Source organism: Lentzea flava (genome assembly GCF_014648475.1).
Classification (GTDB): Bacteria; Actinomycetota; Actinomycetes; order Mycobacteriales; family Pseudonocardiaceae; genus Lentzea; species Lentzea flava.
Genome location: NZ_BMRE01000006.1, coordinates 1 through 54592 on the forward strand (window position 1 = coordinate 1; position 54592 = coordinate 54592).

The 54592-nt window shown below is 66.7% G+C and carries 64 protein-coding genes and 1 tRNA gene (1 of these 65 cut by a window edge); 37 read left to right on the plus strand and 28 right to left on the minus strand.

The window, feature by feature from the left end:
• Positions 1 to 211: 211 nt before the first annotated feature.
• The 7 genes from IEZ09_RS10470 to IEZ09_RS10495 all read right to left on the minus strand — a co-directional run bounded on the left by IEZ09_RS10470 (position 212) and on the right by IEZ09_RS10495 (position 3986).
• Positions 212 to 511 carry a DUF1416 domain-containing protein gene (locus IEZ09_RS10470; RefSeq protein WP_189253445.1) on the minus strand — a complete coding sequence of 100 codons (300 nt, stop codon included), beginning with the start codon at positions 509 to 511 and terminating at the stop codon, positions 212 to 214.
• Between the two features lie 5 nt (positions 512 to 516).
• On the minus strand, positions 517 to 1362 hold the full coding sequence (locus tag IEZ09_RS10475; protein WP_189253446.1) for a sulfurtransferase: 846 nt from the start codon (positions 1360 to 1362) through the stop codon (positions 517 to 519).
• A gap of 29 nt (positions 1363 to 1391) precedes the next feature.
• Complete coding sequence (locus IEZ09_RS10480; RefSeq protein WP_189253447.1) at positions 1392 to 1829, minus strand: DUF4395 domain-containing protein; 438 nt, start codon at positions 1827 to 1829, stop codon at positions 1392 to 1394.
• A 73-nt stretch (positions 1830 to 1902) separates the two neighbouring features.
• Positions 1903 to 1980 (minus strand): putative leader peptide, encoded by a 78-nt coding sequence (locus IEZ09_RS47825; RefSeq protein WP_352235731.1) that lies wholly within the window; start codon positions 1978 to 1980, stop codon positions 1903 to 1905.
• Between the two features lie 79 nt (positions 1981 to 2059).
• Positions 2060 to 2464, minus strand: coding sequence for a thioredoxin family protein (locus tag IEZ09_RS10485; protein ID WP_189253448.1), 405 nt, complete (start codon positions 2462 to 2464; stop codon positions 2060 to 2062).
• Complete coding sequence (locus IEZ09_RS10490; protein ID WP_189253449.1) at positions 2461 to 3282, minus strand: LmeA family phospholipid-binding protein; 822 nt, start codon at positions 3280 to 3282, stop codon at positions 2461 to 2463. Before IEZ09_RS10490 ends, IEZ09_RS10485 begins: the two co-directional genes overlap by 4 nt.
• A complete protein-coding gene (locus tag IEZ09_RS10495) occupies positions 3279 to 3986 on the minus strand; it encodes an alpha/beta hydrolase (RefSeq protein WP_229812431.1) in 708 nt (235 codons plus the stop codon). Before IEZ09_RS10495 ends, IEZ09_RS10490 begins: the two co-directional genes overlap by 4 nt.
• A 189-nt stretch (positions 3987 to 4175) precedes the next feature.
• Here IEZ09_RS10495 and IEZ09_RS10500 point away from each other — a divergent pair, with 189 nt between their 5' ends.
• The 7 genes from IEZ09_RS10500 to IEZ09_RS10530 all read left to right on the plus strand — a co-directional run bounded on the left by IEZ09_RS10500 (position 4176) and on the right by IEZ09_RS10530 (position 11080).
• Positions 4176 to 4928, plus strand: coding sequence for a response regulator transcription factor (locus tag IEZ09_RS10500; RefSeq protein WP_189253451.1), 753 nt, complete (start codon positions 4176 to 4178; stop codon positions 4926 to 4928).
• Between the two features lie 10 nt (positions 4929 to 4938).
• Entirely contained in the window at positions 4939 to 5814 is an 876-nt protein-coding gene (gene mshD / locus IEZ09_RS10505) for a mycothiol synthase (RefSeq protein ID WP_189253452.1), read from the plus strand.
• A 198-nt stretch (positions 5815 to 6012) separates the two neighbouring features.
• Positions 6013 to 7116: a phosphate ABC transporter substrate-binding protein PstS gene (gene pstS, locus IEZ09_RS10510; RefSeq protein ID WP_189253453.1), complete on the plus strand. Its 1104-nt coding sequence runs from the start codon at positions 6013 to 6015 to the stop codon at positions 7114 to 7116.
• A 33-nt stretch (positions 7117 to 7149) separates the two neighbouring features.
• Positions 7150 to 8214 (plus strand): phosphate ABC transporter permease subunit PstC, encoded by a 1065-nt coding sequence (pstC, locus tag IEZ09_RS10515; protein WP_189253454.1) that lies wholly within the window; start codon positions 7150 to 7152, stop codon positions 8212 to 8214.
• Positions 8211 to 9125 (plus strand): phosphate ABC transporter permease PstA, encoded by a 915-nt coding sequence (gene pstA / locus IEZ09_RS10520; protein ID WP_189253455.1) that lies wholly within the window; start codon positions 8211 to 8213, stop codon positions 9123 to 9125. The genes pstC and pstA overlap by 4 nt, the downstream gene beginning before the upstream one ends.
• A gap of 10 nt (positions 9126 to 9135) precedes the next feature.
• The gene (gene pstB / locus IEZ09_RS10525; protein ID WP_189253456.1) at positions 9136 to 9912 is read left to right on the plus strand and encodes a phosphate ABC transporter ATP-binding protein PstB; all 777 of its coding nucleotides are present in this window, start codon (positions 9136 to 9138) and stop codon (positions 9910 to 9912) included.
• Positions 9913 to 9922: 10 nt separating this feature from the next.
• Complete coding sequence (locus IEZ09_RS10530; protein ID WP_189253457.1) at positions 9923 to 11080, plus strand: hypothetical protein; 1158 nt, start codon at positions 9923 to 9925, stop codon at positions 11078 to 11080.
• A 4-nt stretch (positions 11081 to 11084) separates the two neighbouring features.
• Here the strand turns inward: IEZ09_RS10530 and phoU are convergent, their stop codons facing one another.
• From phoU to IEZ09_RS46310, 6 genes are all read right to left on the minus strand, one after another.
• Positions 11085 to 11750: a phosphate signaling complex protein PhoU gene (phoU, locus tag IEZ09_RS10535; RefSeq protein ID WP_189253458.1), complete on the minus strand. Its 666-nt coding sequence runs from the start codon at positions 11748 to 11750 to the stop codon at positions 11085 to 11087.
• Positions 11751 to 11822: 72 nt separating this feature from the next.
• Positions 11823 to 14939 carry an LCP family protein gene (locus IEZ09_RS10540; RefSeq protein ID WP_189253459.1) on the minus strand — a complete coding sequence of 1039 codons (3117 nt, stop codon included), beginning with the start codon at positions 14937 to 14939 and terminating at the stop codon, positions 11823 to 11825.
• Positions 14940 to 15242: 303 nt separating this feature from the next.
• Positions 15243 to 16097, minus strand: a complete 855-nt coding sequence (locus IEZ09_RS10545; RefSeq protein WP_189253460.1) for a GGDEF domain-containing protein — start codon at positions 16095 to 16097, stop codon at positions 15243 to 15245.
• Between the two features lie 141 nt (positions 16098 to 16238).
• Complete coding sequence (locus tag IEZ09_RS10550) at positions 16239 to 16691, minus strand: hypothetical protein (protein ID WP_189253461.1); 453 nt, start codon at positions 16689 to 16691, stop codon at positions 16239 to 16241.
• Entirely contained in the window at positions 16684 to 17808 is a 1125-nt protein-coding gene (dusB, locus tag IEZ09_RS10555; protein WP_229812432.1) for a tRNA dihydrouridine synthase DusB, read from the minus strand. Before dusB ends, IEZ09_RS10550 begins: the two co-directional genes overlap by 8 nt.
• A gap of 10 nt (positions 17809 to 17818) precedes the next feature.
• Positions 17819 to 18373, minus strand: a complete 555-nt coding sequence (locus IEZ09_RS46310; RefSeq protein ID WP_229812433.1) for a macro domain-containing protein — start codon at positions 18371 to 18373, stop codon at positions 17819 to 17821.
• A 113-nt stretch (positions 18374 to 18486) separates the two neighbouring features.
• Here IEZ09_RS46310 and IEZ09_RS10560 point away from each other — a divergent pair, with 113 nt between their 5' ends.
• On the plus strand, positions 18487 to 19158 hold the full coding sequence (locus IEZ09_RS10560; RefSeq protein ID WP_189253463.1) for a DUF4241 domain-containing protein: 672 nt from the start codon (positions 18487 to 18489) through the stop codon (positions 19156 to 19158).
• Here IEZ09_RS10560 and IEZ09_RS10565 read toward each other — a convergent pair.
• Positions 19155 to 19703 carry a superoxide dismutase gene (locus IEZ09_RS10565; protein ID WP_229812434.1) on the minus strand — a complete coding sequence of 183 codons (549 nt, stop codon included), beginning with the start codon at positions 19701 to 19703 and terminating at the stop codon, positions 19155 to 19157. The two genes, IEZ09_RS10560 and IEZ09_RS10565, sit on opposite strands and share 4 nt — an antisense overlap.
• A gap of 91 nt (positions 19704 to 19794) precedes the next feature.
• On the opposite strand from IEZ09_RS10565, the gene IEZ09_RS10570 reads away from it, so the two are divergent.
• Positions 19795 to 20268 carry a DUF6328 family protein gene (locus tag IEZ09_RS10570; RefSeq protein ID WP_229812435.1) on the plus strand — a complete coding sequence of 158 codons (474 nt, stop codon included), beginning with the start codon at positions 19795 to 19797 and terminating at the stop codon, positions 20266 to 20268.
• Here IEZ09_RS10570 and IEZ09_RS10575 read toward each other — a convergent pair.
• On the minus strand, positions 20233 to 20928 hold the full coding sequence (locus tag IEZ09_RS10575) for a hypothetical protein (protein WP_189253466.1): 696 nt from the start codon (positions 20926 to 20928) through the stop codon (positions 20233 to 20235). The two genes, IEZ09_RS10570 and IEZ09_RS10575, sit on opposite strands and share 36 nt — an antisense overlap.
• A 300-nt stretch (positions 20929 to 21228) precedes the next feature.
• On the opposite strand from IEZ09_RS10575, the gene IEZ09_RS10580 reads away from it, so the two are divergent.
• On the plus strand, positions 21229 to 22671 hold the full coding sequence (locus IEZ09_RS10580; protein WP_189253467.1) for an MDR family MFS transporter: 1443 nt from the start codon (positions 21229 to 21231) through the stop codon (positions 22669 to 22671).
• A gap of 75 nt (positions 22672 to 22746) precedes the next feature.
• Here the strand turns inward: IEZ09_RS10580 and IEZ09_RS10585 are convergent, their stop codons facing one another.
• The 3 genes from IEZ09_RS10585 to IEZ09_RS10595 are packed head-to-tail and all read right to left on the minus strand — an operon-like array spanning position 22747 to position 25475.
• A complete protein-coding gene (locus IEZ09_RS10585; protein WP_189253468.1) occupies positions 22747 to 23070 on the minus strand; it encodes a hypothetical protein in 324 nt (107 codons plus the stop codon).
• Entirely contained in the window at positions 23067 to 24755 is a 1689-nt protein-coding gene (locus IEZ09_RS10590) for an AbeC-like domain-containing protein (RefSeq protein ID WP_189253469.1), read from the minus strand. Before IEZ09_RS10590 ends, IEZ09_RS10585 begins: the two co-directional genes overlap by 4 nt.
• A 60-nt stretch (positions 24756 to 24815) precedes the next feature.
• A complete protein-coding gene (locus IEZ09_RS10595; RefSeq protein ID WP_189253470.1) occupies positions 24816 to 25475 on the minus strand; it encodes a hypothetical protein in 660 nt (219 codons plus the stop codon).
• Between the two features lie 68 nt (positions 25476 to 25543).
• On the opposite strand from IEZ09_RS10595, the gene IEZ09_RS10600 reads away from it, so the two are divergent.
• Positions 25544 to 26134 (plus strand): hypothetical protein, encoded by a 591-nt coding sequence (locus IEZ09_RS10600; protein ID WP_189253471.1) that lies wholly within the window; start codon positions 25544 to 25546, stop codon positions 26132 to 26134.
• Positions 26131 to 27093 carry a TIR domain-containing protein gene (locus IEZ09_RS10605; RefSeq protein WP_189253472.1) on the plus strand — a complete coding sequence of 321 codons (963 nt, stop codon included), beginning with the start codon at positions 26131 to 26133 and terminating at the stop codon, positions 27091 to 27093. The genes IEZ09_RS10600 and IEZ09_RS10605 overlap by 4 nt, the downstream gene beginning before the upstream one ends.
• Before the next feature lie 391 nt (positions 27094 to 27484).
• Here IEZ09_RS10605 and IEZ09_RS10610 read toward each other — a convergent pair whose 3' ends face one another.
• The 5 genes from IEZ09_RS10610 to IEZ09_RS10630 all read right to left on the minus strand — a co-directional run bounded on the left by IEZ09_RS10610 (position 27485) and on the right by IEZ09_RS10630 (position 30497).
• Positions 27485 to 27826, minus strand: a complete 342-nt coding sequence (locus IEZ09_RS10610; protein ID WP_189253473.1) for a DUF2283 domain-containing protein — start codon at positions 27824 to 27826, stop codon at positions 27485 to 27487.
• Positions 27816 to 28052 (minus strand): DUF4258 domain-containing protein, encoded by a 237-nt coding sequence (locus IEZ09_RS47830; RefSeq protein WP_189253474.1) that lies wholly within the window; start codon positions 28050 to 28052, stop codon positions 27816 to 27818. The genes IEZ09_RS10610 and IEZ09_RS47830 overlap by 11 nt, the downstream gene beginning before the upstream one ends.
• Before the next feature lie 4 nt (positions 28053 to 28056).
• A complete protein-coding gene (locus IEZ09_RS10620; RefSeq protein ID WP_189253475.1) occupies positions 28057 to 28470 on the minus strand; it encodes a DUF6941 family protein in 414 nt (137 codons plus the stop codon).
• 580 nt (positions 28471 to 29050) lie between these two features.
• Positions 29051 to 29716 (minus strand): YdcF family protein, encoded by a 666-nt coding sequence (locus tag IEZ09_RS10625; protein WP_370467701.1) that lies wholly within the window; start codon positions 29714 to 29716, stop codon positions 29051 to 29053.
• 16 nt (positions 29717 to 29732) lie between these two features.
• The gene (locus IEZ09_RS10630; protein WP_189253477.1) at positions 29733 to 30497 is read right to left on the minus strand and encodes a GntR family transcriptional regulator; all 765 of its coding nucleotides are present in this window, start codon (positions 30495 to 30497) and stop codon (positions 29733 to 29735) included.
• Between the two features lie 192 nt (positions 30498 to 30689).
• On the opposite strand from IEZ09_RS10630, the gene IEZ09_RS10635 reads away from it, so the two are divergent.
• From IEZ09_RS10635 to IEZ09_RS10695, 13 genes are all read left to right on the plus strand, one after another.
• Complete coding sequence (locus IEZ09_RS10635; protein WP_189253478.1) at positions 30690 to 30956, plus strand: hypothetical protein; 267 nt, start codon at positions 30690 to 30692, stop codon at positions 30954 to 30956.
• Positions 30956 to 31171, plus strand: coding sequence for a hypothetical protein (locus tag IEZ09_RS10640; protein WP_189253479.1), 216 nt, complete (start codon positions 30956 to 30958; stop codon positions 31169 to 31171). The genes IEZ09_RS10635 and IEZ09_RS10640 overlap by 1 nt, the downstream gene beginning before the upstream one ends.
• Before the next feature lie 187 nt (positions 31172 to 31358).
• On the plus strand, positions 31359 to 32639 hold the full coding sequence (locus IEZ09_RS10645; protein ID WP_308202386.1) for an FtsK/SpoIIIE domain-containing protein: 1281 nt from the start codon (positions 31359 to 31361) through the stop codon (positions 32637 to 32639).
• A 50-nt stretch (positions 32640 to 32689) separates the two neighbouring features.
• Positions 32690 to 33175 carry a hypothetical protein gene (locus tag IEZ09_RS10650; RefSeq protein ID WP_189253481.1) on the plus strand — a complete coding sequence of 162 codons (486 nt, stop codon included), beginning with the start codon at positions 32690 to 32692 and terminating at the stop codon, positions 33173 to 33175.
• On the plus strand, positions 33172 to 33504 hold the full coding sequence (locus IEZ09_RS10655; protein WP_189253482.1) for a WhiB family transcriptional regulator: 333 nt from the start codon (positions 33172 to 33174) through the stop codon (positions 33502 to 33504). Before IEZ09_RS10650 ends, IEZ09_RS10655 begins: the two co-directional genes overlap by 4 nt.
• Before the next feature lie 2 nt (positions 33505 to 33506).
• Positions 33507 to 33692 (plus strand): hypothetical protein, encoded by a 186-nt coding sequence (locus IEZ09_RS10660; protein WP_189253483.1) that lies wholly within the window; start codon positions 33507 to 33509, stop codon positions 33690 to 33692.
• A gap of 38 nt (positions 33693 to 33730) precedes the next feature.
• The gene (locus IEZ09_RS10665) at positions 33731 to 34579 is read left to right on the plus strand and encodes a hypothetical protein (protein ID WP_229812437.1); all 849 of its coding nucleotides are present in this window, start codon (positions 33731 to 33733) and stop codon (positions 34577 to 34579) included.
• 110 nt (positions 34580 to 34689) lie between these two features.
• Entirely contained in the window at positions 34690 to 36054 is a 1365-nt protein-coding gene (locus tag IEZ09_RS10670) for a replication initiator (RefSeq protein ID WP_229812438.1), read from the plus strand.
• Positions 36051 to 36227, plus strand: coding sequence for a helix-turn-helix domain-containing protein (locus tag IEZ09_RS10675; protein ID WP_189253484.1), 177 nt, complete (start codon positions 36051 to 36053; stop codon positions 36225 to 36227). The genes IEZ09_RS10670 and IEZ09_RS10675 overlap by 4 nt, the downstream gene beginning before the upstream one ends.
• Complete coding sequence (locus tag IEZ09_RS10680) at positions 36197 to 37405, plus strand: tyrosine-type recombinase/integrase (protein ID WP_229812439.1); 1209 nt, start codon at positions 36197 to 36199, stop codon at positions 37403 to 37405. The genes IEZ09_RS10675 and IEZ09_RS10680 overlap by 31 nt, the downstream gene beginning before the upstream one ends.
• An 894-nt stretch (positions 37406 to 38299) precedes the next feature.
• Positions 38300 to 38935 carry a Pycsar system effector family protein gene (locus IEZ09_RS10685; protein WP_189253485.1) on the plus strand — a complete coding sequence of 212 codons (636 nt, stop codon included), beginning with the start codon at positions 38300 to 38302 and terminating at the stop codon, positions 38933 to 38935.
• 2 nt (positions 38936 to 38937) lie between these two features.
• Positions 38938 to 39669 carry an adenylate/guanylate cyclase domain-containing protein gene (locus IEZ09_RS10690; protein ID WP_189253486.1) on the plus strand — a complete coding sequence of 244 codons (732 nt, stop codon included), beginning with the start codon at positions 38938 to 38940 and terminating at the stop codon, positions 39667 to 39669.
• A 63-nt stretch (positions 39670 to 39732) separates the two neighbouring features.
• Positions 39733 to 40428, plus strand: a complete 696-nt coding sequence (locus IEZ09_RS10695; protein WP_189253487.1) for an adenylate/guanylate cyclase domain-containing protein — start codon at positions 39733 to 39735, stop codon at positions 40426 to 40428.
• 32 nt (positions 40429 to 40460) lie between these two features.
• On the opposite strand, the gene IEZ09_RS10700 is transcribed toward IEZ09_RS10695, so the two are convergent.
• Genes IEZ09_RS10700 through IEZ09_RS10710 form a run of 3 tightly spaced genes read right to left on the minus strand, consistent with a single transcriptional unit; the run spans position 40461 to position 42536 of the window.
• Positions 40461 to 40934: an NUDIX hydrolase gene (locus IEZ09_RS10700; RefSeq protein WP_189253488.1), complete on the minus strand. Its 474-nt coding sequence runs from the start codon at positions 40932 to 40934 to the stop codon at positions 40461 to 40463.
• Between the two features lie 58 nt (positions 40935 to 40992).
• Positions 40993 to 41697: an HAD family hydrolase gene (locus IEZ09_RS10705; RefSeq protein WP_189253489.1), complete on the minus strand. Its 705-nt coding sequence runs from the start codon at positions 41695 to 41697 to the stop codon at positions 40993 to 40995.
• Positions 41694 to 42536: a GntR family transcriptional regulator gene (locus tag IEZ09_RS10710; protein ID WP_189253490.1), complete on the minus strand. Its 843-nt coding sequence runs from the start codon at positions 42534 to 42536 to the stop codon at positions 41694 to 41696. The genes IEZ09_RS10705 and IEZ09_RS10710 overlap by 4 nt, the downstream gene beginning before the upstream one ends.
• A gap of 219 nt (positions 42537 to 42755) precedes the next feature.
• Between IEZ09_RS10710 and IEZ09_RS10715 the strand changes: the two genes are divergently transcribed.
• The 10 genes from IEZ09_RS10715 to IEZ09_RS10760 all read left to right on the plus strand — a co-directional run bounded on the left by IEZ09_RS10715 (position 42756) and on the right by IEZ09_RS10760 (position 49553).
• Positions 42756 to 43235 carry a hypothetical protein gene (locus IEZ09_RS10715; RefSeq protein WP_189253491.1) on the plus strand — a complete coding sequence of 160 codons (480 nt, stop codon included), beginning with the start codon at positions 42756 to 42758 and terminating at the stop codon, positions 43233 to 43235.
• Positions 43236 to 43237: 2 nt separating this feature from the next.
• Positions 43238 to 43504, plus strand: coding sequence for a hypothetical protein (locus tag IEZ09_RS10720; RefSeq protein WP_189253492.1), 267 nt, complete (start codon positions 43238 to 43240; stop codon positions 43502 to 43504).
• Complete coding sequence (locus tag IEZ09_RS10725) at positions 43504 to 43779, plus strand: hypothetical protein (protein ID WP_189253493.1); 276 nt, start codon at positions 43504 to 43506, stop codon at positions 43777 to 43779. Before IEZ09_RS10720 ends, IEZ09_RS10725 begins: the two co-directional genes overlap by 1 nt.
• Before the next feature lie 2 nt (positions 43780 to 43781).
• The gene (locus tag IEZ09_RS10730) at positions 43782 to 44246 is read left to right on the plus strand and encodes a hypothetical protein (RefSeq protein ID WP_189253494.1); all 465 of its coding nucleotides are present in this window, start codon (positions 43782 to 43784) and stop codon (positions 44244 to 44246) included.
• An 8-nt stretch (positions 44247 to 44254) separates the two neighbouring features.
• The gene (locus IEZ09_RS10735) at positions 44255 to 44443 is read left to right on the plus strand and encodes a hypothetical protein (RefSeq protein WP_189253495.1); all 189 of its coding nucleotides are present in this window, start codon (positions 44255 to 44257) and stop codon (positions 44441 to 44443) included.
• Positions 44444 to 44777: 334 nt separating this feature from the next.
• Complete coding sequence (locus IEZ09_RS10740) at positions 44778 to 45068, plus strand: hypothetical protein (protein ID WP_189253496.1); 291 nt, start codon at positions 44778 to 44780, stop codon at positions 45066 to 45068.
• Positions 45065 to 46528: an FtsK/SpoIIIE domain-containing protein gene (locus IEZ09_RS10745; protein WP_189253497.1), complete on the plus strand. Its 1464-nt coding sequence runs from the start codon at positions 45065 to 45067 to the stop codon at positions 46526 to 46528. The genes IEZ09_RS10740 and IEZ09_RS10745 overlap by 4 nt, the downstream gene beginning before the upstream one ends.
• A complete protein-coding gene (locus IEZ09_RS10750; protein WP_189253498.1) occupies positions 46525 to 48129 on the plus strand; it encodes a replication initiator in 1605 nt (534 codons plus the stop codon). Before IEZ09_RS10745 ends, IEZ09_RS10750 begins: the two co-directional genes overlap by 4 nt.
• A gap of 18 nt (positions 48130 to 48147) precedes the next feature.
• Positions 48148 to 48342, plus strand: coding sequence for a helix-turn-helix domain-containing protein (locus IEZ09_RS10755; RefSeq protein ID WP_189253499.1), 195 nt, complete (start codon positions 48148 to 48150; stop codon positions 48340 to 48342).
• Positions 48342 to 49553 (plus strand): site-specific integrase, encoded by a 1212-nt coding sequence (locus tag IEZ09_RS10760; RefSeq protein ID WP_189253500.1) that lies wholly within the window; start codon positions 48342 to 48344, stop codon positions 49551 to 49553. The genes IEZ09_RS10755 and IEZ09_RS10760 overlap by 1 nt, the downstream gene beginning before the upstream one ends.
• A gap of 79 nt (positions 49554 to 49632) precedes the next feature.
• Here IEZ09_RS10760 and IEZ09_RS10765 read toward each other — a convergent pair.
• Positions 49633 to 49708, minus strand: a tRNA-Lys gene (locus IEZ09_RS10765).
• A gap of 205 nt (positions 49709 to 49913) precedes the next feature.
• On the opposite strand from IEZ09_RS10765, the gene IEZ09_RS10770 reads away from it, so the two are divergent.
• Together IEZ09_RS10770 and IEZ09_RS10775 are read left to right on the plus strand one after the other, a co-directional pair.
• The gene (locus IEZ09_RS10770; protein ID WP_189253501.1) at positions 49914 to 50987 is read left to right on the plus strand and encodes an aldo/keto reductase; all 1074 of its coding nucleotides are present in this window, start codon (positions 49914 to 49916) and stop codon (positions 50985 to 50987) included.
• A 97-nt stretch (positions 50988 to 51084) separates the two neighbouring features.
• Positions 51085 to 52197, plus strand: coding sequence for a serine hydrolase domain-containing protein (locus tag IEZ09_RS10775; protein ID WP_189253502.1), 1113 nt, complete (start codon positions 51085 to 51087; stop codon positions 52195 to 52197).
• Positions 52198 to 52199: 2 nt separating this feature from the next.
• On the opposite strand, the gene IEZ09_RS10780 is transcribed toward IEZ09_RS10775, so the two are convergent.
• Positions 52200 to 54592, minus strand: the 3' portion of a protein-coding gene (locus IEZ09_RS10780; RefSeq protein WP_189253503.1) for a hypothetical protein. Its footprint extends 2080 nt past the window's final position; only the last 2393 of its 4473 coding nucleotides appear in the window; its start codon lies off the right edge, out of view — the gene reads right to left on this strand; its stop codon occupies positions 52200 to 52202.

Consider the following 54592-nt stretch of genomic DNA (forward strand, 5'->3'; position numbering starts at 1 on the left):
CCTGGGCGCGGCGAACGATCAGGCACGACTCGTGACGGGACCCACCCCACCAGCCCGGTGTGCCAAGGACTGCTCGGCTGCGCCATCGCTTGGGCTCGCCTTCGGCTTCGCCTTCGCTGGCCTCGCCTTTGCGAGAGAGCGGAGGCCCCCGGCGGTGTGCACCGCCGGGGGCCTCGTCATACCTGCTGAGCTGCTGAGCTTCTGGGCTGTGTCAGGCGACTGCGATCTCCACCGCGTGGATGCCGGGGCCGTCGGCCGAGACGTCGGCCTGGCCGTTGCCGGTGCGGTGCAGGGCGCGGACGGTCCAGCTGCCCGGTGCCGCGAAGAAGCGGAAGTCGCCCTCGGGGGAGGAGACGACCTCGGCCGTGAATTCTCCCGTCGAGTCCAGCAGGCGGACGTAGGCGCCGCCCACCGGGGTGCCGTCGGCGACGACCTTGCCCTGCAGGACCGTTTCGGTGGTCGAAGCGTCGATGGTGCCGCCCTGGACGGGCGCGCCGCATGAGTCGGACATGGAAATCAGGCCTCCTTGCCGGAACCGAGTTCGATCGGCACGCCGACGAGCGAGCCGTACTCCGTCCAAGAACCGTCGTAGTTCTTCACGTCTTCGTAGCCGAGCAGCTCGCGCAGGGCGAACCAGGTGTGCGAGGAGCGCTCGCCGATGCGGCAGTAGGCGATGGTCTTGCGGGAGCCGTCGAAGCCTGCCTCGGCGTAGATCTCGCGGAGTTCGTCGTTGGACTTGAAGGTGCCGTCCTCGTTCGCGGCCTTGCTCCACGGCACGTTCACGGCCGAGGGGATGTGGCCTGCGCGCTGGGCCTGCTCCTGGGGGAGGTGGGCCGGGGCGAGGAGCTTGCCGGAGAACTCGTCGGGGGAGCGGACGTCGACCAGGTTCTTGTTGCCGATGGCGTCGACGACCTCGTCGCGGAAGGCGCGGATGCTGAGGTCCTGCTCCTGGGCCTTGTAGGAGGTCGTGGGGCGGGTGACCTCCTCCTTGTCCAGGGGGCGGCCGTCGAGTTCCCACTTCTTGCGGCCGCCGTCGAGGAGCTTCACGTTCTGGTGGCCGTAGAGCTTGAAGTACCAGTAGGCGTAGGCCGCGAACCAGTTGTTGTTGCCGCCGTAGAGGATGACGGTGTCGTCGTTGGAGATGCCCTTGGCCGAGAGCAGCTTCTCGAAGCCCTCGCGGTCGACGAAGTCGCGGCGGATCGGGTCCTGGAGTTCGGTCTTCCAGTCGATCTTGACGGCGCCGGGGATGTGTCCGCCGTCGTACGCGGTGGTGTCCTCGTCGACCTCCGCGAACACGACGCCGGGCGTCTGGAGGTTCTCCTCGGACCAGGCGGCCGAGACCAGCACGTTCTCACGGCTCATGGGAAGTTGCTCCTGTAGTAGTGCGTGTTTTATTGCGGACGTGCGAGCGCGGGTGCGTACCGGCGCAGCAGCAGGTAGACCTCGCAGCCGAGGCACAGGCCCAACGCGGCGTTGAGCAGTGCTGCGACCAGTGCGAGGGCGGTGGCCACGACGCCGAGGGTGGTCAGGCCGGTGGCGTAGCCGAGGGTGCCGATCAGTGCGAAGACGAAACCGACGCCCTGGGCGAAGCGCAGCGGTGCTGCCTCTTCGCGTTCGGTGGTCGGGGTCAGGCGGGGCTGGATCGCGTAGCGGTAGACGTGGCCCCACGGGTTGAGCTTCAGCGAGATGAACGCGCACATCGCGAACAGCACCGTCTGGGCGGCGAGCAGGCGCCACCAGCCGGTGAGCAGGACGACGGCCAGGATGATGGTGGTCATCCAGGCGGAGAAGCGCGGACCGCGCGGGTCCACTGGGGCATCTTTCGGCACGACGACCTCCGGACATTCGGACGAGGAGAAATTCAGTCCGTCAGAGGTGGCTGTTGGGCGTCAAGCGGCCCAATCAGCTCGTCGTGCGACACAGGCTGCTGCGCACGCGGCACAGGTCAACCGCGCGTCGCTTCGTGAGCAGCATGGTCATGCCAGCGAGGGTAGTACTCGATCCCTCGGTCCGGGAGACATGTCCATCAGGTGGAACAACGCAGGTTCACTCGACCGGATTACGGCAGATGTGGTTGCAAAGCGGCCAGAAGTGTGTCGCGTTTCGGCACGCCGCCGACTCGCAACACCTCGGTGCCGTCGGCGGTCAGGGCCAGCGTCGTCGGGGTGCGCATCACGCCCAGGGCGGCGGCGACGTCCGGCAGGTTCGTCACGTCGAGCTCGGCGTGCGTGAGGCCCTCGGTGCGGTCGGCCAGGTCGCGCAGGATCACCTTCGCGTGGCGGCACGGGGCGCAGAACGTCGTGGAGAGCTGGACCAGCGTCACCCCCGGCGCGAGCAGGTCGCGCACGGGAGGCGGCAGGTCCACGGATTCCTTGCGGGAGATGCGGCCCTCCCGGACCTTGAGCAGCACGCCGATCGCACCGGCCACGGCCAGCGCGCTCAGCAGCGCCCACACACCAGTCATCGTTGGACCAACGGTACATCCTTGATCACGCCCCGGAGGATGAACGCACCGCTCTCCACCTCGACGGCGGTGGGCGTCGCGCCGAACGGAAGCGTGCCGGGGTCGATCTTGATCGCGAGGGCCTGGCGGAGCTGCGGGATGATCTGCTTGAGCGAGACGTCCTCGAGCTCGATGTCGTCGATGTTGATCTGGATGGCACCGCTGACCAGTGCGATCTGGCCGTACGCGGTGAGCGTGACGACCCTGTCGGCGACCTTGGTCTGGCCGGAGAGCTTGATCGCGGCGGTCGTCTTGGGCGCGTTGACGTCCGTCGGCGTGGGCGTCGCGACGCGGTTGTCCGGCTCGATCGAGAGCTTGTCGAACGGCGTGACCTGGTTCGCCAGCCGGTTGAGGTCCAGCGACTTGATCTTGATGCTGCCGTCGACCTCGTCGATCGTCGCCTTGGAGACGTTGCCCGCGAGCAGGTCGGCCAGCTCGACGCGGGTGTGCCGGAGGTCGGCCACGATGTCGAGGTCGCGCAGGTCGACGCCCTGCTGCTCGTTCTTGATCGGCACGCCGGACGCCTCGATCCGCACGTGCTTGTAGTCGCCGCGGACCGCCTGCAGCATGAACGGGAACCCGTTGATGCGCACCGACGGGTCCTCGTTGAGCTGCAGCTTCTCCCGCATGCGCTGGGCGATCTGGTACTCACCGGCCGCGGCGAGCGCGAAGTCGGCCGCCACGAGCAGGACGGCGAGCACGATCACCGTGACGATGAGGATCTTGCCGCGCCGCGACTTCTTCTTCGGCCTCGGGTGGGTCGGAGTGTGCGCAGTCATTCCTCGTCCTCGACGTTGCCGGCGATCCATGCCGCCATCCGGTCTACCAGTTCTTCTGTCGTTGCTGATTCCGCGTGCCGCATGCCGGGCTCGATCCACAACTCGGCATGCCCTGAGGACGCGCGGTGCAGCGACCTGGCGTGTTCCGGGGCGAAATAGTGATCCAGGTCACCGTGCACGATCAACAGAGGGGTCGGCGCGATGCGGGAGACGACCTCCAGCGGGCTCTCGGGCGGTTGTACCCAGCTGTCGCCGAGCCGAACCCCGATCGCGCGGGCCGCGAGCTTGCCGTGCGGCTGCTCCAGCAACCAGTGCACCCGCCGCATCGGCGCGGTCTCCCGCGACCACCACCGGGCGGGAGCGCTCACGGAGACCACGGCGTCAGGCCGGGTCTCGCCCAGTGCGGCGTGCCGGATGACGATCGACGCGCCCATCGAGAACCCGACCGTGGCGATCTTCGAGTAGCCGAGCTCGCGGGCCTTCAGCACCGCCGCCTCGATGTCGTGGATCTCGTCGGCACCGACCGTGGACCGGCCCTCGGAGCGTCCGTGACCGCGGAAGTCGAACGCGACGACACCGGCGTGCGCGGCCAGCCTGGCGAGCACCCGAGCGACGTACGGCTTGGCCACGCTGTTCGTGAACCCGTGTCCCACAACGAAAGCGAGGTCGCTTTCACACTTGTAGTGGACGCCGTGGAGGCGCACGCCGTCATGTGACATGGATGTAACAGGCGTGACGCTTGTGGAAACAAGTGTGAGCACGACTTCTTGACCTGGGAATTTCTGGGGTTGCACCGGTATTGTCTCCGTCATCCGCAGGCAACGGGGCCCGGTCACCGTACGCCGCTGGTCTGGTCGAGGTGACCGACCACGGCCGATTAGGAGGGCGCCGCGATGAGCATCGACGTGCTTCTGCTGACGACAGACCCGGACCCGGAGGCCGTGCTGCCCGCGCTGGCGCTGCTTCCCCACGCCGTGCGCCCGCTGCGCCCGGAGGTCTCCGCGCTGCTCGAGGCAGGGCCGCACGACATCGTGCTGGTCGACGCCCGCACCGACCTGGTCGGCGCTCGCTCGCTGTGCCGCCTGCTCGACTCGTCCGGCGTGGACGTGCCCGTGGTGGCGGTCGTCACCGAGGGCGGTCTGGTCGCCGTCAACTCCGACTGGTCGGTCGACGAGATCCTGCTGCCGACCTCCGGCCCGGCCGAGGTCGACGCCCGCCTGCGCTTGGTGCGCTCGCGCCGCGGTGCCGCCCAGCCCGGTGGCGACGGCGCTCTGCAGCTCGGCGACCTCGTGATCGACGAGGCCACCTACACCGCGCGCCTCAAGGGCCGCCCGCTCGACCTCACCTACAAGGAGTTCGAGCTGCTCAAGTACCTCGCGCAGCACGCGGGCCGGGTCTTCACCCGCGCGCAGCTGCTGCAGGAGGTCTGGGGCTACGACTTCTTCGGCGGCACCCGCACCGTCGACGTCCACGTGCGACGGCTGCGCGCCAAGCTCGGCCCCGAGCACGAGGCGTTGATCGGCACCGTGCGCAACGTGGGCTACAAGTTCGTCCGCCCGCCGCGTCCCGGCTCCTCGCGTCGTCCGGACGTCACCGAGGTCGACGACGTGGTCCGTGTCCTGGATGAGGCTGTGATCGCGCGGTAGGTTCGCCTGTGTGGCGCAACTGAGCTGGTACGACGAGCTGACGACCGACCAGGCTGCCGAAGCCGGGGAGCTGCTGGCGGCCGCGGAGAAGACCGACGGCGTGGCGCCGGTCGGCGAGGCCGTGCGACTGCGGATGCGCCCCGGTGCCACCGGCAGCAAGCACCTCCTCGCGCACCTGAACGGCGAGCTCGCCGGGTACGCGCACGTCGACATGATCGGTGACTCCGGCGGCCACAAGGTCGCCGAACTCGCCGTGCACCCGAAGTACCGCCATCAGGGCGTCGGCGAGGCACTGGTGAAAGCCCTCCCGCAGGACTCCCTGCGGATCTGGGCGCACGGCGGCCACCCGGACGCCGAGAAGCTCGCGGAGAAGCTCGGCTTCCGCAAGGTCCGCGAACTGCTGCGGATGCGGCTGCGGGTGGAGAACGAGCTGCCGGAGCCCGAGCTGCCCGACGGCATCACGATCAGGGCGTTCGTCCCCGGCAAGGACGAGGCCGCCGTCGTCTACGTGAACCACCGCGCGTTCGACTGGCACCCCGAGCAGGGCTCGATGTCGATCGAGGACGTCCGTGCCAAGGAGAACGAGGACTGGTTCGACCCGAAGGGCTTCCTGCTCGCGTTCGACGCAGAGGACCGGCTGGCCGGCTTCCACTGGACCAAGGTGCACACGCCCGAGCTGGGCGAGGTGTACGTGGTGGGCGTCGACCCCGACCGCCAGGGCGGCGGTCTGGGCAAGGCGCTGACTCTCGCCGGCCTGCGGCACCTGCGCGAACAGCAGGTCAAGGAGGTCATGCTGTACGTCGAGTCGGACAACACGGCGGCGGTGCGGGTCTACACCAAGCTCGGCTTCACGCTCTGGGACGCCGACGTCCAGTACGGCCGGTAGTCAACAGACCGTCACAAACCGCATACGCGCTGGTCACGGCATCACTCTTTCGGCCGTGTGGCTGGTCACTTCCCGTTCGGTGTTCACCTGCCGTTCACCCCGACTAGGTGGGCTGTCCACCATGGATACCTACCTTCCGAAGCGAGCGGCGACGTCCGTCGCGAAACCGCTAACGCTTCCGCAAGGTGGAGGACCAAGGTGAAGATCCAGCGGCACGGCGCCGTGCTCGGCCTCGTCGCGGCCAGCGCGCTTCTTCTGGGTGCGTGTGGCTCCGACAACAACACGGGTGCCGGTGGCAACAACACCCCCGCCGCGTCCGACGTTGCGTGCGGTGGCAAGACCAAGCTGAACGCTGAGGGCTCCTCCGCGCAGAAGAACGCCATTGACGCGTTCGTCCAGGCCTACAAGGCGGCGTGCCCGAGTGCGGACCTCGCGTACAACCCCTCCGGCTCCGGTGCCGGCGTCAAGAACTTCAACGCGGGCCAGGTCGACTTCGGTGGCTCGGACTCCGCGCTGAAGGCGGGCGCCGAGGTCGAGGCCGCCACCAAGCGCTGCCAGGGCAACCCGGCGTGGAACCTCCCGCTGGTGTTCGGTCCGGTCGCGATCGGCTACAAGGTGTCCGGCGTGGACAGCCTCGTGCTGGACGCCAAGACCACGGCCGCGATCTTCAGCGGTGCCGTCAAGAAGTGGAACGACCCGGCCATCAAGGCGCTGAACGGCTCCGCGAACCTGCCGGACAAGGACATCGCGGTCATCTACCGCTCGGACGAGTCGGGCACCACCGACAACTTCCAGAAGTACCTCACCACCGCCGGTGGCTGGACCAAGGGTGACGGCAAGCAGTTCAAGGGCGGTGTCGGCGAGGGCAAGGAGAAGTCCGCCGGTGTCGCGCAGGCCGTCGGCTCGATCGACGGCGCCATCACCTACGTCGAGTGGTCGTTCGCGCAGGACAACAAGCTCTCGATCGCCAAGATCGACTCCGGTGCCGGTGCCGTCGAGCTGAACGCCGAGTCGGCCGGCAAGGCCATCGACGGCGCCAAGGTCAAGGGTGAGGGCAACGACCTGGTCCTCGACCTCAACTCGATCTACGGCACCAAGACCGCCGGTGCGTACCCGCTGCTGCTCGCGACCTACGAGATCGTCTGCTCGAAGGGCTACGACGCCGACACCGCCAAGGCCGTGAAGGCGTTCCTCACCGTCGCCGCCACCACGGGTCAGGCGCAGCTCGCCGACGCCGGCTACGTGCCGCTGCCCAAGGCGTTCCAGGAGAAGCTGCTGACCGCTGTGAAGGCGATCGCCTGAGGTTGATGCGAGACTGCGAACGACGCTGACGCGATGAACGATCCCGTCGTGGCCAAGCGCCCCGCCGGCTCCGGTGACCCCGGAGCCGTGCGGGGCGTTGCGGCTGCTCCCACCGCCTCGGAGGCTCCGATTCCCCCGACACCGGCAGCTCCAGAAACCACCAAGGCACCGCACGTCCGGCCCGGTGACCGCATCTTCCGCGGCCTCGCCACGGGATCCGGTGTCTTCATCGTCGTCCTCATCGGCGCGATCGGCCTGTTCCTGATCCTGCAGGCCATCCCGTCCCTCGGGCTGGACCAGATCAACTTCCTGACCAGTCGCGAGTGGAACACCACGGACCCGGCGAACCTGCGGTTCGGCATCCTCGACCTGCTGCTCGTCACGGTGATCGTCTCGATCCTCGCGCTGCTGATCGCGATGCCGATCGCGCTGGGCATCGCGCTCTTCCTCACCCAGTACGCGCCGCGCAACCTCGCCCGGCCGTTCGCGTACGTCGTGGACCTGCTCGCGGCGGTTCCGTCGATCGTCTTCGGTCTCTGGGGCCTGTTCGTGCTCGGCCCGGTGCTCTTCCCGTTCTCCGAGTGGCTGATCGAGAACCTCGGCTGGATCCCGCTGTTCGCCAAGGGCAACGTCAACGTGCAGCTCGGCGGCACCATCTTCACCGCGGGCATCGTCGTCGCGGTGATGATCCTGCCGATCATCACGGCCGTCAGCCGCGAGGTCTTCGACCGCACGCCCCGGATGCACATCGAGGGCGCCATCGCGCTCGGCGCGACCAAGTGGGAGGTCGTGCGCACGACCGTCCTGCCGTTCGGCAAGGCCGGTTACGTCTCCGCCTCGATGCTCGGTCTCGGCCGCGCGCTCGGCGAGACCATCGCCGTCATGATCATCCTGAGCACCACGTCGGCCTCGTTCGGCTGGTCGCTCTTCGACGGCGGTGCCACGTTCGCGTCGAAGATCGCGCTGGCCGCACCGGAGTTCAACGACACGCGGTCGGCCGGTGCCTACATCGCGGCCGGTCTGGTGCTCTTCGTGCTGACCTTCGTCGTGAACGCCATCGCGCGCTCGATCGTCGCCGGCCACAAGGAGTACGAGTGAGCACGAACCTCGCGGACCCCACGCGCCTCGCGACGCCGCCGACGTTCCAGGCGGTCAGCCTCTCCCGCCGGATCAAGAACGGCTTCGCCACCACGCTCGTGTGGGGTGCCTTCCTGATCGCGATCATCCCGCTGGTGTGGGTGCTCTACACCGTGATCCAGCGCGGTTTCCCGGTCATCCTCGACGGTGACTGGTGGCAGAAGTCGTTGTCGGGCCTGCTGGCCCGTCAGCAGGGCGGCGGCGCGTACCACGCGATCTACGGCACCCTGGTGCAGGGCCTGGTGTGCGGCATCATCTCCGTGCCCATCGGCATCATGATCGCGATCTACCTCGTCGAGTACGGCGGCCGCTCGAAGCTCGCGAAGGCCACGACGTTCATGGTCGACATCCTCACCGGTGTCCCCTCGATCGTCGCGGCGCTGTTCGTCTACACGGTGTGGATCACCTACGCGGGCATGGGCCGCAGCGCGTTCGCGGTGTCGATCGCGTTGGTGCTGCTGATGGTTCCGGTCGTGGTGCGCACGACCGAGGAGATGCTCAAGATCGTCCCGGACGAGCTGCGCGAGGCCTCCTACGCGCTGGGCATCCCCAAGTGGAAGACGATCGTCAAGATCGTCATCCCGACGGCCCTCTCCGGCATCCTGACCGGCATCATGCTCGCGCTCGCCCGCGTCATGGGTGAGACCGCGCCGGTGCTGGTGCTCGCGGCCTACGCGCCGTTCATCAACTACAACCTGTTCAGCGGCCCGATGGCGTCGCTGCCGTTGATGATGGTGAACGAGCGCAACAACCCGACGCAGGCCGGTTTCGAGCGCCTGTGGGGCGCGGCGATCACGCTCGTGCTGATCATCACCCTGTTCAACCTGCTGGCCACCGTGATCTCGCGGGTGCTGGCGCCGAAGACGAAGTGAGCGGGCGGACATGGCCAAGCGACTCGACATCAAGGACCTGAACCTCTACTACGGCAAGTTCCACGCCGTCGAGAACGTCTCGCTCGCGGTGCCGCCGAAGAACGTGACCGCGTTCATCGGCCCCTCCGGTTGCGGCAAGTCGACCGTGCTGCGGTCGCTGAACCGCATGCACGAGGTCGCGCCCGGCGCGCGCGTCGAGGGCAAGGTGCTGCTCGACGGCGAGGACATCTACGCGTCCACTGTGGACCCGGTCGAGGTGCGCCGCACCATCGGCATGGTGTTCCAGCGGCCGAACCCGTTCCCCACGATGTCCATTCGCGACAACGTGGTGGCGGGCCTGAAGCTCGCGGGCGTGAAGAACAAGAAGGAGCTCGACGAGGTCGCCGAGCGCTCCCTGCGCGGCGCCAACCTCTGGAACGAGGTCAAGGACCGCCTCGACCGTCCCGGCGGCGGCCTCTCCGGTGGTCAGCAGCAGCGTCTGTGCATCGCGCGTGCCATCGCGGTGCAGCCGGACGTGTTGCTGATGGACGAGCCCTGCTCCGCCCTGGACCCGATCTCCACGCTCGCGATCGAGGACCTGATCACGGAGCTGAAGAAGGACTACACGATCGTCATCGTGACGCACAACATGCAGCAGGCCGCGCGTGTGTCCGACCAGACGGCGTTCTTCAACCTGCTGGGGGTCGGTCAGCCCGGTCAGCTGATCGAGGTCGACGACACCGAGAAGATCTTCTCCAACCCCGGCCAGAAGGCGACCGAGGACTACATCTCCGGTCGGTTCGGCTAAATTTCTGCGGGTGAGCCCGCAGAGCAAGTCCCGCAAGAAGAAGCAAGGCAAGGTCGGCCGCCGGCCCGAGAAGCAGTCCCCGTACGGGGCGTTGCTCGAGTCGGCGGCCGCGCTGCGTTCGGAGTCCTGGTTGCTCGCGGACGCCTGGGCGAGCGAGCTGTACGCCACCCTGTGGCTCGCCGGATCCGGCCACACGCCGATGATCGACGCTCTCGCCGCGATGGACGACCCGGCGGCGCTCACCGCGTTGCGCGCGCTGTCCGGTGTGGGCGATGAGGAGACCCGTGCCGCTGCCGCAGCGGCCGCGGAAACCGTTGCGGCGCGCGGTGTTGCGGAGCCGTCCTGGTACGTCGCGGGGGCCTCTCTGGAGTTCCGCGAGGCTTTCCTCGTCACGAACCTGTTGGGGGACGTGGAAGTCGTCGCGATCACCCAGGAACGCGCCTCGGCACGTGAGACGGTGCTGTTCATGCGCCAGCCGGTGCTCGGGGCCACCGCCATCGAGCTGTTCGCCACGCCGGACGAGGGCACCACGGCGTTGCTGGAGGACATGATCGCCTCCACCCCGGACGCGTTCCGCGACCTGATCACGCCGTTGAGCGCCGCCGAGGCGTTCGACCGGGTGTGGCCCGACATCGAGCAGTTCTGGGAGGACGGTCCCGACGAGGAGGCCGAGGAAGGCCTGATCGGCTCCGAGGACGTGCGGCACCCGATCCAGCTGATCGCCCTCGCCGACGCCCGCGTGAGCGCGTTGGTGCCGGACGACTACGAGATTCCCGTCGTCAGTCCAGAAAGGACGGACGAGGTCGTCGAGGCGTTTCTGGCTTCAGAGCACGGGATCGCCGACGTCGAGGCCGCGCGGTCGTTCACCCGAGTCGTCGCTTCGGCTGCGGTGGAGCAGAACCGCGACCCCGTCGTGTACGGGCCGGCGTCGCTCACCGCCGTGCTGATCCTGAACGTGGCCGCGCGGCTGCACGTGTCGGACGAGGACCTGGCTCTGCTGCCGGACATCGTGCGTGCGTGGGCGTACTTCACCGTCGACGCGCGGGACCTGCCGCGGGACGAGGCGCGGGCGGCGTGGGACGAAGAACTGCCCACCGTGCTCGCCGAGTTCTCCGAGGCCTACGCCGATCCGGAGCTCGCGGCAGAACGCGATGGGCAGTTCCGCTGAGTGACTAGAGGTTCTCGTCGCCACCGTAGCCGGGCATCCGGCCGGTGACGACGAAGACCGTGCGCTTGGCGACCGACACGGCGTGGTCGCCGTAGCGCTCGTAGAAGCGGCCGAGCAGCGTCACGTCCACCGCGGCGGCGACGCCGTGCTGCCACTCCTTGTCCATGATCACCGAGAACAGGTGGCGGTGGATGTCGTCCATCGCGTCGTCCTCTTCCTCGAGGCTGCGCGCGCGGTCGACGTCCTTGTTTCGGATGATCTCTGCCGCCTCGTTCGCGAGCTTGACCGCGATCTGGCCCATCTCGGCGAAGTACGGCCGCACGTCCTCCGGCAGCGCGGACGCCGGGTGGCGGCGCCGGGCGGCCTTCGCGACGTGCAGGGCGAGGTCGCCCATCCGCTCGACGCTCTCGGCGGCGTGGATGACCGCGAGCACGGTGCGCAGGTCGGTCGCGACGGGTGCCTGCAGCGCGAGGAGCGCGTACGACTGCTCCTCGATGCTGGAGCGGACGTCGTCGACCTTCTGGTCACCGCTGATGACCTGCTCCGCGAGGCCGAGATCGGCCTGCAGCAGGGCAGCGGTCGCGTTCTCCATCGCCTCGGCGACCATGCCGGTCATGTCGGCCAGTCGGTCGGCGAGCTGTTCGAGCTGGTCGTGGTAGGCCTCGCGCATGGCGCTCAGCCTACGTCCCGACCACCGCCGCAGCGACATTGCAGAATGAACCGCAGATGAACCCCAGGCGAATCACTTCGCGCAGGGGTCCTCTGCAGCGTTCACGACGTCCAGTTTCCCGGCCGTCTGGTTCTGGTTCTGAGGCTGGTTCTGCTGCGTCCCCGGCTGCGGGTTCACGATCTCCTCGTCGAAGCTCGAGCCGATCGTGAGCACCACCGCGCCGCCCATCTCGGGTGCCTCCACCAAGTCCGCACTGGGCACCGCGGCCTTGAGCGTCGCCGCCCAGTCCTCGCGGCCCTTCGCGAACTTGATGGTGGTCTTCGCGCCCTTCTCCGTGGCTTCGCCCCGGTTCGAGATCTTGAAGCCCTTCTGCTGCAGGGCGTTGGCGGCCAGGTTGGCGGCCCGGTTGCCCGCCGGGTCACCGTTGAGCACCTGGATCGTGACCTGCTTGGGGTCGATCACGGAGCCGGGCTTGGCCGGGGTGTTGGCGTCGCCAGGCGTCTGCTCGGTCGGCTTCTCCTGCGGCAGCGGCGTTCCGTCGATGATCGTCTGGAACAGCTTCTTGACGTCGTCGTCCCGCAGGCGCTCGATGTTGTCGTCGTTGGACTTCGTCTGGCCCTCGTCCGTCCAGTGCGGCATCGTCACGAACGAGACGCGGCCGGCGTCGAGGCTCTGCAACGAGTTCGCGAGCTCCAGCAGCGACGCCACGTCGATGTTGTCGCCGACCGTGGACCTGGTGAGGGCGTTGATGAAGTTGTTGAGCTTGCTGGGGCTCAGCAGCACCTCGTTCGACAACGCCTGGCGCAGCATCGCCGACAGGAACCCCTGCTGCCGCTTGATGCGGTCGAAGTCTCCGCCGACGTCACCCGCGACCTTGCGGGCGCGCACGTACTGCAGCGCCTGGTCGCCCTTGAGCGTGTACTTGCCCGGCTTGTCGAGCACCACGCCGAGCTCGTCGTCCTTGATCGCCTTGGGCGTGCAGATCTGCACGCCGCCGATCGCGGTCGACATCTCGCGGAACCCGACGAAGTCGATGCTCACGAAGTGGTTGATCTTCAGGCCGGACAGCTGGGTCATCATGTTGGCCACGCACTCGGGCCCACCGTCGTTGTAGACGGAGTTCGCCATGACCTCTTTCTCAGGAGCCAGAGGTCCGCCGTACTGGCCGGTGTCCGGGTTCCACTTGCGGCATGCGGGCCGGTCGACCCGCACGTCACGCGGCAGCGACACGACGACCATGCGCTTCCGGTCGGCGGGGATGTGCGCGAGCATGATCACGTCCGAGCGCGCACCAGCCTCGGTGGCCTGCGTGCCGACGTTGTCGCCCGCCTTCGCGCCTGCCCTGGTGTCCGAGCCGACGAGCAGGAAGTTCTCGTCACCGAGCTGCTTCTCCGCCTGATGCACCGCCTGCGAGTTGCCGCCGAGCGCGTCGATCTTCTGGATCTTGGAGTCGGCCCACTTCATCGCGGCCCAGCCAACACCGGTCGACACGAAGACCACGGCCGCGGCGGCGATCGCCCCGATCCTGGCCGTGCGCATCAGCCTGCGTTGCTGCGGCGTGCGGCCGACGACCTTCTGCTCGTCGCCCTCCTCGCCCTCGCCGAGCGTGACCGGATCCGCGAACTGGGTCGCTTCGTCGAGCTCGTCGTCGTCCTTGACCCACGGCATGAGCTTGGCGCGCCGCTCCTTGCGCTGGCGCTCCTGCTCGAGCAGCTCGTCGTGCACCGCGGAGAACCGCGCGAGGGTGTGGTCGACCTCGCGACGCTTCTTCACGTCCTCGCCGATGGCCTCCATCTCGGTGGTGAGGCACATCGGGTCCATGTCTTCGCGCTTCTCGACCTTGGCCACGCCGACCGCCGCGGCGATCTGGGTGGCCTCGGGGCCGGGCGCGTCGGTCTTGGGCTCCTCGGGCTTCGCCGGTGCACCGGCTGCCGCGGGAGCGCCGCCTGCCGCAGGGGCACCGGCTGCCGCAGGGGCACCGGGTACTGCGGGACCGGCGGGTGCGCCGCCGAGCCGGTTGGCGATGGCCGCACCGCCGCCGGGCATCGGACGCGGACCGCTCGACTCTGCCCTCGGGGGCATCGGACGAGGGCCGCTCGACTCCGCGCGGGACGGCATCGGGTGCCGGCCGGTCATGTCCCCGTTCGGGGGCATGGGCCTGCGTTCCGCTCCCTCGCCGGGTGCGGGCGGGCGCGGCATGCCGTTGGCGGTCCCGTCGCCGGGTGCCTTGGGGCGCGCCATGCCGTTGGCAGGCCCGTCGCCGGGCGCCTTGGGACGAGGCATGCCGTTGGCGGGCCCGTCGCCGGGTGGGCGTGCCATGCCGTTGGCGGCCGCGTCGCCAGGTGCGGGCGGACGAGGCATGCCGTTCGCGGTTACCTCGCCAGGTGCCTTCCGGCGTGCCATGCCGTTGGCGGCCGCGTCACCGGGTGCGGGCGGACGAGGCATGCCGTTGGCAGTCCCGTCCACAGGTGCCTTCGGGCGGGGCATGCCGTTCGCCGTCCCGTCACCGGGCACGAGTGCACGCGGAATCCCGTTGGACGAGGGCGCGTCACCGGGCGCGAGCCTGCGCGGCGGCGGTGCGCCGTTGGCGTCGGGTGCCGGGCGGCGCATCGTGCCGCTGGGCATGCCGTTCGCCTCGGGAACCCCGTTCGGCGCGGGACGCCGCGGGATGCCGTTCGCCGAGGGCACGTCACTGGGCGGCATCCGCCGCGGGTCGACGGGCGGGCGCGGCATGCCGTTGGCGGCCGCGTCGCCGGGTGGCTGCGGTCGCTGGATGCCGTTGGAGGACGGGGCGTCGCCGGGCGCGAGCCTGCGCGGGCCGGTGTCACCGGGGCGCCGCTGCTCACCGGGAACCGGGCGGCGCTGCATCCCGGTCGCGTCGGGGCGCGGCCGCGTTCCGGTCTGCTCACCGGGAGGCGGGAAGCCGGGCCTCGGCCTCGTTCCCGTCTGCTCGGCGGGCACGTCCGGACGGTGGCGCCTGCCGGTCTGCTCACCTGGCCGGTGAGCCACCGGCGGCTGCTGCGCCGGCGGGTCGGGCAGCGCACGCCTGCCCGTCGCGGGTGGGTCCGGCAGGGCACGCCTGCCTGTCGTGGGAGCGTCGGGCGAGCCTGGCGGGACGGGTCGGGGGAGGTTCGTCCTGCTGTGCTGCTCGATGAGGTCCGAGACGCTCAGGCCCCCAGAGCCTTCCATCGAGCGACGTCTACGGCCGGTCGGCTGGTCGTGGTGCTGGGGATCCTGATCACCGCGGGAAGAGGGGCCGCCACGTCGGGGGTCGTCGGGCACCCAATCTCCCTTCTGGGTCAGAAGCTAATAGCGGTTCGTCATTACGAGATGACGACGACCGGGATACAACGGTTGCATCACCGGGCGTGTCAGTTGCGCCCGCGATACTACGGATGTAGCCGACTTCTGACGACCACTCCGGGTGATACGGCTGCTATCTATACGCGATTACGCGCAGTCCGTCTGCCCTGAACGGGTGAGCCAGCTCACTCAGTAGTAACCGAGAACACGCGTCTCGGTGATGGCACGCCTACCTGCCGCCGCGCCTGCGAGGCGGACCCGTCCATCCGCACGGTACGCCACCGCGTTGCGGCCTGACTGCTTGGCCGTGTACAGGAGGCTGTCGGCGCGCAGCAGCTGCTGCTCGGCGCTGACCGCCGGGCGTTCCGGCGCCTCGTCCGCGGGCGGTTCGTACGCCAAACCGGCGCTGACGGTCACGCGCAGCCCGTCCGCGATCTCCTGCCACGGGTGACGCTCGACACGTTCCCTGGCCGCCTCGGCGATCTCCACGGCCGTCGCGGCGTCCACCCGCGGCAGCACGAGCACGAACTCCTCGCCGCCGTAGCGGGCGCAGAAGGCGCCCTCGGGCAGACCGTCCTGCAGCAGCTCGACCACCCGCTGCAGCACCCGGTCGCCGAGCAGGTGCCCGAACGAGTCGTTGACCTGCTTGAACCAGTCGAGGTCGATGAGCGCGATGGCGAGCCCGTGCCGGCACGCGCCGTGCTCGGCCAGCAGATCCATCAGCCGCTGGTCGAGGTAGCGGCGGTTGTAGGAGTCGGTGAGGCTGTCGCGCAGGCTCTGCTCGCGCGCCTCTGCGTGCTCCCGGCGCAGCCGGTCGACCTCGCGGCGCAGCTGTTCGGGAACGTGCGGCTCCTCGTCCTGGTCGGCGTGGACGAGGTCGAGAGCGGAACGCAGGTGCTGGTACGCCTGGCGCCACTGGCCGCGGGAGGCGAGCAACGTCGCGATGGACTCGTGCAGCCCGACAAGCCCGGGACCCTGCCGATCGGCGTCGGGAGCGTCGCCGTCGGACTGGGTCTCTGCGATTTCGGGTCGCAGCGCGGTCATCGCGGTCACCTCCTTACTTGCCAGGTGTCGTCTCCCGAGGGGCGGCGCTTGAGCTAGAAGGACGCGTCGGAGTGGGATTTCCCCCGTCCGGTTGACCGTCAGCTGCTCCGATCAAGTGAGCTTGGGTGATCAACAACCCGTTCAGCCACCGAGGCAGGGCGCGAACCCGTACACCTGGTCGTCCAGCAGCACGACGTGCAGCGATCCGATCTGGCTGCCGATCACCGCGTCCTCCTGGCGCAGCGTGACGGTGACCGCCACGACGTACACGTCCCCTCGCGGATGGGCCTTTTCGCCAGGGGGTGCCCAGTCGGCGTCGCTGCGAAGCGTCGACCAGGTCGGCTCGACCTTGATCGTGGCGCCGCGAAGATCGCACGTCTTCTGCCGGAAGTCCGGATGCTGGGTGTCCTTCAACAACTTCTGCTGCTGCGACGCACCCTCGTCGCCCGCCTTGTTGAGGCGCTCGTAGAACTCCTTGAACTTGGCGCGGTTGCCGTCGGTCAGCTGGACAGGTCGTGCCGTGCCCGCGACCGGACCGGCACAGCCCGCGAGAAGCGCGAGCGAGGCGAGGAGAACCGCGACGCGCTCAGCCACCGGAGTGCATCACGTCCGCACCGGCGGGAACCGTCGCGTCCTCGGGGTCGTCCAGCCACCCCTCCGGCAGCACGACCTTGGCCGCGGACCCCTGCCTGCCGCGCGGACCCTCGGCGTGCTCGGGGAACGGCACGGTGGGGTCGAGCTGCCCGATCAGGTCGTCCAGCTGCTGCAGGCTCGACACCATCGCGAACGCCCGCCGCGTGTCGCCGCCGACCGGGAAGCCGTGCCAGTACCAGGCCATGTGCTTGCGCAGGTCGCGCAGGCCCTTGTCCTCGCCGTAGTGGGCGGCGAGCAGCTCGGCGTGCGTGCGCAGGACCTCCGCGACCTCGCCGAGGCTCGGGCCCGCTGGAATCGGCTCGCCCCGGAAGGCGGCCTGCAGATCGCGGAACAACCACGGCCTGCCAAGGCATCCACGCCCGACGACGACACCGTCGCAGCCCGTCCGCGCGACCATGTCGAGCGCGTCCTGAGCGCTGAAGATGTCGCCGTTGCCCAGCACCGGAATGCTCGTCACGGCCTCTTTGAGCCGCGCGATGGCGGTCCAGTCGGCCTTGCCGGAGTAGCGCTGCGACGCCGTGCGCGCGTGCAACGCCACGGCCTGCGCCCCCTCGTCCGCCGCGATGCGTCCCGCGTCGAGGTACGTGAGGTGGTCGTCGTCGATGCCGATGCGGAACTTCACGGTGACCGGCATGTCCCCCGCGTTGCGCACGGCGGCCCGCACGATCTGCCGGAACAGCTCCCGCTTGTACGGCAACGCCGCCCCGCCGCCCTTGCGCGTCACCTTGGGCACCGGGCAGCCGAAGTTCATGTCCATGTGGTCGGCGAGGTTCTCGTCCACGATCATCTTCGTGGCCTCGCCGACGTTCTTCGGGTCGACGCCGTAGAGCTGCATCGACCGCGGGTGCTCGTCCTCGTCGAACGTGATCATGTGCATGGTCATGGCGTCCCGCTCGACCAACGCCCGCGCCGTGATCATCTCGCACACGTACAGCCCGGCCCCGTACCGACGGCACAGCTGCCGGAACGCCACGTTGGTGATGCCGGCCATGGGGGCCAGCACAACGGGCGGATCGACGGCGAACGGGCCGATTTTGAGGGTGGAGGGAACGGACACGCCCTCCAGGTTACGGCACTGACCTGCCGCGATCTTCACCGAACGCGACGTCGAGGACGTCCAGGACCGCGACCTGATGGCGACGTTCGTCACGTTCACCGTTGGTCCACCGGTGCTCGCCGTCCGCCGTGCACTCCCACTGGGCATCCGTGCCGTCGTCCATCACGAAGCAGCCGCCGAGCGCCACCAGCCCGGCGTCCCTCGCCGCCATGTTGCGCGCGTTCCACGGGCCGTAGGCGATCGGGACCGCCCGTGCCCCACACCTCGGGCAGCTCTCCTCGACGGGGGCGGCGAGGTGGGTGCGGAGCGCCAGGCAGGTCTCCTCGTCGAAGGCGACCAGCCGGATCCGGTCGATGATCGCCAGCGAACGGATCGTCATCGCGGCGATCTCCGCCGCCCGTTCAACCGGGAAGCCTGCGGTGACGACCGGGATCGCGACCTCGTCCCGCTCCTGCTCCTCGGCTGTGAGCAGCGCGTTCACGTAGTAGTCCGTCAGTGCCCGTTCGTCGGCGACCTCCACCGCGGACGCTGGTCCGTCGTCCATCTCCACTTCGATCAACCCCATGGCCGAAGAGTCGCATCGGCTGCCGCTGCGGCGCAGGCACTTCGGGTAACCCACCGGTGCCCCGATCGGGTGTCAGGGGCTTCTGCCAACATGCCCCTGGAGGTGTCCTAGGCGTGGGGGCGGTTCAACTGATCAGGTCCGGGTTCGAGCGGTTCTTCGTCGACGGGCCCGTCGGCAAGCCGACCGGTGGTGGCGAACAGCAGGTCGTGGCCGTGCAACAGGTGGGCGAACTGGCACTGCCGACGGGCAGACTCGTGGCGGCGGACCCGTTCGTCGTGTGGCCGGAGGACGCCGAGGCGTTCACCACGACGGTCGAGCCCGGCACGTACCCGGTGTCGGTCTCGCTGGTCTCGTGGGTGGACAGCGACGGCTTCCCCGACCTCCGCCAGGGCTACCGCGTCGCCGCCGCGAAGGTGACGGTGCGGGACGAGCCCGCGTACTCGTGGACGCCCGCCGTGCTGCCGGGCCAGCTCGTACCTATGCAGGAGGAGTTCGGCTACGAGGTGAAGTCGAGCACCGGCGCGTTCTTCGACCTGGCCGCCGCACCCGCCGTCGACCGGCTGGCCGGCGACGACGAGGCGGGCAACTGCGACCTGATCGACGCGCTCGGCAAGGTGGGCGGCGGCCGCGGTCCCGCCAACGTCACCGACCCGCAGTCCGGGCTGAACGTCGTGGCGTTCTCCACCGGCTGGGGCGACGGCGTCTACCCGACCTGGGTCGGCCGCAACACCGCGGGCGACCCGGTCGCGTTCGTCACTGACTTTTTTGTCATCAACCGCGTCTAGAAAGCCACGTTCACGCACGCCAGGCGCGGTCCTGCCGTCCCGGCTTCGCCCGGTCCGGTGTGCGTGTGCTCGTTGTGCAGCACGACGGACTGCGCGTGCCGGTCGGTGAACTGCCAGTCCACAGTGGACTTGGTGAAGGCGAAACCGTGCTTGTCCGTGTGCACGTCGAGCCAGATCTCGTTGCGGGGATTGGCATACGCCGGGTCGACCGACGGCTGCTTCGGGTCCACCACGTTCTGGTAGTGCGGTCCTGAGTCGGCCGGCGCCGCCCCGCACTTCTTGACGTGCGCGTGCGCCCCGTACGCCCGGTCCGGCAGCAATCCCTTGAGCAGCAACACAACGGTCGTGCCGCCGTTGGGCGTCGGTACTCCCAGCACGTGCACCTTGGCGCCGGTGGGCACCTTGGCGGCGTCGTACGTGACCGCCTCGGCCGTCGCGCTGTAGCTCTCGAACTTGGCGGAGGTGTGGGCCACCCTGCTGGGCTCCGCGTGTGCGGTTCCGGTGAACACGAGCCCGGTGGCGACCGCGACTGCGAGTGTCTTCATGACTGTCCTGCTTAGCCCCACCAGCCGCATTCCGCCATTTTTGAGACGGGATCGGCGTTTCAACTGGCCCCTTTCGGGTATGCGTTGTGACGTGAGTGAAGCCGAGGAATCCGACCAACGCAGACTCGCCCGCAACGTCAACGAGCTGCTGCAGGAACTCCGCGTGGCTCAGGCCGGCGTGCAGATCCTGTTCGGATTCCTGCTCTCCATCGCCTTCACCGACAAGTACGCCTCCACCGGCACGTTCGTCCGCACGACGCACATGGTGACGGTGTTCTGCGCGGCACTGGCCGTCGCCTTCCTCACCGCTCCTGCCGCCTGGCACCGCGTGCTGTTCCGCCAGGGCCGTCGCGAGGACGTCGTGGAGTCCGGCAACACGTTCGCCCTCATCGGCCTCGGCTTCCTCGCGCTGGCCATGACCGGCACCGTCCTCCTGCTGGCGGAGGTCATCCTCCCGACCTGGGTCGCGGTCGTCGTGGGCGCCTCGGCGCTGATCGTGTTCGCCGGCCTCTGGTTCGCCTGGCCGTTCTCAACCAAGGGTGCTGAGCACCGCGAGCGCCCCTAGCCCCGCGGTGACCGGCGCGGCCAGCACCAGCGCCTTCCTGCTCGGCCGCGGCTGCTCCCGCAGCGTCCTGATCCCCAACGGCACCAGCGCGACGCACAACCCGGCCGTGCCGATGATCGACACCAGCTCGGTGCCCTTCAACACCCCCAGCGGCAACAGCCCCATGCACGCCAGCGCCACCGCGGGCACCGCCTTCAGCACCCCGCCGAGGTAAGCCCCGATCGCGAGCACGTACCACCCGAACATGATCGTGAACGACAGGTAGCTGAACAGGTGCAGGTCGCCGTACCCGTCCGCCACCAGCCGCGTGGCCTCCTCCACCCCGCGGTGCCTGGCCGCGTTGAACGCCGCCTGGTCCACCCCGGCGTGGAACGTCCTGGCGAACAGGCCCACCGTGACCAGCACCCCGCCCCAAGCCGCCCACATCGTCCTCTTCCGGGCAATCCGCCGGGCCAGCTCGGCCACCGCCGGCCACATCACCACATGTCCGGCCAGAAACGCCGTGTACGCCGCCGTCATCAACGCCGGATGCTCGGCGGCCGCCTTCAGCTGGTCCGGGAAGAAGAAGTGGTACGGCGACCTCAGCAACGTGCCGACCAGCAGCAACACCGGCCCGGCGACCAGCGCCACGCCTGCGACCCACCCGTTCGGAAACCTCATGACGTTCACGCTGCCAGCGCGAACGCGCACCCGGATCGGACCACGGTCCGACTCGCCATGGCTTCGTGAATCTTTCCGTCGGCCATGTCGATTCGCGCCCGTGCCGTTCGACGAGTGGGTAGACGGACAGGGACCCGATCCGCCGACGGCGAAAATCGGGTGGAACGAACGGCGCGATGCGGAACACTCGGGCACACCGATGAGTTCCGCCCCGCCCGCCGGTCTCCACCGGTGTCACGAAGAACGTCGACATCGGCGGCCTTGGCCGCGACTGTGCCAGAAACCTAGTGAGGTCCTGACATGCCTGCTGCGATCCAAGACCGCCCGACCGCGGAGAAGCGCCGAACACCGCTGGTGGTGCGCCTGCTGGTGCTGGCCACGTTCGTGGTCATCCTCAACGAGACGCTCATGATCAACGCGATCCCGCGGTTGATGGAGTCGTTGCACGTCACCGAGCAGGCAGCGCAGTGGGTCTCCACCGCCTTCATGCTCACCATGGCCGCTGTGATCCCGATCACCGGCTGGTTCCTGCAGCGCGTCACCACGCGCCAGGGCTATGCCATCGCGATGGGCGTCTTCCTCACCGGAACCGCCCTGTCCGCCGCCGCACCGTCCTTCGCGGTGCTGCTGCTGGGCCGCATCGTGCAGGCTGCGGGCACGGCCGTGATGATGCCGCTGTTGATGACCACGCTGATGACCGTCGTGCCAGAAGAGGACCGCGGCCGAGTCATGGGCAACGTGACCCTGTCGATCTCGGTGGCCCCCGCCCTGGGCCCGGCCGTCTCCGGCCTGATCCTGCAACTGGGCTCCTGGCGCCTGCTGTTCGTGGCCGTCCTGCCGATCGCCGGCGTCGTGACCTACTTCGGCCTCCGCCAGATGAGCAACATCGGCGAACCCCAGGTGAGCAGCATCGACTGGCTGAGCGCGGCCCTGGCGACCCTGGGCTTCGGTGGCCTGGTCTACGGCCTGAGCCTCTTCGGCGAGGGCGACGCCAACCTGGGCCCGACCATCGGCATCGTCGTGGCCGGCGCCGCCGTCATCGCGATCTTCGTGCTCCGCCAGCTCAAATTGCAACGCACCGGCGCCCCGCTGATGGACCTCCGCACCCTGGGCGTCCGCACCTACGCGCTGTCGCTCGCCCTCATGTGCATCGCCTTCCTGGCGATGATGGGTTCGATGATCCTGCTGCCCCTCTACCTGCAGAACCTGCGCGGCCTGACCCCGCTGCAAACGGGCCTGCTCCTCATGCCGGGCGGCCTGGCGATGGGCCTGCTGGGCCCCACCGTGGGCAAGCTCTACGACCGCATCGGCGGCCGCCCGCTCATCCTGCCCGGCTCGATCGGCATCGTGCTCTCCCTGGCCGGCTTCACCCAGGTCTCGACCACCATGCCGTACTGGCAGATCCTGGCCCTGCACGCCCTCCTGATGGTGAGCCTGGCAGCAACCTTCACCCCGATCTTCACCCTCGGCATGGGCTCCTTGCCGCCGCACATGTACCCCCACGGCAGCTCGATCCTGGGCACGCTCCAGCAGGTGGCCGCAGCCCTCGGCACCGCCCTGGTGGTCACCGTGATGTCGGCCCGCGCGGGCCAACTGGTCACCGACGGCGCCACCACCGCCGCGGCCCAGCTGAGCGGCATGAAGCTGGCCTTCGTGGTCGCCACCGCACTCGCCGCGGTCACGATCGTCGTGGCGGCCCTGTTGCCGAGCCGGACCTCCGGGACGGCACCCGCCGCCCACTGAGCCACCGCTCGCCGAACGAGACAACCCCCAGGTCGCCGACCTGGGGGTTTTCTGTCGGACGGGCTGATCGACCCCCTAGAAAAGGGTGTCGAACGCGGCCGCCAGATCCTTCATCTTCTCGCCGAGGCCGCGATCGGTGAGCTTCTCCAGCAGATGGTTCGTGACATCCCTGCGTGGCTGCGGTCTGTGCGCCTCGGCTCGCAGGTCGTCGACAGCCTCGATGGTCGACGTCGGCACCTGCGCGGCGTTCAGCTCCTCGCGCAACTCGTCGAGCAGCCGCACCACCGCGGCCACGTCCCGGAGCTGTCCGATGTGGACGTTCCCGGTCCTGGCCTTGCCGCTGGTGCCGATGTTGCTGCCGATCACCGGTCCCTTGATCTCGAAGTTCTTGTCCTTCATGACTTCCTGCCCTTGACGACCTTGACGTTGCCGGTCCTGGCCTTGCCGACCGTGGCGATGTTGCTCGAGATCACCGGGCCCGTGATGTGCACGTTGTTGGTGGTCACCTGCGAGGCCTGTTCCATGAACTCGGTGACCGAGATGCCCTTGCTCTCCAGGAACTCGCCGATCGTGCGGAGCAGCCGTGACTCCAGCACCTTGATGTAGCGTTCGACGTCGGTGAGCTGGAAGTAGTTGTCGACGTTGTCCTCCGCGACGAGCTCACGCAGGCTGACCATCGCGCCGTACTTGTCCGGCAGAAACGTCCCAGCCGGCTGGTCCATCGGTGCCATCCACATGACGGCGGAGGCGAACCGCCTGGGCAAGGTCGCGGGGAACCTCAGCAGGTCCGCGACCGCCTCGCCGAGCGGGCGCAACGAGTGCGGCGACCAGGTGTCGATCTCCCGGTGCTTCGCGTCGATGGGATACAGCACGCTGGGTGTCCACTCGACGTAGAGCAGCTCGTCGTCGAGCCCGAACGTGAGATGCGCGGAGATCACGACGTCGCGGTCCCAGGTCTCGACCTGGAAGGCGCGGAAGTAGCGCATCCACTCGCGCGGCCTGGTCACCAGATCGTCCACAACGGACTTGTCGGCGGTGCGTACCGGTGCCTTGTCCTTGTCCGGCAACACGATCGCGGTCTCCGCGTCGCCGAGGTGGTCGATCAACTCCACGGCGGAGACCACGACGCGGTCGGACGTGGTGAGGTCGCGCAGCCGGTGACCAGGTGACAACGACGCTGATCGACCGGTCTTGAGCAGGTCGTTCGTGACGTGCTCGTAGATCTCGGGCAGCGTGAAGCCGAGCATCGTCGCCGGCTCGCCGTCATCGTCGTGAGCGGGTTTGAGCGGGAGCGCCATCGACCACGGTTCGAACATCCTCCCCGCACCCACGAACGGCCGATAGTCCCGGTACACCGTCACCCGCGCCTTGCCCTCGTCGTCCGGTGGCTGTTCGCGCTCCTCGACCGGGTACCGCGCCAGCGCGTCGGCGTAGATCTGGTGCCCGAGCTGCCGGAACTTCCACTCGTTCTGCCACAGCTCCTCGCCGGGGCTGGTGCGGAACCTGTTGCGCCGGAAGCTCTTCGTGAGCAGCAGCCACACGATGATCCGGTCGGCCAGCAGCACGCCGAAGATCAGCGCTACCGCGATGAACGCGACCACGATCTCGGCGTCGTCGCTCGACGACTCGTATGAGGGGTACGAGGGGTATGAACCGTACCGGCTGCTGCCTTCGAACTCGGACCCCGCCTTGAACGTCACGACGGCCAGTGCGAGCAGACCGCCGATCGCGCCGACGATGATCGGCGCGCGACCGGTGGGTGTGGCGAGCTGCCGGACCACGGGCCGGATGCGGAACCCGGCGCTCGCGGCCGCCAGTGGCACCGCGATCAGCAGCCACGGCCCGAGAGCGGCCACGCTCGCGGTGAGCAGCAGCACGAGCGTCAACAGCAGCAGCACGGCGTCGCGAAGTTTGCGCCGCATCCGCCCGGCCACCGCCTCACGCAGCACCGCGCCCGTGTTGACGCCGGGTGACTGTGGAATCGACCGCGTCTTCTCCACCAGGTACTCGCGAATGGCAGCGTCCGCGAACTGCTCGTCGCGGTGCGCGGCCCCGCAGAGGAAGCGGGTCGTGTCGTCACGCAACTTCGGAGAATCGACCCCCGGAGCCGTCGCGGGAGATGACATTGTCATGTCCACTTTCTGTCATGGTTTCGCGTGAGTTGTCATCAAACTGAGCATCTTTTCCGCCTGTGCCCGGCCGGAAGGGGGTGAGACAACGAACAGAACATATTCGACGCCGTTGGCCTCCCACCAGGCTCCGGTGCAGAACTGGGCGACTCCGTTCGGTGCGGTGGTGTAGCTCCACTTCACGCTGGGATAGCCGCGCAGCGTCGTGTCGCGCAGGCTTTCCATCGAATACGAGTTCTTGCCGGTCTTGGCCTCGTGAGCAGCGCTGATGCGCTGGAACAGGGACAGCTGTGGATTTTCCGGCGGCGCACCGCCGAACCGCAGCTCGAAGCCGGGCCAGGCGCTGCTGCGAGCGATCTGCACCGTCGCCACGTCTCCCTGGCTGACGGTCCAGCTGTTCGGTATGGCCGTGACCAGCCCAGATGGACCGGACACGAGCCGGTAGTCGACGGCCTCGGTCGTTGTGGTGGTGGTTCTGGTGGTCCTGGTGGTTCGGGTGGTGACCGTGGGCCATGCAGTGGTTCTGTTGTAGTCGTTGTTGTAGTCGTTGGGCGTGTTCAGCGCTCGCGGCTCCTGTTTCTGTGTCGTCACCAACGCGGTACCGATCAGTATCGAAACAACGAGGTATCCCGACGCAGAAGCCAGTGCGAGCGAACGCGAGCTGAGTTTTTTCATGGGGCATCCTCCGCGTTCTGGCAGAATAACCGCACCAGAACGCTTCCTGGCAGAAGTCGGGTGATCGAGTGGATGTCAATGCGCCGAATGAGTGTCAAGAAGTGACCGATGGGCAAATCACGCGCCTGCTCAGCACCGACGACCCGCGCTCGCGTGCGCACGAGCTGTTGGCGGTCATTTCGGCGGCGGGTGTGACCGACGAACACATCGCTGCACTGGAAGAACTTCCGGATGCGAAGGAACACCTGGCAGTGGCGCTGGCACTTCGTTCGGTCTCACTGCGCAGCCTGACCCACGACGGCAAGCTGGTGATGGTCGAACGGGCTCAGGTGGACGGCTGCGAGCGCATCGCCACCCGGATGTTGGAGCTGGACCCGCCGGACGAGCTGCGAACCTTCGCCCTCGACCTGCAGCGGGAGGTGGCGTCGAGCCGCGAGTGGACGTGGGAGCCACGCGGCATGCCAGTGCTGGTGCTGTTGATCGTCCTCTGTGCCCTGCTGGTCCTGTTCGGTGGCGGCCTGGCGTCGATCACGATGGTGGCAGTCGGCTCAGCAGGCGGTGCCGCGCTCCTCTACGCGTTGGTGATCCGCCAACGCAAGCAACGCTGGAGCCAGCTGGCCGACGAGGCGGCCCCGCTGCTGTCGAGGGTGGGCCGATGACATCACTCGACGCGCCACCGATCCGCTGCTTCCTGAGCTATGCCCGCAGGGACGACGTCGTGATGGACTTCGTCGGCCCGTTCACCGAGTCGCTGCGCCAGTACGCCTACGCCGACCGCGGCCGCGAACTGGAGATCTTCGTCGACCGCGAGGCGATCGGCTGGGGCGACCTGGCCCAGCCGACGATCAGGGCGGCCGTCCGCAACGCCACGGTGTTCCTGCCTCTCCTGACCCGCCGCTACTTCGACCGGCCGTACTGCCGGGAAGAGCTGTTCATCTTCTACAACCAGTCGTTCGTGGACGGCGTGCGTGGCCTGCTGCTGCCCGTGGTGCTCCTCGGCGACGGCTACCTGACCGAGGACAACCCCGACCTGGCAGCCCAGATCGTCGTCGAGCGTCAGCACCGGCACCTGCGCGAGGCGTGGATCGAGGGCCCGTCCTCCCCTGCGTGGCGGCGCACGATGCTGGCGTTGGCCGGCGAGCTGGTAGATCGGGTGGAGGCGGCGGAACGAAGCCTGCTCACCGAGCCCTCGTACGAGCCTGACGACGCCATTGCGCAGGTGGAGCGGTTTGGGCTCGACACCAGTCGCGTGGTGGATGTGATCTCCCAGGTCCTACAGGAGTTCCAGGACGTCCTTGCGACCGTGAAGGACGACCGGACGAGGGCAGAGTCGTTGCTGCCGGGTGCGTTGCGGTTGCGGGACGAGGTCCGCACCTACGAACGCCGGGTGTTCGAGATCGACCGCCTGACCCGCGCGGCGCCGTTGCCGATCACCCCCGATGCCTCGGCATTGCGCGACCTCGTCTCCGCCACCGAACAGCTGCTGAGCAGCGCTCGACGGGCCGAGCTGACCAGCGTGCCGATGCGGCGCGCCATGACCGCGTTCCGCGAAGGCCTGACCACGTTGCGCGGCGCCGTAAACGTCGTCACGTCGTGGGTCGAGTCGCCGGGCCAGTAACACGACGACGCGTGACCGTGTGGATCACTGCTCGCTCGTCAACGCCGGGCCCTGTTGTCCGCCGGTGCGATCGTTCACCAGCTGGGGCGGCCAGTCACTGCGCAAAGCGCATCAAGGCGCGTCAGCGATCGCCAATGCGAAACCCCAGGCCTGTGACCTGGAGGTTTTGTGGGCCGCCAGGGACTCGAACCCTGAACCCGAAGTTTGCGGATCTTGCTTCGTAGTCCACTGTGGATATTTGCCGACACTTGACGTGAGCTGGGAACTTGCGTCCACCAGACTTCTTGTTGCATGCGGATCTTTGTGGACACTTGATGTCAAAAACGGGGGGTAAGCGGGGGAGTTGATCTCGCTGCCTCGGCCTGGCGTCGAGCCCGTTGCACTGGCGCCGTTAGGCGGGCGTAAGCCTTGTGACACCGTGTACTGCGATCGTTCCGGCGGCAGACGGTGCGCTGCCACCGATCGCAGTCGTGGAGGTCGACGACCGCAACGACTGCATAAGCAGCGCAAGTGCCTCGGTGCGGATGTGGAAGCGCTCAACCAAACTGTCCAGTGGCACAGATTGCGCGAGATCGAGGAGCTCGATCCCGACGACGACGTTGTGCTCGTCCAGATCGACGATGATCACATCGCTGAACTCAACACTTCGAGCGACCTGCTCGCTGCTGAACTGCAGGTAAGCGGCACCCGCCTGCTGGTCGATCTCCAGCGAAAGCTCAGGACTAGCTGTCATCGTCGCCCCTCCAAACAGTCGTGATCACGAACTTCTCGGTCTCGCTGTCTCGATCGATCGCGGTCACCACTTTTAGGCTACGTCCGTTCACGTCGCCGATGTACATGATGCTGTCACCTCCCACAATCCGGGAGTGATAGTTACGCAGACATGAGCGGACGTCACTGTCCGTGATGCCGCGGCGTCGCATCCGCTGCCTGGCGTGGTAGGAGTACACCAGATTCATAGGCTCAACTCGCCGTCTGAGACGGAAACTCGACCTCAAAGGGCACCTCGCGAGTCACCGTCCCGCCAACTTCCACCTGAATGGTGTACGTGCCTGCCGCCATCAGCGGTATGCCGATTCCAATCACGCTGACGGCGTAGGAGTGCCCAGCGACAGCCGCAGCATCGTCAGCCCTCACCGCTTCGCCAGCGATCCCCATCAGGAACTGCGGGCCAGTGGAGGGGGCGACAACTCGAGCCGCGAACGGCGCTGACCGCTCATCCTCTGCAAGCCTGAAGCGAAGGACGAGGAAGAACTGGTGAACAAGACCTGGTGATGACACGCGGACGCGATCAAAGCCGCCGCCAACCATGGTCAACAGGCCAGCCTGATCAAGCTTGGCGAACTCCGCCAATATCGCCGTGTCAAGTTCGGCCACTGCCATCCTCCTGGGTCGTAGTTGGCTTGTCGGCGACAACGGCGGAACGTTACATCTCGTTGCTCCATGTGTATCAACCGCAGGTCTCACGCATGCGTGCCCATGTACGCACCCTTGCCAACTGAGGGGCCTCGCACCATCCCGTATGACCTGGCTCGTCCCAACCGCACGTGTCAAGGGGGCACCTGCTCGTCAACGTGATGGTGCGCTGGGTCGGCCCCCTTGACGCGTGTGGTTGCCCTCGGGGAGGTCATACGGGATGGTGCGTGCCCCGGCCCCCGCTGGAACGTGATGTGCCGGCATGTCCCCGCACCATTTTGGAGACCTGCCCGTCCGGCGAGGACATGCTTTGAAGTCTCCGCGGTTCCCTCCGGGGGCCGCTGGCCGTTCCTGTCCGACAACGGTCGACCGGCGCGCATGCCTCGCCCGCCGCGCTCGGACGCCGGAGGCGGCCTTGGGCGCGGCGGAGAAAGAGGCGCGTCGGTCTGCCGTTGTCGGGTAGGCACCAACGGCCAGCGGCCCCCGGAGGGGGCCGCCTTGATGAAGAAAAGAAACTCTGAACACGCCGGTCAAGGTGTGGTCACTTGATGAGTCTGCTGGTGTGCCCGGCATCAACGAGGCGCTTGTAGGCCGCGTCAACCTCGTCGGGTATGTCCTGGGGGATCGCGAAGCCTGCGTCAGCGAACATCGTGATCCGTTGCGTGTCGCCAACGAGCATGCTGATCACGAAGTCTGCATCCCCAATGCCTGCAACGTATTCGTCGATCGGCGGCCGGTAGGAGCTACAGATGACCTCCAGCTCGGGCCAAACCATCTTGCACGTCGCGTACGCCCGGCGTTCCTGGTAGGGGCGTGACACCAAGACTGCCGTCTCAACGTGCAATCCCTTGCTGTGCAAGAGGTCTCGTGTGAACTCGAAGTTCTGAGACGTGTTGGTGGCTTTGGTCTCGATCAAGATCGCATCGTCTGGGACGCCGTGCTCAAGTGCGTACTCCCGATAGTGCACCGCCTCGCCGCGAGGGAACCGGTTAACTGTTGTGGGAGCGTTGGCGCCGGTGAAGACAATGAGCGGATAGACGCCTGCGTGGTACAGCTCGACTGTGCGGACTGCCACGCCGATGTCGTGGCTGCCGAGACCGATGCCGACGTTCGCTGGGCGTACCTCGTGCTTCATGTCGTGGTAGTCCCAGAGGGTCAAGACGTCCGCTCGGTGTTCGTGGGGGATCACTGTGGACGGCACGTGGATGGCACCTTCCTCGCGGTCAGTCGGGCATCTGGAAGCTATATGACCACTCGAACCTGCTTGCGGCGTGAACTCCTCGGGCGAACTCGATCGGCACGCCATCCTTGGTGAAGGTGCGACGCTTGAGGATCATCACCGGCTCTCCGGCCGGCAAACTCAAGACGTCGATCTCCTCCGGTGTCGGCATCCGGGAGTGGAAGCTCTCCGTCATGTGATCAGGTTCGTAGCCCTGCATGGTGAGCACTGCAAACCCTCCACCAGGCGTCGCCGGTCCTGGCCTTGGATCGACAAGCGGTGTGCCTTCAACGTGGATTGGGTTGTAGTAGCTCGTAAGCGTGTGTGTTGGCGTGTCGCCGTCCTTGACCAGCCGTGCTCTCTCGTACACCGGCGCACCTGTCTCGATCCCGAGCGCTTCGGCGATCTCGGAGTCGGCCTTGATCTGCCGGACGGTGTTGGTCTGGTCGCCAGGCTTCCACTCGCGGCCGGAGGCTTCACGGTCTGCGGCGAACGCGACCAACCCGAACTTCCACTTGCTCTTTGCGTAGCGCTCGACGCCAAGGCGCTTCATCGCCGGGCGTGGCCGAACAACCGTGCCTCGCCTGCGTACCGAGTCAACAAGGCCTTCAGCTTCGAGCACTGACACCGCCTTGCGCACGGTGTTGATGTTGATGCCGTGCTCGGCAGCGATCTCGTCCTGCTTGGGCAGCGTCGTTCCTGGCGGGTAGTCGCCGCGCTGGATCGCGTCGCGCAGGACCGCTGCCAGCTCCCGGTACCCGGTGATCACGTCGACCTCCTCTGCTGGACGCAATAAGTCTATCTCTACCGGCCCTGACCAGCGTTGCGCTGCGGCGCGGTCCAGCGGTCAGCGAATTCGGTGCTGGCGCCGAAATCAACACGGTCGATGTTGTCGCGCTGGAACGCCCTCAAGCCGTTCGAGAACTCGTCCGAATTAAATTCGAAGAAGGGTGCATGACCGATGGTGGTTCAGGCGTACAACGCGCACGCGATCAAGAAGTACGGCGAGTTCGTGAACGCGATCAACTTCGCGACGGAGCAGCTCGCCCCGTTGGAGACGCTGATCAACCGCATGAAGCCGGGCAACGCGCTGCCGGGTGACTGGAGGGTCCCCAAGCCCGACGACCTGCGCAAGGAGTTGTCCAAGGCCCGCAAGGACTTGGAGGACCTCAAGGCGCACGCGGTCAAGTACGAGATCGAGCTCAAGTCTCGTGAGTGGAGGGTCTGATGTCGCAGCAGCTCAACAACGCCCTGGAGGACGTGGGCAAGTCCATGTCCACGCTGCGGATCGCTATCAAGGGCATTCCGGTCCGTCGCGAGGGTTTCAAGGGTCTGCACGACCAGTTCGCTCGGTCGGTGGCCACGCTGACCACGCACATGTCCTACGCACGCGTGCTGCTCGATGAGGAAGCCGCGGAACGCCGCAAGCGTCGGCGTCGCTAGTGAAGCCGAGTTCGTCACCTGTTCATCTGGCAACGGCCGATCACCCCGCGCGGGTTGGTCGGCCGTTGTTGTTCTCTCCCAACACTTTTCGGAGGTTTCGATGTCCAAGAGTTCCCGTGGTAAGTCCGCTCGCTCGCAGGGTGTTGAGTTCGCGGCGGTGGTGTGGGCGGTGCGTCACCCTGGTTCGGTGGCAGCTCCGTCGGCTCTGCTGGCGTCGCTGTCCCAGTTCGGCCCCACTGCGACCGGCGTTGTGCTCGGTGGTGCTGCTGCGGGTCTGGGTGCCTGGTACCGGGCTCACCCGGACACCTTCGACACTTACGCGGCCCCGGTGCTGCGGGCGTGGCGTCGTCGCTGGGCTGGCGCGTACACCGGTCGCCGCTGGTCTGACCTGATGGGCTCGTGCGGTCTGACGCGAACACACCCGCGTACCGGGCAAGTCCTGGTGCCTCGGGTGCTGCGGGTGCGGTCGTGGTCGTCCTCGGTGGACACGGTGCGGGTGCGGCTGGTGCACGGCATGTCGTTCAAGGCGTTCGTTGACGCGGTCGACGACCTCGCCGACACCCTCAAGGCCGAACGGGTCGCGGTCGAACGCTCGGCCCCCGGTGAGGTGGTGCTGATCGTCCAGCGTGACGAGCCGTTCGCGCACGTCATCCCCTCACCGGAACTCGCGCAGGACGTCGCCGACGTCGATCCGATGTCGCTGTACATGGGCGAGGACGAGTTCGGCCGCGAGTACCGCGAACCGCTGTACGGCACGCACTTCCTGCGGGCGGGTGAGACCGGTTCGGGTAAGAACTCGCTCCCTGCGCAACGCCTGCGGGCCGCGGCTCCGCTGATCCGGGCTGGTCTGGTCCGGCCGTGGGTGATCGACCCGAAGATGCTGGAGTGGGGTTGGCTCAAGCCCATCCTCGCCGGTCGCTACGCGGACAACCCCGGTGATGGTCTGGAGCTGCTCAACGACTTCGTGGCGAACATGGAGCGCAAGCAGAAGCGCATGCAACGCGCCAAGCTGCGCAAAGCTCCGGTCTCCGAAGAGTTCCCGATCGACTGGCTGATCTTCGACGAGATCGGCTACGCGATGGCCTACCAGCCTGACTACGCGCACGCGATCTGTGGTCAGACCGCGATCATCGCCTCGACCGGTCGCACCACGCACGACGTGATCGAGGCGCTCGTGCAGGAACCCACCAAGGACACCGTGCCGGTACGCGAGCTGCTGCCGCACCGTGTGTGCCTGCGGGTCTCCAGCTCCAGCCACCCCGACATGGTGCTGGGTGACGGCATGCGGGCACGCGGCGCGACTGCTGACGAACTACCGCAGGGTGAGGAGTTTGCCGGCATCGGGTTCGCCCGCGCTCCCAAGACCCGCCAACCCCGCCGCGTCCGCGTTGCCTACACCGACGACGCCCAGTGCGACGAGCTGGTGTCGTACCTGCGCGAGCCGACCACGCTCCGCGCGGTCTCGTAGCCCTCTCGCGTTCTCTGTCCACTTCGAACCTCACAGGAGGTTTCTTCACCATGCCTGCCAACGACAACCGCTCACTGGATCGCATCCTGCGGACGGTGCGCGGACACATCCGCACCCACAACCTGCCCCGGCCGGACCGACTGGTCATCTCCACCCTGTCCCGCTCGGTGCACGCAGAGTTCACCGCGGGCACGGCGGTCGACCGGTTCGCCGCCGTGCTGCTGTGGACGGCCACCCTGCACGGCAACGAGTTCGGCCTGACCTACGGCTGGCGCGATGACGTCCGCCTCGCCGCCACCGGCCGCACCGGCACGGGCATCGGCATCGGCCTGGCGTGCTCGGGCTCGGTGTTCGACCTGGGCGGCACCGTCGAGGAACACGACGGCCTCAACGGCAGGGAACACCGGTTCGCCAACCTGCCCGGACTGCCCACCCTCGCCGAGGCCCGTACAGATCTCGCCTCGTTCGACGAACTCGCCTGCCTCGTGGCCTCGGCCCGCTCGGTCGCTCCGGTGGCTGCGGGGGTGGCGGCGTGAACCTTCACGACCACCCCGGCTACGTCGGCACGCGAACGCTGATGCTGGCCCTGTTCGGCCCTTCCGGCACCCCTCCTGCCTGGCGCGCCGATGCCGCGTGCGCGGGGGAAGACACCGAACTGTTCTTCGTTCCGACGACCACTGCTGAGGCCTTGGACGTGTGCGCGGGCTGCCCGGTCATCGCCCAGTGCCGCGCCGACCAAGTCGATTGGGAGAACCGCACCCGCTCACGCCGCTTCTACGCCTCCGGCGTCGTCGGCGGCACCACCGGATCCGAACGCAATCAGACCTACTACCCACGCACCACCACCCGGAAGGAAGTCGCCTAGCCATGAACGTTCAACTCGTCATTCCCGTCACCCGCAAGACTCCCGCCCGCGCGATCGGCCTCGGCCTGACCGTTTTGGCCGGTCTCGCCGTCATGTGGCTGCTCGTCGGGCTGCTCGGAACCGCCGTCCTGGCCGTGGAGCTGTTCATCCTCGGACGGCTGCTCCTGCGCGCGGCCAACGGCCATTAGCTCGTGTCCACGTCAGTCCCGCTAAGGGAGGTGAACCCGTGAAACTGTTCCAGCGCAACAAGAAAGCGGCCGATTACAGGCCGGAACCCACTCGGGCCGTGCGTCGGCTGCGGCACCAGCTCGACGAGGCACACGACGTGCACGCGCTGACCGGTGATCCGCTCCTGGCCGTGGTCAACGCCGACCGGCTGCGAGTCTCGATCAGCCGCTCGCTGTGGTGGTTCCTCGCGATCGGCCTCGGGTTCACCACCACGGGCGTGCACGACTTCCTCGCCGGGCGCCTCACTCTCACCGATCCGCTGTGGTGGGGAGCCTGGCTGGTCGAACCCGCGCTGGCCGGAATCCTCATCACCGTCCTGCGGTGGGAGTCCGAGATGCTCGCACGCGGCCAGCGCGTCGACGACGGCCCCGTGGTCAAGCTCAAGCGGCTGCTGCTGGCCGCGACGCTGATCACCAACGTCTGGTCCGCCGTCTCACCCTCGAAAGGCCCGGTCAGCGCGGGCAACGTGTTCCTGCACGTCGTCATCCCCGTCGTGGTGTTCCTGCTCGCTGAAGTCATGCCGATCGTCCAGCAACGCTGCGTCGCCGTTCGAGACGTGGCCCTGCGCGATGCGGCCCGGCGTGAGGCCCCACGAGCTATGCCGGCCGAATCCGCGCCTGCGCCGAGTGCAGCCGAGAACACCCCGGCCGTTGCTCGAGTAACCCCGGCAATGACCAGCACCAACCCAGACCCCTTCGCGGGCCTGAGGCTCCCCGCACCGATGCGGACCACCCTCACCGCCCGCATGACCGAACTTGGACGGCCTCTCACCGCTCCCGAAGTCTCCGAGCTGCTCCGGCTGCCCGCTGACTTCGCCACCCGCGTCGCCGACCAGCTCGCTGCTTGAGCCACGAGCAGGACAACCCCTCGCCTCTTCGCTTGAGGGCGGGACACGACAGCTCCCAGCCGTGTCCCGCCCTTCGGCTTTTCCAGCCCTGTAAAGAAAGGAGGCCTACCGTGGCCCTGCCTGCCAACCCCCACACCACCCTGGAAGACCGCATCGCCCGCAAGGTCGCCTCGCCCGGCTACCGCGAATGGCGTGCCAAGGTCACTGCCACCAACGGCTGTGCCGTCCCCGTCCGCCTGTTCGGCGCGTGGCAGCTGCACGATGCCAACACCCGCAAGGTGCTGGCCCACCACGGCGGCGAGATCTTCGTGCCCTGCGGCAACCGCCGCTCCGCCGTGTGTCCGTCCTGCTCGGACCGCTACGCCGCCGACGCCTACCACCTCATGCACGCCGGTCTCGCGGGCGGCTCCAAGGGCGTTCCGACCACCGTGACGGACAAGCCGCGGGCGTTCGCCACCCTCACCGCCCCGTCGTTCGGCGCGGTGCACAACCGCTCCACCACGACCAACGGCAAGACCAGGCCGTGTACCGGCTGCGGCGAGTACCACCACCAGGCCGACCCGCGCATCGGCACCGCCGTCGACCCCGGCACCTACGACTACGAGGGCTCGGTGCTCTGGCAGGCCAACGCCGGGGCACTGTGGCATCGCTTCCGCATCGCGCTCAACCGCGAGCTGGCCAACGCGGCAGGGCTTAAGGTCCGTGAGTTCGCCGACCACGCCCGGCTGTCCTACGCCAAGGTTGCCGAATACCAGCGACGCGGCCTCGTGCACTTCCACGCCGTCGTACGCGTGGACGGCCCGGACGGCCCCACCGACCGCACCCCCTCGTGGGTCACCAGCGAACTCCTGGACTCCTGCGTCAAGGCTGCTGCGGCCTCGGTGAAGCTCACCGTGCCCCGACCGGACGGCGTGGCTCTCGACCTGCGGTGGGGCTCGCAGGTCGATGTCCGCCCGATCCGCGCCAACCAGGCCCACGAGGTCGAGAACGAGGACGGCTCGATCAGCGAGACGCGTCTCGCCGCCTACGTGGCCAAGTACGCCACCAAGACCACCGGCAAGACGGACGGCACTGACCGGCCCATCCGCTCGCAGCTGTGCATCGACCACGCCAAGGTCAGCGACCACCACCGCCGCATCATTCAAACCGCGTGGGACCTCGGCGGTCTCCCGCAGTACGCGGACCTCAAGCTGCGCCGCTGGGCGCACATGCTCGGCTTCCGCGGCCACTTCCTCACGAAGTCCAAGCACTACAGCACGACGTTCAAGTCCATTCGCGACGAACGCCGCGCCTTCCGCCACACCGAAACCCTCGAACGCCTCGGCCTCGACGCAGACTCGGTCCTCGTCATCAACGACTGGGCCTACCAGGGCAACGGCTACGACACCGACGCCGAACGCGAACTCGCCGCCGCCCTTGCCGGCCGAATCCGCGACAACAGACGACGCAAGTACGAACAGGAGACACACCGATGAGCAAGCTGTGGACCATCAACGATCTCGCCGAGTTCCTCGGCATCCCCGTCCAGACGCTCTACCAGTGGCGCACGAAGAACTACGGCCCTCCAGGAAGAAGGGTCGGCAAGCACATCCGCTACGACCCCGAGGTGGTCATGGCGTGGTTCAACGCCCAGCCTGGGGCTGCGTGATGGGCCGCCCACGTCTCCAGGTCGGGACGCACGGGAGCATCCGCACAGAGCAGGTAGGTCCGAAGCGGTGGCGCGCCCGGTGCCGATATCGCGACTTCGACGGCAAGATCTACGAGGTCGAGCGGTACGGCACGAGCAAGTCGAACGCGATCGACCGGCTCAAGGCGGCCATCCGCGACTGGGTGACTCCCGTCGCAGGGGCGCTGATCACGGCCTCCACGCGGTTCTCCGAGGTGGCTCGGATGTGGCTGACGGACCTCGAAGCGGACGCTGAACGAGGTCTCCGGTCGTTCGGCTCGCTCGACACCTACCGCAACCGGTTGGACAAGATCGTCCTACCCGCTGTGGGCGAGCTGAGCATGAACGAGGTCACCACACCGACGCTCGATGCGCTCTGCAAGAAGGTGCGGGATCGTTCGAGCGCGAGCTCGGCCAAGACCGTGCGCAGCATTCTCGGCGGTGTCTGCGCGCTGGCCGTCCGCCACGGCGCACTGGAGATCAACCCGGTTCGCGAGGTCGGGCCGCTGGAGAGCAAACGAGCGAAGAACAAGCCTTCGCAGTCACGGGCGCTCTCCGGGGAACAGGTGCTCGACCTGCTCGCCAAGCTCGATGCCGATGAGCGGGCCGTCCGGGATGACCTACCTGACCTGGTCCGATTCTTCCTCGGAACTGGAGAACGGACCGGTGAGGCGTTGTGTGCTCACTGGCCTGACCTCGATGAAAAGGCCAAGGTCATCAACATGTCGGGCAACGTCATCCGAGCACGTGGGCGGGGCCGCATCGTGAATCGGGGCAAGACGGAGAACGCGGTGCGTCCGATCCCGCTGGCCGACTGGTGCGTGACAATGCTGGTCACGCGCAGGGTCACCGCGGAGAACCTGAACGGGCCGATCTTCCCCAGCTCGACGGGCACGATCCGCGAGGCCACCAACGTCCGCAACCGGGCCTGGAAGCCGTTCACGGTCCGCGCGGGCTACGAGTGGGTGACGTTCCGGACGTTTCGGCGGACGGTCGCAACGCTGCTCGATGAGGCAGGGCTGACTGCCCGGCAGATCGCCGACGTCCTCGGGCACGCCCGGCCGTCGATGACGCAGGATGTGTACATGGGACGGCGTGCGCCTGGCCGTGCTGCTGCCGATGCGCTTGGCGCGGTGATCGGCGGCGATACGGATAAGTGAGGGGTAAGCGGGGGGTTTGATCTTGAGCGATCATCCCCCCGCACCCGCTACCAGCTGCGATGGTGGGCCGCCAGGGACTCGAACCCTGAACCCGAAGAGTAAGAGCCTTCGCTTGGCGTTGTTCGCCGATCTTCCTCAACAGTGCTCACTACCTGCGCGAATGCGCTCTTGATCTGAGCACTGTGGACAGTCGCTTCTCGACGTTTATCGACGTTTTACGAGACTAAAGCGCATCATGATCTTGGTCCTTCTGGACCGTCCACACCTCTGCCATCATCCCGACACTGAGCCTCGAACGCGGCCGGTGGTGCTGGGTCAAGGTACTCGTTCCAGCCTTGACGCGGCGCTGCCGGCCGTTGTCATGCTCGCGGCGTCGGGGGTGGCTCGGCCTGGTGCTCGTCGAGGCGCCCCGTTGCTTCGTCCGGTGCCTGATCGGTGGCAAGGCGGCGCAGCCGTCGCGGCAGTCGAGCGCCAGGACCAGCAATCCGCGGTGACCCTGACGGCGCTCGTAGGGAGCTGCTGGCCGACATGGCTCTATGGGTTGAGCTCGTCGGTGGGGCAAGGCCGGAGGACGGCGCGCAGCGCCGCCCGGCCGACCGGCGCAGCGAAGCGGATGCCGGGAGTGCCGGGATGGAAGGTGTTCGCCGTACGCGCGGAGCGTGCCGCCAGCGGCGGCCTTGATCCTGTAGAGCACAATTCGGCAAGGCTGCCCTTAGCGCCCTGTGTTGGTGAAATCCGAAGGCCCACGTACAACGCTCAGTAGCTGAAAGTGCACGAATCGTATTGTGTCGACCAGTGTCACATTCGAGCGAGCGTATCGACGCACATAACAATCACGCCGTTTCACCTGTTCGAGGTACTCGCGTTAGACGGCAGCTCTGGAAGGATCGCTGCATGAACGAGAGCCTTGATCCAGACGCTGGGCTGGGGCCTATCGATGTCTCATCGGTTGAGCCAGCAACAGGGCCAGCGCCCGAGCCTGATCAGGCCTGGAAAGCTTTAGGGCTCGTCAATGACTGGATCAAACACGCTGAAGCTAAGGTAGGGGCAACGCTTGCTGCGAGCGCTGTTGCAGCCACGATGCTTTACAACCTGGTAAAAGATCAGAAGTCGCCCGGGTTGTGGTTGAGCATCGCCGCTGTGGCGTGTGCGGTAGCGGTCGTGGCCGCTTGGTTTTCTGCAACTATGGCGCTTATTCCTAGGCTCTCGATTGTCGGGAGAAGGAAGGCAAAAAAGGCTCACCTTGCCAGTCTTTCGGCTGTGGATGAGCTGCCGGAAGATCCGATGAATCTTCTCTTCTTTGCCAATATTGCCAGGGCGTACAAGGATGACGGGCCGTCATATATTGAAGTATTGCGATCTCTAACCGCAGACCCGGAGCAGCTTACTCGGCATATCGCGCATCAGGTTCATGCAAATGCGACGGTGGCTCACAGAAAATTCGCTTGGACGGATCGTGCGATCAGATTCCTTGTGTTGGGAATGGCGCTGCTTGGCGTGGTTGCCATTATTGTCGGCTCGAAGGGATAGCAGTGGAAGCTACGAACAAGAGCTACGACTACATCGCGAGCTTCGGGCGTATCGACGGCATCCTTGCTACTCCTCAAAGTAACTATGAGGAAGTAGACACGCTTCCTGCTAGGGACAAGCTGACTTATAGCAATGGGTTCTATGCAAACAAGACGGTGGCCGTCTTCGTTGACATTCGCGACTCGTCGAAGTTGCCTGAGATATACAAAAGGCCAAAACTGGCTCGCTTGTATAGGGCGTACATCTCGGAGATGGTTGCGATTCTCAATTCTCACGCGAAAGCTGTCGAGGTGAACATCGTTGGCGACGGCGTCTGGTCGGTTATAAACGCGCCTTACAAGGCTGATATCGATGAGGTCCTTGAGGTGATCGCCAGGATGAATGCCTTGATGAAAGTGCTCAACTACAAGCTGGGCAAGGCTGATTACTCGACGCCGATCAAAGCCGGCATAGGCGCGGCGTTCGGGCGTGCATTGATGATCAAGGCGGGGCTAAGTGGTAGTGGAATTAACGACGTCGTCTACATGGGGGACGTCGTAAACCATGCAGCGAAACTGGCCGCCAAGGCCAATGCGGGCTACTTCGTGGACCCCATCTTTCTTTCCAACGATTTCGTCGGGAATCTCAAGGAAGAGTACCAGGGCAAAGTGAAGAAGGATTGGTCCAATAATTGCTACACTTGCGATTTGGTCAACTCATTGATGAATGACTGGTATGACGAGAACTGCAATTAGCTCGATCGACTGTTGAGAATATCCGGCGGCAGGTGCGGGCCGATTGGGTGGAACGAGGGTGGGATGGCGCTTAAGGATGAGCTTGAAGGCTACGTTCAGAAGGTGCTTGATGAACAGTGGCAGCGGAGGTCCGGGCAAAAAGTCCCTGATCCTGAAGACCTTCCCCTAAGTAACGTGGCAGTCGAGCTTGACGCAACTGTTCTTTATGCGGATCTAGCAGGCTCCACTGCGATGGTGAAGAAGTGGAAGGACTGGTTCTCTGCCGAAATATATAAGAGCTACTTGTACTGCTCGGCGCGTGTGATCAGGAATCTTGGCGGGTCGATTACCGCATATGACGGAGATCGGGTCATGGCGGTATTTATCGGAGACGGGCGTAATTCCAGCGCGGCAAAGTGTGCATTGCAGATCAACTATGTCACCCAGAAGATCTTGGTTGAAAAGTTTGTCGCTAAGTATCCGAATGCGGACTTCAGCTTGCGGCAACGCGTCGGGGTGGATGCGTCCAAGCTCTTCATTGCGAGGACTGGAATTCGCGGAACAAATGATCTTGTATGGGTGGGTAATGCGGCAAATAATGCCGCAAAAATGGCGGCGCTCGATCCGGCCTATCCGTCATACGTAACTGCCGTGGTCTACGAAGACTTGATTGATAATGTCAAGTTCGGAGGTGACCCGAGGCGGAATATGTGGACGGATCTAGGGGCGGGGGACCTTGGGTATCGGATCTACGGTTCGGCCTGGAATTGGTCTGTGTAGACGGGTACGTTGGTGGAGCGTAGTGGGGGTTGCTAGACTGCAAAAAAGGGATCTCTGTGTTCGTTGAATCCGTGTTCGATTCGCATTCGTATGGAGGGGTGGATGTTCAACTCTTCTAGGTCTCTGCGGCTGATCCAATGAACCTCGCTCGATTCGCTGCTCGTCCGTAGTTCGCCACCAGTCGGTTGCGCCCGGAAGCAGATGGAGAACTGCTGGCGCACTTCGCCGTCGGTGTAGGCGATGACGTGCTTTGGGTCGGAGTAGACGCCGATGATCTCGGTGGGCTCGACGTCGATTCCGGTCTCTTCCTTGACCTCGCGAATGACGGTGCGGCCGATGGTCTCCCCGACGTCCTGCGCTCCGCCAGGGATCGAGTACAGGTCGTTGTCGGTACGCCGGATCATCAACAGCTGGCCATGCTCGTCCTGCACGAACGCGGTCACCGCCACCACGATGTTGGTCGCCTTGGGAGCGTTCGGGTCGTTGTAGTGATCAGTGCGCGCCATACCAACCTGCCTACCAGCTCGGCGCTTGCTTGCCGTCACCCTGTTGGTGGACCCGCGGCTAGAGCGCGCTGTTGAGGTACGTCAGGTCCGTCACGATGGCTTGCGGCATCTCGGACGCGAAAAGGTCCACCTTGCCGGGCCTGTTGGCGTAGCCGATGACGCGGGCACCAGCGGCATGAGCGGCCTGGATGTCGGTCAACGAGTCGCCGATAAGCACGCCGCGCGCGGCAGTGATCTTGAGGTGCTCGCTCGCTTGCTGGAGCAGGAACGGGCTCGGCTTCAATCGCGACGAATCGGAATCGGCTCGTGCGGACACGTAGTCGACGCACGCGGTCAGCTCGTGAAGATGGAGGTACGCCTCAACGGCGGCCGCGCTGTTGTTGCTGACGACTGCCAGCACGCGGCCCGAGGCGTGCCACGCCCGGATGAAGTCATGTGCGCCCGGTGTGGGTTCGGAGCTTGCCACAGCCTCGACTTCGTGGGCGCGTTGGCTGGCCTCGACGTACTCGGCTTCGTCGTCGCCAAGCGTTGCGGCGTAATAGAGAACGTCGAACGGGTCCTCGGTCTTCTCGATCTGGGCGGGCAGCTCGTCGTATCCGCCCTCGGCGAGAACGCGGCGAAGCTGGTCCGCAACGAGGTGCGCAGGGAAGCCGGCGAAGACGTCGCAGATCGGTCCGTCGAAGTCCAGTAGGACGGCATCGGCGTTCGCCAGGATGCGTTGCAAGACTTCGGGATCGTTGACCGGGACCCGTTCGGGGCTCACCGCTTGTACTCCGTGCTGATGGTGTTCCACATGCTGTCGAACCACGTGCGCGCCTGGTCGACGTACTGGCTGCCAGTGCTGGTGTCGTCGTCAGTGATCGAGTGGTGGAAGAGGATGGCGTCCTTGCCCATCAGGTCGTAGATCGCCTGAGGCTCACCGCCAAGCGAGAGTACGTGTTCGCGGACTGGGTAGAAGCCGAAGAACGCTTCCTCGTTGTTGACCAGGTAGAGCTTGAACAGTGGGGCCGTGGGGTGGACCCGTACCTCCGCGGTCGCGTCTTTGACGAGTCCGAGCGCTCCCAGTTCAGTGACGTTGTCGACGATCGCGAGCGTGTGCCGTCGCATGATCTCCTCGGCACGCTTGCGAAACGCCGGGCTGTCAGCGCGTTCGTCCACAGTGACCGGAACCGACCACGGCACACCGGGATCTGGAACGAGGATGCGCACGTGGATCGACTCGGGCGTGAGTCGGCCGATGCGGATCTTGTCCAGCGGCTCTTGCATGATGCCGTGCAGCGTCTCGCCGGAGAAACCAGCAAAGTCGATCGTCACGTGCTCGGCGTTGAACGCACGCTCGATGTGCGGGCGGAGTCCAACCGGGCGCTCCGTGCGCTCGCGGACGAACACGCCGCTGCCTTGCCTGGACACGATCAGGCCCTCGTCGCGCAGCTCGCGCAGGGCGTTCTGGACCGTCATCGGCGCGACTTCGTACTTCTTCGCCAGCTCGGCGCGGGACGGCAACTTGTCGCCGGCCTTGAAGACCTTGGTCAGGATGGCGGCCCGCAGAGCGTTCGCCACCTGCACATACGGCGGGCGCGGGTCGTCTGGGTCCAATGCCATGAGTCCTCATCTCGCGGTCGGCTGGTGCAAAGCGGTGTGTAAAGCGGCGCAAAGCGCACGTTCGCACATGTTCGCAGTGTCTGTTCGCACTTGTCTAGCCCGCCTAGGGAGCTAGCTGACCAGTGCGAATGCCGACCTGCTTGACTTGGCTAGACAGGCTAGCTACCTTGTGACTTGTCTAACCCGGATAGCCGGGCTAGCGGAGCAACGGAGGTAGTGATGGCTGTTCCCTACGGCACGCGCTTTGAGGCCCCGTTTGACCAGGTCTTTCCCATGGGCGCGCTGATGATCGGTGAGGTTGTGGCTGACCTGGAGTACATGAGCCAGGAGGACAGGGCTCGCGGTCGACAGGCCAAGCAGAAGATCGACGAGAGGTCCGGCAAGCGGCAGTGGAAGGTCGTCGTCACCGACCCGTCCGCGGAGAAGGAGCGGGACGCCTCGGTCACGGTGACGCTGCTGGCTGAGGTGCAGCCCGTTCCGCCGCACGCGGTTCAGGTCATGCCGGGCGTTGAGGTGCGGCCGATCGCGTTCGAGGGGCTGACGGTCGAGCCCCGCGTGATGGGCGACAAGTTCAAGTACCAGGGCTTCACGATCCGTGCGACGGGCATTGCGGCACCGCAGACAGGCGCGGCTCCCAAGCGGGAGAGCGGCAAGCCTGCGGGTCAGCAGGGCCATGGCGAGCAGAAGACGGCGGCCTAGTTATGGCGCGGCCGTCGCGTGAGGCGGTCGCCCGGTGGAACACCGCGTATGCCGAGCAGACAGCAGCCCTGTTCGAGGCGTCCAGCACGGGCGAGAAGAACGCGCTGATTCGTCTTGCCCTTGGCTACTCGGCCGTTGCACAGGCGTGGCGGATCTTGGCCGCTGATCTGGCGGTGCCGTTGTGGGTTCGCCACGCCTGTTCCATCGCTGCCGAGGAGTTCGAACGGCGGGCGCGGCTCGAACAGTCCCGTTTCGGGGAGGAGTCGTGATGTTGAAGCTCTTGGTCTCGCCGGGGCCTGAGGCGTCTGCGGACATCGTGCCGTGGCCTGATCTCACAGCTGCGGCCTACTGCCTCCGGATCAATCTTGATCCGGCGCAGATCGCCATTCACATGCCGGACGGGCCGGACGGTCGAGAGCAGTTGGCGGCCTTCCTTCGGAAGCTGTCGCAGCACGCCGGCCTGTTGGCTGCCGTGCTGGACCCGAGGGGTGGCGCCGGTTGGGTCGGTGGCCTGCCGGAGCAGCTTCACTCAGAGCGGGGCTAGCCATGCTCGAAGAAGTCGATGAGCGGTTCGGCATCGTGCCATACGAGATCGCCCGTGACACGACGTCGCAACTGGTGTTGGTGGCCATGCTCGACGAGCCGTGGGGCTGGTGGAACGTGGCCACGTTGGCGGCCAAGCTCAAGATGTCGATGCCGGACGTGCGGGAGAGTGTGAACTCCCTGGTTCAGGTCTCGGTGGTCGAGCGGATGTCGTTCGAGCTGGTGCGGACTGAGTACAAGGGGCGGGCGTTCTGCGTGGCTCCGTTCGGACTGCGTGCCGCGCGCTGGATGATCCGCGCCAACTTCGATGCCCTGCACCCGCTTGCCGCACAGCTCGGGTTGTCCGTGCGTCGGGCGCTGGGATTCGGCTCGATCCTCGACGGGTGCAGCTGTGACTGCGGCCGTTGCTGCTGCGGGCTTCCTGGCCCGTCCACGGTGGAAAGCGTCACGCATCGCTTGAAGCGGTGAGACCGGTGGTGCCGCGTCCCCTTGCCCGGTTGATGTACCGGCTGAACCTGACCGCGAAGCACCCCGTCACCGGTCGGGTGCGGATGGAGTACCGGAACTGCTCGCGCTGCCTCGGCGGCGGGTGGTTCCGCAAGACGGAGAAGCGGCCGCTCTGCTCCTGGTGCAGAGCGCTCGCCAAGAAGCTCGAAGAGCGCTGATCGACAACTGAACAACAAGCGTTGGTGTGTCGCACGGGAAACAGTCCAAGTCTTGGCGGGCCTCGACTGTTCCCCGGCGACTAACACCGACTCGATCAACCTTGCTTTCTTTGCGCCACAAGGAGATTCGAGCCATGCAAAGCCTAACGCCACACGTATGTGGCGCGTCAAGTCAGGGTGGTCGGCGGGCCGAGTGGAAGCTTCCGAACGGTCGTCGGTGCCAGTTCTGCCACAGGTTCGGGGTGTTCGCGCCCGGACAGATCAAGTGCTGCCGGTGCCTGGGGTGGCTGTCGCTGATCTTCGTCGTTGTGGTCGTGGACGGCGGTGACGGGCGATGAACACCGCCGAGAAGTACGCGCGCTTCGTCACGATGATCGCGGCCAAGCAGGACATCGGCAGGTACCGCGTGATTCTCGACAACGGACACGTGGAAGGCATGTTGTTGGCCCTCGCCCAGGCTGAGGGATTCGAGTGCCTGACGTGCAAAGCGTTGTGCGGCACGGGAAGCGCTGCGTTCCGCCCTATCGGTCGCGCTGAGCCGCTCGGGTTCGACGCTCCGGGTGTCGGCCGCGTGTTCCGTTGCGTGGCATGCCTCGACGGCGCTCGGGGCGGTGACGCGCGATGAAGGGGCACAAGTGGGTTGATCCCGCTCCTTTCGAGGGCTACCGGCCGCGTGTCCCGTGGTGGGCCTACCTGCCGTGGTGGCTGAACCTCATCCTGTTGCCGATCGTCCTCGTGTGGCTCGCGGTCCGACTTGTCGTGCGGCTGGGGCTCGTCGCCGTCCGCTACCCCGTGTCGGTGGTCGGACTGCTGACGGGGCATCTGTTCTACGTCCACGCCGGATGGCTGAGCCTCGCCCTTCTCGTCCTGTCTGTTGCTGCTGCCCTCGCGATCTGGGCGGGCTTGCATCGTGACTCGTTCATGCGGCACGGCTCGTACCGGCTGCTGACCGAGTGGCGGCGACTCACGGTCTACGTGCCGCAGTGGCGCACGGTGGTGCGACTCGCTGAGCTGACGAAGGACAGCCGCGGGAAGGAGTACCGCCCAAAGCTGCGTCGCGTCCGCTCTGAGGGATGGCGGGACAAGGTGCGGGTGCTCATGATCCCGGCCCAGTCTCCGGAGCAGTGGGAAGCGCGTCGGGACAACCTGGCGCACTCGTTCAATGCTCGGTCCTGCCGGGTGCGGGTGCTGAAGCCTCGCGTGCTCGAACTGGACTTCATCCACTCCGATCCGCTCTCGCGCCCGGTCGCCGTACCGCCGTTGGCGCAAGTTGGCGAAGTAGACCTGAAGCGCGTGGTCGTCGGCCGTACCGAGACAGGTAAGCCCTGGCGCTTGAAACTCCTCGGGTCTCAGGTCCTCGTCGTCGGTGTGCCGGGCGCGGGCAAGGGCTCGGTGCTCTGGTCGATCGTCTGGCAGCTCGCCCCGGCCATCAAGGCCGGCCTGGTTCGGCTCATCGGCATCGACCCCAAGGGCGGCATGGAACTCGGGCAGTGCCCGGACGCGTTCGAGAAGGTCGTCTACGACAACGGGCCGGAAGCCGTTGCGCTGCTTGAAGAAATCACCGCTGAGGTCAAGGAACGCGCCTCGCGCTACCGGGGCGTCCGGCGGCTCTGGGCGCGCAGCACGGGTGAGCCGTTCACGGTCCTGATCGTGGATGAGCTGGCGGACCTGATCGCCTACCAGCCTGACCGGAACCTTCGCGAACGTGCCACGCGTGCCATTCAGACGATCACCTCGCAGGGCCGCGCTCCGGGCTACGCCGTCGTGGGCCTGGTCCAGGACCCGCGCAAGGAGGTGGTCGCCTTCCGGCACCTGTTCACGACTCGCGTGGCGTTGCGCCTCGATGAGCCGGTGCAGGTGGACATGGTTCTGGGCGATGGCGTTCGGCAACGTGGCGCAGCTGCTCACGAGATCAGCGAGAACACGCCCGGTGTCGCGTGGAACAAGGAAGACGGCCAGCGCGAACCCGAGCGGGCGCGGGCGTTCAACGTCACCGACGCGGACCTTGTCGAGCTGGGTGTCTATCTCGCTCCGGCCACCGTTCACGAGTTCCCCGAGCGGTACGAAGGGCGTGAAGCGGCATGACCGAGTACCTGACCCGCTCGGAGCGGATGAAGCAGCCGGCCGCGCTCGATGTCGCTCGGGCCGTCGCCACAGAGCACGGCGTCTGTGTGCGGCCTTTGGCCAAGGAACGGATTGACCTAGACACCGGTCGCGTGGACATCGTTCCCGTGCCGTGCGGCTCGACGGTCGCGAGTGTGTGCCCCACCTGCGCGGAGAAGAACCGGCGGCTGCGGATGGCGCAGTGTCGTGAGGGATGGCACCTGACCGAAGAGCCTGACTTCACGCCGGACGCTCCGAGCGACGATCAGCGGGAGTTGACCGCGTACCGGGCGGACCTGGTCAAGACCTACCGCCTGGCCCTCGACGAGGGTGACGACGTCGGCGCGGAGGAAGTACGAGACGAGGTCGCGGAGGTCGACGCAGAACTTCGGCAACTCGGAGTCCGCGGCTCTCTCCCGTCCCTCGAAGTCCCTCTCAAGGCTGCTCGGAAGCGGTCGACAAAGCGGCGGCAGGATGCGGCGAACTTGCCACGGCGGCCGGTCAGCAAGCGCACGGTGGGGAAGGTCTTCGGAGGGAAGTACCAGCCTTCGACGTTCCTCACGCTCACGCTCGACACCTACGGCAAGGTCCGCAGCGACGGAACCCCGGTGGACCCGGCGACGTATGACTATCGGCGGGCTGCAAGGGATGCGGTGCACTTCGCGGCGCTGCTCGATCGGTTCGTGCAGAACCTTCGGCGCTGTGTCGGCTGGGATGCGCAGTACTTCTCGACGGTCGAGCCACAGCGGCGACTTGCTCCGCACTGGCATGCGGCGGTCCGCGGAAGCATCTCGCGGGCAGAGCTGCGGGCGGTCGCGGAAGCCACCTACCACCAGGTCTGGTGGCCCGCGCATGACGAGATCAAGTACAGCGGCGACAACATCCCGTTCTGGGATGTCCGGGCCAAGGCATTCGTTGATCCGCAGACGCGAAGGGCCTTGCCTACCTGGGAAGACGCCCTGGACGAGGTCGAGCGTCCGGCACATGTCGCGCGGTTCGGCGTGCAGGTGCACTCCAAGGGGATCCTCGGCGGGACGGAAGAAGCCGGCCGCCACATCGGCTACCTGACGAAGTACCTGACCAAGAGCATTGACGAGTGCTTCGAGGCGCAGACCGCACGGCAGGAAGACCACGCCGAACGTCTCTGCGCTGAGCTCGCGGTCACGCCCTGCTCGCCGCAGTGCCCGATCTGGCTCCTGTACGGCGTCCAGCCTCGTGGGGCTCGACTGTCCACGGTGCCGGGCAAGTGCAAGGGCAAGGCCCACAAGCGGACCACGCTCGGGGTCGCCGGGCGGCGCGTCCTGGTGTCGCGTAAGTGGTCCGGGAAGTCTCTGGCGGACCACAAGCACGACCGCAAGGCATTCGTTCGGCAACTGCTCGCGGACGTCGGCATCAAGCCGGACGACGAACCTCAACGGCTGGTCTGGAACAACCTTCAGCCCGGCGACCCGAACTTACCGCCACGGGCGCACCTGCTCCTGAGTGCTGTCGCAGAACGCCGCAGGTGGAAGGCCGAATACACAGCTGCGCTGCTCGCATCCGCCGGACCTCCGGGGAGTTCGGCAACTCCACAAGCAGCGTGATCCAAGGGGGGAAACATCATGGACGCACACCAGTTTGAGCCACTTTGGACAGTCGGCGACGTTGCACTCTTCCTGAACGTTCCGGTCCACACGCTCTACGGCTGGCGAACGAAGAACTACGGGCCGCCTGCCCGGCGCGTCGGCAAGCACCTGAGGTACCTGCCGTCCGAGGTCCGGAGCTGGTTCGAGAATCTGCTTGAGGAGGCGGCCTGATGGGACGACCGCCACTGGACATCGGGACCTACGGCAAGATTCGTTGCTATCAAACGGAAATCGGCTGGACTGCCACCGCCCAATACCGCGACTACGACGGCAAGACCCGGCCGGTCATGCGACGGGGGAAGACCAAGCCGGACGCTGAGCGGAGGCTCAAGAAGGCGCTCACCGAACGCAAGGGTCCGGTCGGCAATTCGCTGACGCCTGACAGCCGCTTCAAGGACGCGCTGGCGACGTGGCAGGAGAAGTTCCAGAAGCTCGTGGACATGGGCAAGCGATCCCCGAGCAGCCTCGACACGTACACCAGCATCCTCAACCGACACGTGCTGCCGGGTCTTGGTGAGGTGCGGATTCGGGAGATGACCGTCGCGAGAATCGACGCGTTCCTGACCGCGTTGTGGCGGTCGGTCGGCGTCGACAGCGCCAAGACGGCTCGCTCGGTGATCTCGGGTGCCCTGCGGATCGCGGTGAAGGACAAGGCGCTCGACACGAACCCTGTGAGGGACACGGACCCGCTGGAGAGCGGGAGGAAGAAGAGTCCGCGGGCGCTCACGCGGGAAGAGCGGCTGCTCTGGCTGGAGATGCTGGAGTCCGACCTGGTCGCGGTCCGGAAAGACCTGCCTGACCTCTCGCGCTTCATGATGGCCACCGGCGTGCGGATCGGCGAAGCGCTGGCCGTGTACTGGGAAGACGTCGATTTCGAGGCCGGCACGGTTGACGTGAACTACACGGTCATCCGGGTCAAGGGACTCGGGCTGATCAGGAAGTCGACCAAGACGGAAGCTGGAGAGCGGACGCTACCGCTGCCCAAGTGGGCGCTCGACATGTTGCGGCGGCGACGTGGGGTCACCCTGTTCCCCAACGGGCCGGTCTTCCCGAGCAGCCTCGGCGGGCTGCGTGATCCGGCCAACACCCGGAGGGATCTCCGCAACGCCCGCGGAGGCGATGAGTTCGCCTGGGTCACATCGCATGTCTTCCGCAAGACGGCCGCGACGATTCTCGATGAGGCGGGACTCTCCGCGCGGGTCGTCGCGGACCAGCTCGGGCACGCTCGGCCGTCCATGACCCAGGACACCTACCTGGCCCGCAAGGCGGTGGATCGGAAGGCTGCTGACGCGCTTGAGAGCGCCCTCGACAGGCCGGAGGAAGACCAGCCAGACGACTCTGACCAGGACGAACAGGGAGGTCCGCCAGATGCGGCTGCTTAAGGAGTCAGGGAGTAAACCGCATCAAAGTCGTATCAGCGATCTTCCAAAGCGAAACCCCCAGGTCCAGGACCTGGGGGTTTGGTGGGCCGCCAGGGACTCGAACCCTGAACCCGAAGATTAAAAGTCTCCTGCTCTGCCAATTGAGCTAGCAGCCCTCGCCGGGACAGCCTACCGATCGTGATTGCCGGATGTCGCTCGGGTTCCCAACGTCACGGTTGACGCACCTGACCCACCCGAACCAGCCGCCAGAACCGCAGTGAGAGGATCAGGCAAGAGTGCGAGCGGATCTTCGTACCGCGAACGACCCCGCGGCAGCTTCCATTGGAGTACGTCAGAACAACGACTCCGAGGAGCCGAGAGATGCCGCTCGACCACTACGTCACCCTGGGCCGGTCCGGCCTCCGCGTCAGCCCGTTCGCGCTCGGCGCGATGACCTTCGGCGAGGATCCGGGGTCCGCCGGGTGCAGCGTCGAGGAGTCCGAGAAGATCCTCGCCGCCTACCTCGACCGCGGCGGGAACTTCATCGACACCGCCAACTTCTACACCAACGGGCACTCGGAGAAGATCCTCGGCGACTTCTTCCGCGCGAGCGGGACCAGGGATCGGGTGGTGCTCGCGTCCAAGTTCTTCTTCAACATGTACCCCGGCGATCCGAACGGGGGTGGGGCCGGGCGCGGGGCCATTCGCAGGCAGCTCGACGAGACGTTGCGGCGGATGCGCACTGACCACCTCGACCTCTACTGGATGCACAACTGGGATCGGAACACGCCCGTCGAGGAGACCATGCGGACGCTCGACGATCTGGTGGGATCGGGCAAGGTGCGGTACGTCGGGTTCTCCAACGTGCCGGCTTGGGTGACGGCGAAAGCGCAGACCATGGCCGAGCTCAACCGGTGGACGCCGTTGATCGCGTTGCAGGTCGAGTACTCGTTGCTGGCGCGGACGATGGAGGGTGAGATCGCGCCGATGGCGCGGGACATGGGCATGGCGCTGGTGCCGTGGAGTCCGCTCAAGAACGGGTTCCTCAGCGGTAAGTACCGCAGGAACGTGCAGGTCAGGGACTCCGAGCGGGCCAAGTTCGTCAACGCGCCGACGGAGAGCGACTTCAAGGTCATCGATGTGGTCGGCCAGATCGCGGAGCAGCACGGCACGTCTGCGGCGGCGGTGGCGCTGGCGTGGTTGCGGGCGCAGCCGGGCACGGTGGTGCCGATCATCGGCGCGCGCAAGATCGAGCACTTGGAGAGCAACCTCGAGGAAGTGACGCTCACGCGGGAGCAGATCGAGGCGCTCGACGAGGTGTCGAGGCCCGACCTGAACTACCCGGCGCCGCTGCACGGTGAGCTCAGGGCCATGTTGCAGTTCGCCGGCACGACGGTCGACGGCGAGGCGTCCGGCGTCTACCCGCCGTTGCTGTTGAGCAGTGTTCGCTACTGAGGTGGAGTCAGCTCTACCTGATCAACGGCAGCGCACCTGACTGTGCTCTGGCCGGCGAGTTGGAAACCTGTGCTCAAGCCGAAAGGGGAGGCACAGGATGAAGAAGACGCTGGTAGGCGTGCTGGCAGCGGCCATGCTGTTCACCGGAACGGCCATGGCCGCGCCCGCGAACACCGTGCAGAAGCAGCTCGACGGACTCGTCAAGCAGCACCGGTTTCCGGCCGCGCTCGCCACCGCCACCGAGGCCGACGGGAAGGCGACGTCCCAGGTCGCGGGCACGTCCGAGCTGGGCAAGTACGTGCCGGTGCCCAAGAACGGGCAGGTGCGGGCGGGGTCCAACACCAAGGCTTTCGTTGCCACCGTGGTCATGCAGCTCGTGGGCGAGGGCAAGGTTCAGCTGGACGTGCCGATCACCAGGTACCTGCCCGGTGCGATCAAGGACGAGCGGATCACCGTCCGGCAGCTGCTCAACCACACCAGCGGGCTCGCGAACTACACGCAGTACATGGGGCTCGACAAGTTCGAGGAGCAGCGGCACCGGTACTACGAGCCGCGCGAGCTGCTGGACATCGCGAACGCGCACCCGCCCACCAACGAGCCCGGCGCGAAGTTCAAGTACAGCAACACGAACTACGTGCTGCTGGGGCTGCTGATCCAGAAGGTCACCGGGCGTCCGGTCGCCGAGCAGGTCGACCAGCGGGTCATCCGGAAGCTCAACCTGCGCGACACCTACTGGCCCGGCGTCGGCGAGCAGGACATCAACGGCAAGCATCCGCACGGGTACGCCAGGACGAGCAACGGTGTCGAGGACGTCACCGAGCTCGACCCGTCCTGGGGCTGGGCGGCCGGGCAGATCATCTCCACCACCAAGGACCTCAACGCCTTCTACCGCGCCCTGTTGAAGGGAGAACTCCTGCAGCAGAAGGAACTCGACGAGATGCGCAAGACCGTCGACACCGCGGGTGAGATGCCGCCCGGCGTCCAGTACGGGCTCGGCATCTCCAGCTGGCCGCTCACGTGCGGCGGGCGGTACTGGGGGCACGGCGGTGACATCCACGGGTACGAGACGCGTGGTGGTGTCACCGAGGCGGGCAGGGCGTTCTCCGTCGCGGTCACGGCGCTGCCCGGCACGTTCCAGGACACGCCGGAGGAAGCCGAGAAGGCGCACGACGCGGTTCTGGCCACTGTGGACAGTTCACTCTGCCGGTGACGTCATTCGAGCGCGATCTGCAGCGGTACGAGGCGTCTGTCGCCCTCGGCGACGAGTGCGTCGACGATCCGGTGCAGGATCTCGGTCGTGGCCGGGGTGAGTTGGTCCGACGCGTGCACGTCGGCCAGCCACCCCGGTAAGAGCTTGGAGCGCTTAGCTACCTGGGCGTGTTCGTCACCGATGACCCGCTCCACCAACGGCAGCGCGATCGTTGCCTGCCACTGGATCGAAGTGGTCCTGGCCAGGCCGACGAGGGCATCGGCGGCACGAGGAGCGTCGCGGACGCGGTTCGCCCACTCCTCGATCAGGTCGAGATTAGGGCGCGGGTCGAACCAGCCCGCTTGCGCCTCGGCGAGCGTTTCGGCACGGGATGACCGCGGCGCTCGCACGTCGAAGTGCAGGTCGGGCAGGTCGTCACCGGCGTCGGGTACCGGGAGCAGAGCGGCCGGTACGCGTGGGTGGCGCAGCACCTCGCGCATGATCGCCGGCCACGCAAGAGGAAGTGCCTGCCTCGCTTCGGCGCACGTGGTGGCGTGCTGCGCCATGCCGAGGAGCAGTCTGTCCACTCCGAACGAAAGTTCGCACAGCACGTCGAGGTGCCGGGTAAGAGTCGTGAGGTCACCGCGGGCGGCCAGCGAGAAGACCATGCCCGACACGACCAGGTCCTCGTCGCTCGGTCTCAGGCCGTAGCCGTGGAACGAACCGATCTCGGCGTGGTACTGCTCGAGCGCTCCGTCGAACGCGGCCTGCGCGGCAGGGGTGACACAGCTCGTGTGGTGTGCGGCCGCGGCGAACTGGACCAGCGCGTAGGCAGTGACGCGGTACGCGGAGGCGGCCACAGCGGTGAGTGCCGCCCACGCCGTCTTGTGACGGCAACGCCGGGCGTCCTGGCAGGGGTAACTCCACACCCGGCTGAGCGCGTCGAGGTCGTACTCGACGAAAACCAGAGGCGCGGTGACGCTGGTCACGAGGCAGTACTCCAGTTCCGCGCGATCGAATGCCACGTCGTCGAACCGCGGCGACAGGAGTGTCGCGAGTGTCGTCCAGTTGAACGAGTGCAGACCTCGCTCCACTGTCTGGTCCGTGCGGAGTCTCTTGGCGGTGATGTCGATCAGTCGATTCGCGCACCACAGCAGATCCTCGTCCGCGAAGGAGAGCAGGCCTGCTGAGTACATCGCGATGACGGACACCGCCGTGGCTTCGATCGCGCCTTCCACACGCTCGGTCATGGCCGCGTGACGCAGCAACCTCAACGTGGACAACAAGTAGTCCGACTTGTCGGCGGGAACGCCGAAGCCCGTGAGTGAGTACTTGATGCGGGAGAACTCCCAGTCCTCATCGGACTCTTCCAGTTCCGGCAGTGCGTTGGCGGGCAGTTGCAGTTCTGCCGTGACGATGCCGTTGTCGCTCCGCTTCAACGCGTAGTTGTCCGCTCGCATCGCGGCCGCACCCCACGCGCAGGCTCGGACGGTGTCGCGGTCGTTCAGCTCGTCTGCTCGCCGGGTCAGCTCGTCCGCCAGGTCGGCGAAGGTGTTCAGCCGTCGCAAGTCGAGGCGATGCGCGGCAGCGATCACGAGACGGCCCACAGCCTTCCAGAGCTCCTGCAGATCGGCGATGTCCCGCAGGTGGTGTTCGATGTTCGCCCGAGAATGCTCCATCCACCAGACAGCGGGTTGCGACAGCCACGTGTCGAGCGTTCCGCCGTGTCGCAGCAGCAAACCGAACGCCAGCCCGGCCATCGGGGCGTTCGTGCAGTCGCGGAGCAGGAGTGATGCGACTTCCTCCACCGCGACACCGGCGGCGATCATGTGCTCGCATTGCCGTTCAACGGCGGACAGCGCGCAGTAACGGCGCAGATGTGGCACCTCGGTGGCGGCGTCTCGATACCACCGCCACTCCAGAGCTTTGCCTGCGCAGTTTTCGCGCCTGCCGTCCGGGAACTCGAGCAGAACGTGGTCGCTCTTGCGGCGGTGGAAATCGAGATGTGTCACCACGTCCCGCTCGAGCAGGGCGTTGATCAGCCGCAGGGCCCGCGGTGGATCCGCAGCCATCAGGGAGTGGAACGGTTCGCACCGCGACGGACAGGGTTGCCGCCACTCGGTCGGTTCCGGTTCTGCGTAAACGGCCTCGCACAACGCGAACAGCAGATCCGGGCAGTTCACCGCCATCGAGCCAGGGACGTCAGGGGAGGTGAGCACGGCGGTCAGCCTGGCCGTGGGCGCCTGACGGAGGAACGCGGCAGCGTCGGCGTTCAGGTCAGCGCCGAGCAACGCGACGAGCTCGACGTCGTGGTCCGCGAGTGCGACGGCACGGACGGCAGCGCGGAGCGGGATGCTGCCGTCGGCCAGAACTCCTCTCAACCAGGCCATGATGGTGGCGCGCACAGGTTCGCCGC

Excerpts from the sequence above, each read along its gene's own strand:
- IEZ09_RS10470 (WP_189253445.1), bottom strand. The coding sequence starts at position 511 with ATGTCCGACTCATGCGGCGCGCCCGTCCAGGGCGGCACCATCGACGCT.
- IEZ09_RS10475 (WP_189253446.1), bottom strand. The coding sequence starts at position 1,362 with ATGAGCCGTGAGAACGTGCTGGTCTCGGCCGCCTGGTCCGAGGAGAAC.
- IEZ09_RS47825 (WP_352235731.1), bottom strand. The coding sequence starts at position 1,980 with ATGACCATGCTGCTCACGAAGCGACGCGCGGTTGACCTGTGCCGCGTG.
- IEZ09_RS10485 (WP_189253448.1), bottom strand. The coding sequence starts at position 2,464 with ATGACTGGTGTGTGGGCGCTGCTGAGCGCGCTGGCCGTGGCCGGTGCG.
- IEZ09_RS10490 (WP_189253449.1), bottom strand. The coding sequence starts at position 3,282 with ATGACTGCGCACACTCCGACCCACCCGAGGCCGAAGAAGAAGTCGCGG.
- IEZ09_RS10500 (WP_189253451.1), top strand. The coding sequence starts at position 4,176 with ATGAGCATCGACGTGCTTCTGCTGACGACAGACCCGGACCCGGAGGCC.
- pstC (WP_189253454.1), top strand. The coding sequence starts at position 7,150 with ATGAACGATCCCGTCGTGGCCAAGCGCCCCGCCGGCTCCGGTGACCCC.
- pstB (WP_189253456.1), top strand. The coding sequence starts at position 9,136 with ATGGCCAAGCGACTCGACATCAAGGACCTGAACCTCTACTACGGCAAG.
- phoU (WP_189253458.1), bottom strand. The coding sequence starts at position 11,750 with ATGCGCGAGGCCTACCACGACCAGCTCGAACAGCTCGCCGACCGACTG.
- IEZ09_RS10540 (WP_189253459.1), bottom strand. The coding sequence starts at position 14,939 with ATGGAAGGCTCTGGGGGCCTGAGCGTCTCGGACCTCATCGAGCAGCAC.
- IEZ09_RS10545 (WP_189253460.1), bottom strand. The coding sequence starts at position 16,097 with ATGACCGCGCTGCGACCCGAAATCGCAGAGACCCAGTCCGACGGCGAC.
- IEZ09_RS46310 (WP_229812433.1), bottom strand. The coding sequence starts at position 18,373 with ATGGGGTTGATCGAAGTGGAGATGGACGACGGACCAGCGTCCGCGGTG.
- IEZ09_RS10565 (WP_229812434.1), bottom strand. The coding sequence starts at position 19,703 with ATGAAGACACTCGCAGTCGCGGTCGCCACCGGGCTCGTGTTCACCGGA.
- IEZ09_RS10575 (WP_189253466.1), bottom strand. The coding sequence starts at position 20,928 with ATGAGGTTTCCGAACGGGTGGGTCGCAGGCGTGGCGCTGGTCGCCGGG.
- IEZ09_RS10580 (WP_189253467.1), top strand. The coding sequence starts at position 21,229 with ATGCCTGCTGCGATCCAAGACCGCCCGACCGCGGAGAAGCGCCGAACA.
- IEZ09_RS10585 (WP_189253468.1), bottom strand. The coding sequence starts at position 23,070 with ATGAAGGACAAGAACTTCGAGATCAAGGGACCGGTGATCGGCAGCAAC.
- IEZ09_RS10595 (WP_189253470.1), bottom strand. The coding sequence starts at position 25,475 with ATGAAAAAACTCAGCTCGCGTTCGCTCGCACTGGCTTCTGCGTCGGGA.
- IEZ09_RS10605 (WP_189253472.1), top strand. The coding sequence starts at position 26,131 with ATGACATCACTCGACGCGCCACCGATCCGCTGCTTCCTGAGCTATGCC.
- IEZ09_RS10610 (WP_189253473.1), bottom strand. The coding sequence starts at position 27,826 with ATGACAGCTAGTCCTGAGCTTTCGCTGGAGATCGACCAGCAGGCGGGT.
- IEZ09_RS47830 (WP_189253474.1), bottom strand. The coding sequence starts at position 28,052 with ATGAATCTGGTGTACTCCTACCACGCCAGGCAGCGGATGCGACGCCGC.
- IEZ09_RS10635 (WP_189253478.1), top strand. The coding sequence starts at position 30,690 with ATGGTGGTTCAGGCGTACAACGCGCACGCGATCAAGAAGTACGGCGAG.
- IEZ09_RS10640 (WP_189253479.1), top strand. The coding sequence starts at position 30,956 with ATGTCGCAGCAGCTCAACAACGCCCTGGAGGACGTGGGCAAGTCCATG.
- IEZ09_RS10650 (WP_189253481.1), top strand. The coding sequence starts at position 32,690 with ATGCCTGCCAACGACAACCGCTCACTGGATCGCATCCTGCGGACGGTG.
- IEZ09_RS10660 (WP_189253483.1), top strand. The coding sequence starts at position 33,507 with ATGAACGTTCAACTCGTCATTCCCGTCACCCGCAAGACTCCCGCCCGC.
- IEZ09_RS10675 (WP_189253484.1), top strand. The coding sequence starts at position 36,051 with ATGAGCAAGCTGTGGACCATCAACGATCTCGCCGAGTTCCTCGGCATC.
- IEZ09_RS10685 (WP_189253485.1), top strand. The coding sequence starts at position 38,300 with ATGAACGAGAGCCTTGATCCAGACGCTGGGCTGGGGCCTATCGATGTC.
- IEZ09_RS10695 (WP_189253487.1), top strand. The coding sequence starts at position 39,733 with ATGGCGCTTAAGGATGAGCTTGAAGGCTACGTTCAGAAGGTGCTTGAT.
- IEZ09_RS10700 (WP_189253488.1), bottom strand. The coding sequence starts at position 40,934 with ATGGCGCGCACTGATCACTACAACGACCCGAACGCTCCCAAGGCGACC.
- IEZ09_RS10710 (WP_189253490.1), bottom strand. The coding sequence starts at position 42,536 with ATGGCATTGGACCCAGACGACCCGCGCCCGCCGTATGTGCAGGTGGCG.
- IEZ09_RS10715 (WP_189253491.1), top strand. The coding sequence starts at position 42,756 with ATGGCTGTTCCCTACGGCACGCGCTTTGAGGCCCCGTTTGACCAGGTC.
- IEZ09_RS10720 (WP_189253492.1), top strand. The coding sequence starts at position 43,238 with ATGGCGCGGCCGTCGCGTGAGGCGGTCGCCCGGTGGAACACCGCGTAT.
- IEZ09_RS10725 (WP_189253493.1), top strand. The coding sequence starts at position 43,504 with ATGTTGAAGCTCTTGGTCTCGCCGGGGCCTGAGGCGTCTGCGGACATC.
- IEZ09_RS10730 (WP_189253494.1), top strand. The coding sequence starts at position 43,782 with ATGCTCGAAGAAGTCGATGAGCGGTTCGGCATCGTGCCATACGAGATC.
- IEZ09_RS10740 (WP_189253496.1), top strand. The coding sequence starts at position 44,778 with ATGAACACCGCCGAGAAGTACGCGCGCTTCGTCACGATGATCGCGGCC.
- IEZ09_RS10745 (WP_189253497.1), top strand. The coding sequence starts at position 45,065 with ATGAAGGGGCACAAGTGGGTTGATCCCGCTCCTTTCGAGGGCTACCGG.
- IEZ09_RS10750 (WP_189253498.1), top strand. The coding sequence starts at position 46,525 with ATGACCGAGTACCTGACCCGCTCGGAGCGGATGAAGCAGCCGGCCGCG.
- IEZ09_RS10755 (WP_189253499.1), top strand. The coding sequence starts at position 48,148 with ATGGACGCACACCAGTTTGAGCCACTTTGGACAGTCGGCGACGTTGCA.
- IEZ09_RS10760 (WP_189253500.1), top strand. The coding sequence starts at position 48,342 with ATGGGACGACCGCCACTGGACATCGGGACCTACGGCAAGATTCGTTGC.
- IEZ09_RS10770 (WP_189253501.1), top strand. The coding sequence starts at position 49,914 with ATGCCGCTCGACCACTACGTCACCCTGGGCCGGTCCGGCCTCCGCGTC.
- IEZ09_RS10775 (WP_189253502.1), top strand. The coding sequence starts at position 51,085 with ATGAAGAAGACGCTGGTAGGCGTGCTGGCAGCGGCCATGCTGTTCACC.